The organism is Spirillospora sp. NPDC052269, assembly GCF_040679435.1.
In the GTDB taxonomy this organism is placed as follows: domain Bacteria; phylum Actinomycetota; class Actinomycetes; order Streptosporangiales; family Streptosporangiaceae; genus Spirillospora.
Window position 1 is genome coordinate 1 of the sequence record NZ_JBFAUU010000022.1, and the last position, 57,671, is coordinate 57,671.

Below are 57,671 nucleotides of genomic sequence, written 5' to 3' on the forward strand. Positions count from 1 at the left end.
AGCCGTCCGCACTGGTCCCTGGCCCGCCTGGTGGACCGCCTCGCCGACCAGCGGCGCCGCCTGGACGAGCTGGCGTTCGGTGACCTGGAGGTCCGGGCCAGCGTCGCGCTCGGCTACCACGGACTGAACCCACCACAACAGCAAGCGTTCCGCGTGCTGGGCCTGGTCCAGGTCCCCGACTTCGCCGCCTGGGTCCTGGGCCCGCTGCTGGGAATCCCGGTCGGCGAGGCCGAAGACCTCATCGAAGCACTCATCGACGCCCAACTCCTCGAAGTCGCCCGCAGCGACCAAGGCGGCCGACTCCGACTCCGCTTCCACGACCTGGTCCTCCTGTACGCCAGAGAATGCCTGGCCGAGGAAACCCCCCGATACAGACACGACGCACTCGCCCGCGTCAGCGACGCCTGGCTACAACTCGCGGGCAAGGCCGAAGCCCGCACCTATGCGGGAGAGCACCGCGGCTGGGGTCCTGTCTCGGTTCCCGTTCCGGGCATGTTCTCGGGTCCTGTTCCGGGCATGGCCTCGGGTTCGGGGCTGGGGTCGTCCGCGCCGTCGGTCTACGCCGGTCTGTCGGGGTTCGAGATGGACGAGATCGTTTCGGATCCGCTGCGCTGGTTCGACGAGGAACGCCAGGGGCTGAATTCGGCGGTTGCGCAGGCGTGTGAGGCGGGGCTGTCGGTGGCGGCCTGGGGCATCTGCCACCACCTGGTGGAGTTCTTCGAGACCAGGGGCCAGTACGGCGACTGGGAACGGACCCACGGCAAAGCGTTGCGGCTCTGCCTGGAGACCGGCGACGCGATGGGCGAGGCCACCACACGCCTCGGCCTGGCCCGATGCCTCCTGCACCGCGACCTCGACAACGCACTACACGAGGCCGGACTCGCCCTGCGCGCCTTCCAGGAACTCGGCTGCCACGCCGCCGAAGCAGAAGCACTCGCCGCACAAGCCTCCGCACTCCGCGCCACCGGACGACACCACGACGCCACCACCACCCTCAACCACGCACGCGACCTCGCCCGCCGCACCGGAAACAACCTCGCAGCCGTCCGAGCCGAACGAGAATCCGCCCTCAACGACTACGAACAAGGACGAAACACCGAAGCCATCGCCGCAATGGGACGAAGCCTCGACCGCGCCACACGAAACGGCATGCCCCACGAGCAGGCCGTGGTCATGCGCTATCTGGCCATCATCAAACGGGAGCAGGGCGACCACCACGAGGCGTTCGAGCCGGCCGGGACGGAGTCGGCGTTCTCCCAGGAGCCTGGGGAGTCCAAGTCCGAGGCGTTGAGGCTCCTCACGCTCGGCCTGTCGGCGCTGTCGCTGGGAAGACCCGGGGCCGCCCCGCTCATCCGTTCCGGCCTGGGCCTGCTGACCCAGCTCACCATGGACGTCGGGGAAGCCCGGACGCACTCGCCGAACTCCCCGATCCTCCTCGCGCGGGTGCACTCGTGGCTCGCGGAGGCGTTCCGGATGTCGGGGCGGGACCGGGAGGCCCACGCGTCCTACCTCACGGCCCGCGCCATCTACCGCGAGATCGGGAACCGGCCGGCCGCCGACGACCTCGACCGGCTGATGGCCGCCCTGGAGCCGGCGGCCGAACGGCCGGTCGTCGAACGGCCGGTCGTCGAACGGCCGGTAGCCGAACGGTAGGAAGGCGGAAGCACCCCTCACTAGTCTCCGGGCACCTCCGGCGCGAGAGTGGGGAAGGGTGCGGCGATGAAGCAGACCGTGATCTTCGATGACGTCCGGTCCACCGGGCGCGGAACGCACGACCCGGTGGCCGGGGCGATGGCCCGCTGAGGCCCGCGCGCGATGCGAATCGTGCTGGCGGACCTGCCCTGGGCCCCGGTGGACGTCCCCTCCCTGGCCCTCGGCATCCTCACGTCGGCGACCGAGAGCCGGTTCCCCGCGGACGAGGTGGAGGTGCTCCACGCCAACGTCGACTTCTGCGAGTGGGTCTCCGAGCAGCGGTCCTTCACCTTCGACGACTACGGCTACCACTCGGTCGGCTCGTCCTTCGACGGCTGCGGCGACTGGGTCTTCTCCAGCGCGCTGCACGGCGTGCCGAGCTGGCGGGCCGACGAGTTCGACGCGTCCATGGAAGGGAGGTGGACCCAGCACCAGCGCGACCTCAGCCACGCCCTGCACGCGCTGGCACCCCGGTTCGTCGACCGGCTCGCCCACCGCATCGTGGCCACCGCCCCCGACCTGGTCGGATTCGCCTCGACCTTCCGGCAGTACACCGCGTCGCTGGCCGCCGCGCGGCGGGTGAAGGAGCTGAATCCGGCGATCCGGACGGTCCTCGGCGGGGCCGACATCGGCGGTGTCCAGGGGGCCGCGATGCACCGCAACTTCCCGGCCGTCGACTTCGTCGTCCGCGGTTCGGGCGAGGTGGCCTTCGCCGACCTGCTGACGGCGCTCGCCGACGGCGGCGACCTCGCCCCGATCCCCGGCCTGTGCTGGCGCGACCGGTCTGGGACCGCCCACGCCAACCCGACATCCCAGGCGACCGTCTCGTCCTCGGCCATCGTCCGCCCCGCGTTCCGCGACCACGGCCTTCGGTTCCACTACGAGACCAGGCCCAACGTGCGGCGCCACCGGCTCGCGGAGCTCGCACGGGCCGGAATCGTCCAGGTGCGGCCTGGAATCGAGAGTCTCAACAAACGCGTGCTGAGCCTCATGGACAACGGGGTCAGTGGATGCACGAACGTCCGTTTACTTCGGGACGCCCGGTCGGAGAGAATCCGGCCCATCTGGAGCTACTGCTACGGGTTTCCCGGGGAACACGACACCGACTACCTACCGGTCCTCGAACAATTCCCGGCGTTACATCACCTGGCCCCACCGACGTCCGCCTGTCGCATCATGTTCGAGCGGTCCAGCCCCTTCTTAGACCACCGTGAACCGGGCTTCGCCGAGCTGCGTCCCGCCGGGCATTATCGGATCGTCCACGACCTGCCCGAACGTGAACTCTTCGACCTGGCCCACCTCTTCTCCGCCCCGGAACAGGGAATCGGTGAGGAAACCATCGCCCGACTCGAATCGGCCGTCGACGTCTGGCGTTCGGCGCACCGGGACTGCCGGCTCGTCCACTGGAACATGGACGACGTGGTGCGTTTCTTCAACAGCAGGCCGCACTTCGCATGGAGGGAGTTCACCATCGCCGATCCCCTCGGCCGGGCGCTCCTCCGCCTGCTCGACGACCCGAGAGGCCTGTCGTCGCTGGTGAAACGCCTCACGGCCGAGCTCGGAGCCAACGTGACGCACGACGAGGTCAGGCGGATCCTCGACCGCTGGACGTCACTGGGACTGGTCTTCCACGACGGCGGCCAGTACATCCACGTCGCCACCGCGGCGAGTACCGGAAACCGGTCCCTCCATTGAACGTGTGATGAACCCCCGACGAGAAGTGCCCGGTGGCCGCCACCGGGCACTTCCGCTTTTCACGCCCCGCGGTAGCCGATGGGAAGCGCGATGGAAGGTTTTCGGAACCCCGCTGCAGGACTCTTCAGGGGCCCGCCCCAGAAAGGAAGAGTGCCCGCGCCGTTCGATTCCCTGAACCGAACCGCGGCGTGCAACTGCCCCTCACCCCGAAAGGACCCCCTGTCATGAGAAACCTCACCCGCGCGCTGATCGGCGCCACGTTGGCCGCCCCGGTGACACTCGGTTTCTTCAGCCCGGCCGCGCACGCCGAGCAGGCGCCCAATTGCTCGAGCACCGTCCAGATCGGCCAGACCGCCTACGTGACCGTGGACGGCCAGACCTTCGCGTCGGTCAAGCAGTTCAAGGGCTGCGGAAAGAACTACGCCTACATGTACGTGTGGGCGGGCTTCCGCGCCTCGCACAGCAACTGGGACACCTGCGTCTCCATCGCGACGGTCGACTCGGCGGGCCGCCACCTGGTGGACCTCAACTGCCCCGGCAAGGTCGTCGAAGCGTGGTCGTTCGGCGCGGCGACGCTCAGCCAGTGCACCGTCGCCGTCGGCGCGTACCCCGACAAGGCCACGGCCGCCACCGACGTGCGTTGCTGACGCACGCCGCCCAGCTAGCGCCTTCACCCGGCCGTCCGCCGAGGCGCCGTCGTCCGGTCCCGTGCGGGGCCGACAACGCGAGGACCTCGCGCCGGCCCCACTCCAACGGGCCACGGCAGGCACGCAATCGAACGGAAGGAATCACCCCGCAATGAAGACGAAGAGGACCCGGGGCGCCCTCACGGCGATGCTCGCGACCGTCGCGGTCACAGGAGGGCTGGCGCTGAGCGCGGTGCACGCGTCGGCCGCCCCGACACCGACGGCTCCCAAGCCCGCCGTGCTGCCGGTCGTCAACATGGAGGCCACCGTCCTGGCCGCCCAGATCGACCCCCGGCGCGCCAACAACACCCTCACGCCGGGCGCCAAGGACTCCGTCCTCGCCGTCGAGCGGGTGCTCCAGGCCAAGGGCCTCCTGGCCGCGCAATGGGTCGACGGCTACTTCGGGACGACGACCATCGCGGCGTACGCGGCCTACCAGCGCTCGCTCGGCTACACCGGCCTGGACGCCAACGGGCTGCCCGGCAAGACCTCGCTGACCACGCTCGGGCAGGGCCAGTTCACCGTCACCAACACGATCACCGCGGGCGCCAAGGTCCAGCGCGACGGATACACCGTCGACTCCCGCACCCAGGCGATGCTCACCAAGGCCGAAGGCCTCCTCGGATTCACCCTCAAGCTCGACCAGGGCTCTTACAACCCCGGCGGCGACCCGACGTCCGCGGGCACCCACGACGGCGGCGGCGTCGTCGACATCAACGTCGACGGCATGTCCGCCACCACCCGCACCGACGTCGCCCTTGCCCTGCGCCAGGTCGGTTTCGCCGCCTGGGTCCGCAACCCCACCCAGGGCGACTGGCCGTGGCACATCCACGCCGCGGCGATCAGCGACACGGACCTGTCGAGCGAGGCCCAGCACCAGATCGGCGACTACTACCTCGGCATGAACGGCCTGGCGAACCGCGGCCCGGACGACGGGCCCCGGATCTCCCCGATCCAGACCTGGGAGGACTACCAGCGCACGCACTGACCGGGCGCGCCCGAAGCGCCACCGCCCTCCGATCACCCCCGTTTCCCCCCCTTCCCCCCCCGGTCACCGACCACTCCGCGAAAGAGGAAGAACATGTCGTACGCACGCAGGACGCTCGCCATCGCCGGCGCCGCGCTTTCCTTCGCCGTCCCCTTTGTGGCCACCACCTCGCACGCTTCCGCGGCGGGCCGGGACGGCGTCTGCGACAGCGGCGAATTCTGCTACTACTACAACAGCAATCTGGCCGGTTCGGTCTCCGACTTCACCGGATCGCTCGGCGACTACGGGACGACCCAGCCGTCCTGCTACGACTTCAAGGGCCCCGGCAACGGCCAAGGCGTCTGCGTGAAGAACAACGCCGCGTCGGTGTGGAACCGCTCCGGATCCACCGTCCGCGTCTACTACAACAGCAATTACGGCGGCTCGTACCAGGATTTCGGGCCCGGCGCCAGCGGCAACCTCAACACCACCCTGAAGAACAACAACGCCTCGCACCAGTTCCTCGGTTCCGGTGGTGGCGCGCAGACGCCGCGCAACGACTATGACGGCAACGCCCGGGGCTTCGCGCAGAACAACTGCACGGCCTTCGCCGCCTACCGGATCGCGAGCCGTCTCGGCGTCCCGAACTTCAGCAACTCGTGGGGCGGGACGACCTGGGGCAACGCCGGCACCTGGGACGACGCGGCCCGACGGGTCGGCGTGACGGTCAACACGACGCCCTCGGTCGGCGCGATCGCCGTCAACGACGTCCACAAGGTCGGCCACGTCGCCTACGTGAACGCCGTTTACTCCGACGGTTCGTTCGACGTCGAAGAGTACAACTGGAACAACGTGCTGGCGTACGGCACGCGTTCGCACGTGCACATCAGCAGCGCCCAGGCCGACTTCCAGTACATGCTCCACTTCTAAGGGCCTGCGATGACACTCATGAGAAAAGCGCTCGCCATTCTCGCCGTCATCGGCTCGGTGTTCGCGGGAGCCGCGGCGGTGGCCGCCCCGGCGTCCGCAGCCGCCCGGGACGGGGTCTGCGACAGCGGAGAATTCTGCTACTACTACAACAGCGACGAGGCCGGATCGGTTTCCGACTTCACCGGATCGCTCGGCGACTACGGAACGACCCAGCCGTCCTGCTATGACTTCAAGGGACCGGGCAACGGTCAGGGCGTTTGCGTGAAGAACAACGCCGCATCGGTGTGGAACCGCACCGGATCCACCGTCCGGGTCTACTACAACAGCAATTACGGCGGCTCGTCCCAGGACTTCGCATCCGGCGCGAAGGGCAACCTCAACGCCACGCTGAAGAACAACGACGCCTCGCACCAGTTGCTGTCGGGAGGGTCGACGGGCTGCCAGACGGACGGCAGCAACACCGCACTGCCCAGCTCGATCCTGGTGTACCGCGTCGGCCTGGGACGGGTCGACAGGGTCGACTTCCAGAACTACGTCGAGAACGTCCTCCCGAACGAGTGGATCTCGAGCTGGCCGAGCGCCTCGCTGGACGCCGGGGCGATGGCCGTCAAGACCTACGCCTGGTACTGGGCGCTGCACTCGACCCGGAAGACCTCGGGCGGGGCGTGCTACGACGTCCGGGACGACACCGGCGACCAGGTCTACAAGCCGGGCTCGGCCCTGTCCTCGACGACCGCCGCCGTCCAGCGGACCTGGTCGACGCGGATGAGCCGCAGCGGCAGCATCTTCGCGGCCCACTACTGCTCGACGAACACCGCCTGCGGTGGCTGGGTCGACGGAGACTGGATGTCGCAGTACGGCTCGCGTGACCTCGCGAACGCCGGCCAGAGCTTCCGGACCATCCTGACCCACTACTACAGCAACATCGCCATCTCCTGACGATCCCCGCTCCAGGCGGCCGCGCCGGGATCCGGTCATCCACACCGGCACCCGGCGCGGTCGCACGCGTCCCCGGTGCCCCACGGAACCGCCGCACCGATAGGCGACATGCCTGCCCATAATGGTCGCGGCGGCGGCGGGGAAGGGCGTGGCGTGATGTCAGAGGACGAGGACTTCGACCGGCGGATCGAGCCGTTCCGGACGGAACTGCTCGCGTACTGCTACCGGATGCTCGGGTCGGTTCACGACGCGGAGGACCTCGTCCAGGAGACGTGCCTGCGGGCGTGGAGGGCCCGGGAGCAGTACGACGAGACCCGCGCTTCGATGCGGACCTGGCTGTACCGGATCGCGACGAACGCCTGCCTGACCGCGCTGAAGTCCCGCGGCGCCAGGCCGCTGCCGTCGGGGCTGGTGGACGCGTCGGATCCGCTCGCGCCGCTCGTCCCGGGAGAACACGCCTGGCTCCAGCCTCTCCCGGACTCGCTGCTGGAAGCAGGCGATCCGGCCGCGACCGTGATCGACCGCAGCAGCGTGCGGCTGGCGTTCGCGTCCGCCCTGCAGCACCTGTCGGCGCGGCAGCGCGGCACGTTGATCCTGCGTGACGTGCTCGCCTTCTCGGCGGCCGAGACGGCGGGGATCCTCGACACCACCGTCGTGTCGGTGAACAGTTCCCTGCAGCGGGCACGTGCCCGTCTGAAGGAGACCGGGGTCCGGCAGGAACTGGTCGGCGAGCCGTCCGCGGCCGAGCAGCGCGCCTGGGTCGAGCGCTACATGAAGGCGTTCGAGCTCGCCGACGTCGAGGCCCTCAAACGGCTGATCACCGAGGACGTCCTCATGGAGATGCCGCCGATGCTCAACTGGTTCACCGGACGCGGGAACTACGGCCTGTTCATGGACCGGGTGTTCGACGCCGCCGGGAGGGACTGGCGCCTCAAGGAGGTCACCGCCAACGGCTGCCAGCCCGGATTCGCCGCCTACCGGCGCGTCGGCGACGGGTACCGGCTGCACACGCTCCAGATCTTCACCGTCACGACCGGGGGCATCAGCCGGACCTCGGTGTTCCAGGACCCCGAGGTCTTCGCGGCCTTCGGACTGCCCGCCGAAATCTCCTGACGACGGTGCGATGAGTTCGGCCCGCCCGGTCGGTATGTACCGGCGAGCTCACCGGAACACCCCGGGCGAGCCGTTCACAAGGGAGAACCCGATGTCGAAGCCCCGTGTCGAGGACGAGGCCGCGATCCAGGCCGTGCTGGCCGACTCCTACAAGGCGTGGGAGGCCGGCGACGCCGACGGGATGGTCGCCGACTACACCGAGGACGCGACCGCCGTCATGCCCGGCTCGCTCCGCGACGGCCGCGAGATGATCCGCCAGAGCATGGCCCAGGGCTTCGCGGGCCCCCTCAGGGGCAGCTCCACCCAGAACAGGCAGCTCAGCATCCGCTTCCTCGGCCAGGACGCCGCGATCGTGATCAGCGAGTCCGCCGTCCTCTTCCCCGGCGAGACCGAGATCACCGACGACCACCGCAAGGTGAACGCCACCTGGGTCTTCGAGAAGCGCGACGCCCAATGGCTGATCGCCGCCTACCACAACAGCCCGCTCCTGACCCCCGAGCAGTAGCCCCCGCCCCAGCAGCCGCCAAACACCAACCGCCCGCCCCGGTAGTACCCGGGCGGGCGGTTCGCCTGTGCGTGGTGCCCCCTGGTACGGCCTGCACACACAGGGCCGCCGAACGGCGACCTAGCCCGTCGGCCGGGTGGGCCGGCCGGGCGCTGTGCGGTCTGTCAGCCCATGTCCGTCAAGAGGGCGTTCAGTTCCTTCTCCTGCTGCGCAGGCGACATCGGCGGGTTCGAGTGATCGATGCCGAACGTCTTGAGCACCTTGTCCATCTGGGCGTCGATGGAGGTCCAGCCGGTCTTGTCCAGCGGCTGCAGCGAGTCCTGGTCGGCGTCCCACAGGTCACGCAGCGACTGGGCGGCCGCGTGCGCGCCGGTCGCGTTCCCCGAGCGTGCGTCCTTGAGCGAGGTGGAGGCGAGGGTCCGCAGCGCGCGGACCTTGGCGGGCGGGAACTTCTTCGCCGCCTGGCCGGGAGCCATCTGGACGGCGGAGGTGTTGTCGGTCTCCGGCGCCGGGCCGACGTGCGGCTGACCGTGGGCCCAGACCAGCAGGCCCGCGGTGGCGACGGCCAGCAGTCCGAAGCCGGTGAGCGCGGCGCGCTCCTTGCGCGGGTCGCCGATGGCCGGTGCGGCGTGGGTCGCCTCGTGGGTCTCGGTCACGTCCGAGCGCGTCACCGTCAGGTAGATCACCGTCGCCAGGATCAGGCCGAGGAAGATCAGGCTGGTGGTGAACGTGCCCAGCGCGAGACCGGTCGGGTCGCCCGGGTTCTCGGCGACCTTGGGGGAGGCGAGCCAGTCGCCGATGTTCGCGCCCAGCGGGCGGGTCAGGATATAGGCGAGCCAGAAGGACAGCACCGGGTTCGCGCCGAACCTCCACAGCGCCGTGATCGCCGCGATGAGGCCGAGCGGCAGCAGCACCGAGCCGCCCGGGCTCCAGCCGGTCAGCTCCAGGGTCCAGTCGCCGGTCGCGGTGCCGAGCGCGAAGGTGACCAGGACGGTCAGCCAGTAGAACGACTCCCGCGAGAGTGTGGTGACCGAGTGGATCGACAGCGTGCGCTCACGCGCCCACCACACGCCGAAGACCACCGCGAGCAGCACCGAGAAGCCCACGGAACTGATCCACAGCGGCACGTTCATCTGGTCGGTCAGGATGTCGGTGTACAAGGTGCCCGTGACGCTGACAACGACCACGGTCAGCCAGTAGGGGAACGGGACGTACCGCTTCAGCCGCAGCTGGACGGCCAGGACCGCCACGAACACCCCGGTGAAGATCCAGGCCGTGTTCACCAGGCCGACGCCCAGCTTCGTGTTGATCCAGTCGGCGAAGCTCTCACCGACCGTCGTGCACAGGACCTTGATCACCCAGAACCAGATGGTGACCTCGGGGACCTTGTTGAGCATGAGCCGCCCGCCGCGCGTGCGTGCCTCCGTTGTCGTTGTCATGCAGGGAGGTTCGCGCGGGGAACCTGCAACCAACCTGACTACGTGGCCGCACGCGCGGCCGGGAGTGTCACCTCGACGTGACCGCGGCCGTCCGCGATCGCGCGGACCTCCACACCGGCCGAGGCGGCGATGCGCCGGACCACCGGCAGCCCCAGCCCGTACCCGCCGCCCCCGGTCACACCCGCTTCGAAGACCCGGTCGACCTCCGCGGGATCGAATCCGGGGCCGTCGTCCAGGACGTCGACCACGATCGCCTCACCCTGGACGCGCGCGGTGATCCACACACGTGACCGCGCATGCCGCAGGCCGTTCTCCAGCAGGGGCGACAGCAGCGACACGGCGACGTCGGCCGCCACGGTGACCTCGACCTTCGCGGGAAAGGCGACCTCGACCGCGCGGCCGGCGATCGCCTGCCGTGCGGCGGAGCGCAGATCGCACCGGGTCCCCTCGCCCGTCCGTGCGCGCGCGGCGCGCAGAATCGTCGTGATCGCCGCATCCAGGCGGTCGACCTCGCTCAGCATCGCCTCCGGCGGCACCGGCTCGCCGGACATCTGCGCCAGCTGCGCCTCGGCCCGCAGGACCGTGAGCGGTGTCCGCAACTCGTGGGCGATCTCATCGGTGAGCCGGCGCTCGTCCGCCAGCGCGTTGTCGACGCGCTCCAGGAGGTGGTCCAGGGTCCGCCCCAGTTCCCCGAACTCGTCGCGGGGGACTCCGAGGTTGAAGCGGCGCCCGGGTTCGTGGTGGCCCCAGTCGTCGGCGAGGGCGGCCATCTCGTGCACGACCCGCAGCGCGCGGCGCACCACGAGGTGTGCGACACCGCCGGCGAGGAGGATCGTGAGGCCGCCCAGTATCAGCGACAAGGCCAGGCTGCGCTGCTCGGATGTCTCGTAGGGCGTGAGGTCCACCCGGACGATCACCATGACGTGGTGACCGTCGATCGGGACCTCCCGCGCGTACAGGAGGTAGTCGCCGACCGACGCGGTCTGCGATCGCCCCGAGTCCGCCAGCTTCTCGACGCGATCGACCATGCTCGGCGGCACGTTCCCGTCGATCAGGCGGCCGTCGGCATACACCCAGGCGACCTCGTCGAACGCCTCGCTGCTGTTCTCCGTGAGCACGACACGGCCGCCTTTGGCGGTGACGTTCGCCGCGACCGCCTCGGCGCGAGTACGCGCCAGATCGCGCGCGTCGGCGTCCGTCACCCCGCTCAGCAGCACGTGCGAGACCACGACCAGTATCGCCACCACGGCGGTGGAGATCAGCACAGTGAGCGCGACGACGCTTCTGCGGAATCCCGTCACTGCCATCGGTAGCCCACGCCGCGGACGGTCGCCAGACGCTCCGCCACACCCAGCGGACCGAGCTTGGCCCGCAGCCGGCGCACATAGGAGTCGAGGGTGTTGTCGCTGACCTGCGCCCCGTGCGGCCAGCCGGCGGCGATGAGGGCGCGGCGGCGTACCGCGTCACCCGGCGAGGCGATCAGGCGGCCCAGCAGCCGGAACTCGGTCGGGGTCAGGCCCATGCTCACCGAATCGTAGGTCACGACGTGCTTCGCCGGATCGAGGACGACCTCACGCGGTTCGGGCGCCGCGGTGGCCCGGCGCAGCAGCGCCCGGACGCGGACCAGCAGTTCCGGGATGTCGAAGGGTTTGGTCATGTAGTCGTCGGCGCCGGCCTCGAAGCCGCCCACCTTGTGATGCAGGCCGTCCAAGGCGGTGAGCATCAACACCGGCGCGTCAACGCCGCGAGCCCGCAGAGCCAGGCAGACGTCGCGGCCGTCGGCGTCCGGGAGCCCGAGATCCAGGACGACCAGATGGGGCGCCGGTGCGAGCCGACGCAGCAGGCTGTCGGCCGTGGCGGCGACGGAGACGGTGTGGCCGTCATGCTCCAGGGCGCGCTTGAGGACGTCGCGGACCGCCGCGTCGTCTTCGCACACCATGATGAAAGCCACGTGCTGACCCTAGATACTCCCGTCCCAGTTCTCCATCTGCCCTGGCCAGCCGCCTGACGATCAGGAGCGATCCGCTGGCGCCGCGCGCCCCTGCCCGGCGCGATCATGCGGAAGCCGTTCGACTCGCCTGGAGATCAGCTTCGGCGCACGCCGTCGCTCGCCGCCAGGTGATCTTGGGCTGAGCGGCCGTCGGAGATGGGGCCCGCGTCGCCGGAAAGGTGATCTCGGCGGCCGCCGGAACGCGGACCGCCCGCGCCGGTCGTGGCCGGGCGGGCGGTTCGCGGTGTGGTGCCCCCGGCAGGATTCGAACCTGCGGCACCCGCTTTAGGAGAGCGGTGCTCTATCCCCTGAGCTACGGAGGCTGGTCGGCGTTCGCGGTAGAGCGTAGCGGACGCCCGGTACCAGGGTAGGGGACGGGAGGGGTGGGGGTGGAACCGAATTTGGGGACTAGGCCCTGTGGTGCGGAACTGAGTACAGTTCGGTGCCGTGGTGGGTCGGCATCGTGGGTCGACGCGGCCTCGGGGTGGCGGCGTCGGACGGACGCCTCGGCGGGTCTGGTGGATCGCCGGGGGGACCGTTGTCCTCGTGGTGCTGGCCGGGGCGGTTCTTGTCGGGACGTCGTCGGGGGGACGGCCTGACGCCGTGAGTGTGCGGCCCACGGTGGCGGCGACTCCGGAGAGTAATCCCACAGTGGGGGGTTATGTGCCGGCCCGGCCGAAGCCCGCGTCGCAACCTCCCGTGGTGGAGCGGAAGACCGTCCGGCCGAAGGCGCCCTCGCCCTCGGCGACGGCCACGCACCGGCAGGGGAGGCCTCCCGGCCATCGCCGGGGGTGCCCGCCGGGGTGGGAGAACGTCCCGTTCCTGCGGCACCTGTGTCAGCGGCGTGGTCACACCGTTGCCCCCTGATCACACTGGGACGTGTAGTAGCGTTCCTGCGGCTCTTCGGCTTCGGGCATCAGGAGGAAACCAGACGTGCCGATTCCCCGGTCGGCGGTGCTGATCGCGGTCGTCCTCATGGTGGTCACGTTGGTGTCCCCCGGCGGGTCCGCGGCGGGCGCCCCTCTGGACCGCAACGGCGACGCTGCCGAGCAGCTGCGCACGGCGGCGAACAAGGCCCGGAAGGATCTGCTGGCGGCGACCAGGCGGATGGAGGACAGCCGGCGGACGCTGGCGGGGTCCCAGGACAAGCTGCGGTCGACGCTGAAGGACCTCGCCAAGGCGGACGCCCGGTTCGACCGGATCCGGCTGCCGCTGTCGCGGCTGGCCAACGCGTCCTACCAGCAGCCCGGAGTGGTCGGCTCGATGGCCGTCTTCGGGGCCGGGGGCGATGTCTCGGCGCTGCGCTCGACGGCCGACGTGGACCATCTGGCGGACGCGCAGAAGTCGCTCATCGCGCAGGCCACGCAGCTCCAGAAGCAGAGGCAGTCGCTGGCCTCGGCGGCGCAGGGGCTCCAGTCGGACAACGCGGTGGCGCAGACGAAACTGAAGCAGCAGATCGACGGGCTGAAGCAGAAGTCGGCGCAGCTCACCACCCAGCTCGAGGGCATGCTCAAGAAGCTCGACCCGGACAAGCGGCTGGAGCTGACCTGTGACAAGAGCCTGGCCTCGGAGTCCACGAAGTTCCCGAACGGGCTGATCCCGGACAAGTACCTGTGCCCGCTGCCGAAGAGGGGCATGATGCTGCGCGCGGACGCGGCGCTGGCCTTCTACAAGCTGAACGCGGCCTACAAGCGCCGGTTCGGCCACCAGATGTGCGTGACGTCGTCCTACCGGAGCCTGGCCGACCAGCATCGCGTGTACGCGGAGCGGCCCGGGTTCGCGGCGGTCCCCGGCACCAGCAACCACGGCAAGGGGCAGGCCGTCGACCTCTGCGACGGCGTCCAGAACCAGGGCTCGACCCAGTTCAACTGGATGCGGGCCAACGCCGGGACGTACGGGTGGTTCCACCCGTCCTGGGCGTACAGCAGCCCGTTCGAGCCCTGGCACTGGGAGTACGGGACCGACAGCGAGCACTGACGGCCCGGATCCAGATCCGAGCCGGGGCCCGGGTCCAGGTCCCAGCCGGGCCCGGGCCTAGGTTCGGGCCGGGAGCGGCTCCTCGGTGACGACGCCGTCGGTGATCGCCAGGACGCGGTCGGCGTGCTCCAGGACGATCGGGTCGTGCGTGGCGACCAGGACGGTGACGCCCTCGGCGGCGATCACGGCGCGCAGCAGCGGCATGATCGCCCGGGAGGTCTCCGAGTCGAGCTGGCCGGTCGGCTCGTCCGCCAGGAGGAGCCGTGGCCGGGACGCCAGGGCGCGGGCGATGGCGACGCGCTGGCGCTGGCCTCCGGAGAGCTCGTAGGGGCGCTGGCGGGCGTGGTCGGCGAGCCCGACGAGGGCGAGCAGCGTCTCGACGCGTTTGTCGCGCTCGGCGGGGGCCGTCCGGGCCAGCCGGAGCGGGACCTCGACGTTCTCGGCCGCCGACAGCACCGGGATCAGGCCGTGCGACTGGAACACGAAGCTGATCGTCTCGCGGCGCAGCCGGATCAGGTCGTCCTCGCCGAGGGAGGTGACCTGCTTGCCGTCCAGCAGGACGGTCCCGGAGGTCGGCGCGTCCAGGCCGCCGATCACGTTGAGCAGGGTGGTCTTGCCCGAGCCGGACCGGCCCTTCAGGACGACCAGCTCGCCGCGGCCCACGGTGAACGAGACGCCGCGCAGGGCGTGCACCTCGACCTTGCCCGTCCGGTACGTCCGCATGACGTCCGTGACCGTGAGGATGGGGTCGTTCTGGGCTTCACTCACTGTCCGGTTCCTCCCCCGCCCGGTGGACGGCCACGTGGTCGGATTCCAGGTCCAGCCGGACCCGGTCCTTCATCTCCAGCGCGTCGATGAAGTGGCGCGGGAGCTGGACGCGGCCGACCCGGTCCAGGACGGCGTACTCCTCGGCGATCCGCACGGCGCGGCCGTCGGCGTCCACCGCGGAGCGGCGCCGGACCTCGCTGCTGGTCCGGCCGTCGCGGATCCCGACGGTCCGGTCGACCTCCTCGGCCACGTGCGGGTCGTGCGTGACGATCACCGTGGTGGTGCCGAGTTCGGTGTTGACGCGGCGGAGCGCGTCGAAGACCTGCTCGGCGGTGGCGGAGTCGAGCTCGCCGGTCGGCTCGTCGGCGAGCAGGACGTTCGGCTCGTTGGCGACGGCGACCGCGATGGCGACGCGCTGCTGCTGGCCGCCGGACAGCTCGGCCGGACGGCGTCCCGCCAGCTCGCCGATGCCGAGGACGCCGAGCAGCTCGGCGGCGCGGGTGCGGCGCAGGCTGCGGGACCGCCCGGAGAACCGCATCGGCAGCTGGACGTTCTGCTCGGCGGTCAGGTACGGCAGCAGGTTGCGGGCGGTCTGCTGCCAGACGAACCCGACCTTCTCCCGCCGGAACGTCAGGCGCTGCGCGGCCTTCATGGTCAGCAGGTCGACGCCCGCGACGCGCCCGACCCCGGCGGTCGGGACGTCCAGCCCGGACAGGATGTTCAGCAGCGTCGACTTGCCGGAGCCGGACGCGCCGACGATCGCGATCAGCTCCCCGGGGTCGACCAGCAGGTCGAGCCCCTGGAGCGCGACGACCTCGATGCCGTCCGCCTTGTAGATGCGGACGAGGTTGTCGCACACGATGTGCGCGCCCTCTCCATAGACGGGCCCGCGATCGGTGGCGCGGCGTTCCAGTTCCGCCAGGCTCGGGGTCTCGGTCATATCTCCTCCCCCGTTCGAAGCACTTCGCCCAGCCGGTGGCGGGCGTCGAAGATCCGGTCCACGAGGACCATGGCGAGCGCGGCGGCCGCCAGGGCCCCCGCGAACGCGGCCAGATGCAGCGGGTCCACGGCATGGTCGGTCACCGCGAAACCCGAGGTGTAGGGACGGAGGTCCAGCATGGGGCCGGTCACGCGCGGCAGCAGGAACCCGAGCAGCCATCCGGCCAGGACGGCGCCCAGGATTCCGGGCCCGGCCTCGGTGATCGCCAGGAGCCGCCGCTGCCGGCGGCCGAGCCCGAGGACCTCCAGGTGCGCGATGGCCCTGCCACGTTCCCGCGCGCCGACGAGCAGGGTGAACAGCACCGTCAGCAGGCCGTAGCCGGAGACGATGAGGGCGCCCTCCGCGAACGCCCGGTGCACGACCCGGGCCATCGGTCCCTGCGTCATGTCGCGCTCGATGCTGTCGCGGTACCGGATGAAGCCGCCGCCGACGGGCATCGATTCCGGGGTGGGGACGCTCGCCCTCGCGGCCTTGTCCAGGGCGGCGCGGTCGATGTCGCGGCCCTGGACGTACACCTGGGTCGCGAACGCCTCGAAGCCCCGGAGCAGCCGGTACGGGATGATCACGTAGCGGTCCGCGGAGTCCATGCCGGGGAGGTCCGGCGCGATCCCGCTCGGCCGGACGGTCACACGCGCGTCTCCGGTCCCGACCCAGGCGAGCGTGGTCGGCCGCGTCCCGAGGGACGCGACGGCGGACCGCGAGGCCAGCGCGCCGTCCGGGGCGGCGGGAGCGTTCGGGACGAACCGGGAGGCCTTGCCCGCGATCCGCTTGTACGCGGCGAGGTCGACGGCGATCACGATGACGCGGGGGCCGCGTTCCCCGGCCGGGGCGCCGACCACGGCCTCCGGGATCAGGCGCAGCGGGACGGCCCCGGTCACCCCGCGCACCGACGCCAGCCGGCCCGGAAGGCCGTCGAGCCGCCCGGCGGTGACCCGCGCGTCGGAGCCGACGAGGTGCCACGCCGCGGTCCGCTGGCCGCGGACGAGCGCGGCGTCCACGGACGAGCCGAACCCGGCGACGGCCACCGCGAGCAGCAGCACGATCATCGGGACCAGGGTCAGCACCGGCCGGCGCGACGCCCGCGCGAGCCCGATGAACCCGACCGCGGACCGGCCGCGTCCGAGCAGCCGTCCGGTGAGCCGGAGCGGCCAGGGGAGGACGCGCAGCACCAGCAGGCCCACGCCGACGCCCAGCAGGGCCGGGACGACGGAGACCAGCGGGTCGGCGCCCAGCTCGGACTGGACGGCCAGGCCCCGGCGGCGCATCACCAGCGTGGCGAGCACCGCGAGGACGACGACCAGGCCCTCCAGCACGAGCCTCCGCCGGGACGGCCTGACCGCGGCGCTCTCCGGGCGCGGTGAGGCCCCGGCCGCGCCCCGCCGCCAACCGAGGGCGGACGCCCAGGGGACGACGACGACCGCGATCGCGACCACGATCGCGAGGTAGACGGAGACGAACTGGAGCGGCCCGGCGTGGACGAGCCAGCCGAGGCCGAGCCCCAAGGCGACCGGAGGCACGAGCACCGGGACGGTCAGCCACGACACCGTGCCGAACAACTGCGCGCGTGAGGCTCCTCGCGCGCGCATGGTGGCGAGCGTCCCGCGCAGCCGTCCGGCGAACAGCACCAAGCCCGTGAGCACCGCCCCGGCCAGGACGGCCGCCAGGCCGCCGAACGCCAGGCCGGTGATCACCTGGGCGGTGGCGTACTGCCCCGCGAACTCCCTGATCCGGCCGTCCATCGGGGTCTGGACGGCGCTCTGGACGGAGTCGTTCCGTCCAGAGACCCTCGACCGGAAGCGGTCGAGCTCCGGGATCATGTCGCGCAGGCCCCGCGCCGTGACGCGGTCCGGCCGCACCGGGAAGCGCCATGTGTAGTTGACCTCCGCGCCGAGCGCCCGCAGGGCGGAGTAGCCCTTCGGGCCCATCAGGGCCCCGCCGTACTGGCGCTCCAGCCCCGACGACGGCTCGACGCGGATCCAGGGTTTGGTGACCGCCTGCCGGGCCGCCCAGTAGGGGTTGTCCGGGTCGGTCGCCTCGATGATCCCGGCGACCCGGAGAGTGAGCTCGCCGGTCGAGGTGTCCACGCGGACGGGCGAGCCGACCTTCAGCTCGAACAGATCGGCGTTCGCCTTGGTGACGAAGATGCCCGGGACACCCGGCATGCCGTCGTCCTCCATGTCCGGGTCTCCGGAGAGGAACCGGACATGCGACGACCTCAGCGAGGAGTTGACGAACAGGCGGAGGAATCCGGGCCTCTTGTCCTTCGGTCGTTGGACCGGGTCAGGTCCAACGTAGGCGTAGGGGTCGGCGGCGTCCGTGGCCCGCGAGAGCCCCGGCGGCAGGAGGGCGCGCCAGCCGACACCCTGCCCTTCGAGCACGTCGGGCGCGGGGACCTTTCTGAAGGCGTCGCCCCCCCTCGCGGTGCCGACGACGTTCACCGCGCCGTCCGTGCCCGCCGCCGCCACCGCGGAACGGTCGAAGCCGTGGACGACCCGGGCGGGGACGACCACGCCGAGCCCGGTCGTGAGCGTGATGAGGACGGCCAGCGCGAGGAGCGCGGGCAAACGCGTCCGGATCGACCGGAGCGCCGGCGCGCTCACCCCTCCTCTCCCATCCGGAGCACTTCGCCCAGCCGGTTCCGGGCGTCGAAGGCCCGGTCCACGAGGACCGTCGCGAGGCCCGTGACCAGCAGGGCGACGGCGAGCGCGACCAGGTGCAGGGGTTCGACGGCATGGTTGGCCGCCGCGAACCCGAGGGTGTACGGACGCAGGTTCACCATCGGCCCGGTCAGCCTCGGCAGCGCCATGCCGACGAGCCAGCCGACCAGGACGGCGCACAGGACGACCGGCCCGATCTCGATGAGCGCGAGCGTCCGGCGCTGCCTGCGGCTCAGTCCGAGGACCTCCAGGTGCGCGATGGCCCTGCCGCGTTCACTCGCGCCCACGAGGAGGACCAGGAGCACCGACAGGAGGCCGTAGGCGACGACGACGAGCGCGCTATCCGCGAACGCCTGGTGGACGACCTGGACCATCGGGCTCTCGCGCAGGGTGTGCTCGACGTCCGGCTGGTAGCGGATGAAGTCGGCGCCGACCGAGTTGGCCGCGTAGGACAGGACGGCCTTCCGCGCGACGCTGTCCAGGGCCTTCCGGTCGATGTCGTGGCCCTGGACGAACACGCGCGTGGGGAACGAGTCGATGTCCTTGAGCATCTTGTACGGGACGATCACGTACGGGGTGGTGGCGTCCTGGCCGGGGAACCGGTTCACGATCCCGGCGGGCCGGACGCTCAGCGACTTGTTGAACCAGTTCAGCGTGGTCGGCTTCGTCCCGATGTACTGGACGGCGGCCGGGGACACCAGCATGCCGTCCGGGGCGGCGGGCGCCCGTGGGACGAACCGGGCGGCGCCGCCGGCGATGGCGTGCATCGCGTCCAGGTCCACGGCCAGGACGGTGATCGAGACCCGCCCCTTCTCACCGGCCGCGCCGCCGATGCCCGCGTCCGGGATCACCCGGAGCGGGACGACGCCGGTGACACCGCGCACCGACCTCAGCTGCTGCGGCAGCCTGTAGTCGAACGCGGTGGCGGTGATCCGCGCGTCGGAGCCGACCGAGTACCAGGAGGCGGTCTGCTGGCCGCGTCCGAGGGCGGCGTCGACGGTCGCGCCGAACCCGGCGACGGCCGCCGCGAGCAGCAGCACGAGCAGCGGAAGGGCGGTCACGACCTGCTGCCGCGAGGCACGCGCGAACCCGACGAACCCGACCATGGACCGGCCGCGTCCGAAGAGCCGTCCGGCGGCGCGCAGGGGCCAGGGGTAGCCGCGCATCACGATCAGCCCGGCCGCGACTCCGAGCAGCACCGGGACGGCCCAGGTCAGCGGGTCCGCGCCGAGTTCGGCCTGAGCGGCGAGGCCGCGGCGGCGCAGGACGACCGTGCCGACCACGGCGATCCCGATCACCAGCAGCTCCAGCACGAGCCGCCGCCGGGACGCCTTGGGCGTGCTCGCCTCCGGACGGGTCCGCTCCATGGTCCCGCCCCGGTTCCAGCGCACGGCGAGCACGCACGGGAAGACGACCACGAGCACCGCGATCACGGCGGCGACGTAGATCGAGACCATCTGCATGGGTCCGGCGTGGACGAGCAGGCCGACCCCGTATCCGGCGGCCACCGAGGGCGGGAACACGGGCACGGTGAGCCAGCCGACCGTCCGGACCAATTGGAACAGGGACGCGCCTCGTGTGCGCATGGTGGCGAGCGTCCCGCGCAGGCGTTCGGTGAACAGCGCCAGGCTGAGCAGCAGCGCGCCGACGAGCACGGCCGCCAGGCCGCTGAAGGCCAGCCCGGTGATGACCTGGGCGGTGTGGTACTGGCCGACGAAGTCGGCGATCCGGGGTTCCAGCGGGGTCGACATCTGGTACTCGAAGACGCCCGGCCGCTCCTTGACGGCGACCCGGTACCGGTTAAGGTCCTCCCCGAGGGCGCGGATGCCCGAGGCGTCGACCCCGGACGGGTCGAGCGCGAAGCGCCAGGTGTAGGTGAACTTTCCGCCGGGCGTCGACAGGTACTCCGAGTAGCCCTTGAAGTTCGTCAGCGCGGCGCCGACCGAGAAGTCCCCGGAGTTGGGATCGGACTCGACGTGCGGGTTGACGATCGAGCCGCGGGCCGCCCAGTAGCCGTTGGCCGGGTCGGTCGGCTCGATGATCTGGGCGACCGTGAACGAGACCGTGGTCGTGCCGTTCGGGATCTGAACGACGGAGCCGAGCTTGAACCCGAACAGGTCCGCCGTCGGCTTGGTGAGCGCGAGTTCCGGCCGTCCCGCGCTCAGGAAGCCGGAGCCCTGGACGACCCGGTACGGCCCGTTGATCGCGGCGTTCGCGACGAGGTCGAGTTTCGCGGGCAGGTGCTTCCCGGGGTAGGTGACATACAGCTTTTGAAACGTGATGGCGAACGGATCGGCCGCCAAGGTGGCGCGCCGAAGCCGGTCGGGCATCATCGTGTGCCAGATTTCGCTCTCGGGCATCATGCTCAACGGCGCGACGTACATGGTGCGCGCGGCCTGCCCGCCCTCGGTGCCGACGACGTTCACCGTGCCGTCGGCGCCGAGGACGCCCACCGCCGCCTTGTCGTAGCCGGACACGGAGCGGGCCGGGTAGACGACGGCGAGCACGGTCGTGACGGCGGTCAGCACGGCCACCGCCAGCAGCGCCGCCCAGTGCATCCGGACGAGCCGGAACCGGGGCCCCCTCATCGGTCCTCCCCCGCCCTCAGGTCACCGCCGAGGCCGCGCCTTCGGAGCGCCCGGATCACCGCCAGCAGGACGAGGCCGAGCATCGCCGCCACTCCGGCGACCAGCCCGAGCACCGCGAGCCACGGGACCTCGAGCACGGCAGGCGGGTACGGCGGCGCGGCCTGGACGGTCAGCACGATGTGCGGCACCACGAGATTCGCCACGACCAGGCCGAGGACGAGCCCGCCGACCAGGCCGAGGCCGACCAGGATCGCCTGTTCGACCGCGAGCATCCCGGAGACCTGACGCTGGTGCAGGCCGAGCGCGCGCAGGACGGTGAACTCCCGGGACCGCTCCCGGACGGCCACCGCCGCGTTCACGGTGAACGCGATCAGCGTGAACGCGAGGGCGGCGGCGAATCCGAGGAGCAGGGCGCCCTGGAGGGACGCGGCGAGCGGTGCGTTCTTCAGGCTCTTGCGCAGCTGGATCCGGTCGGCGACGACGTCGCCAAGGCCCTCGTTGGTCTTCATCGCCCCGACGGTCGGGGCGGTCTTGGCGTTCGCGACCGACAGCCACCACTCGTCCGGGTTGGCCGCGGCGTCGCCGGCGGCGGCCGCCGCCTGCCACCGGTCGGCGAGGGTCTGCATGTCCACCAGGACGCCGTCCATGCCGGAGTCCAGGCCGGGCAGCGCCTGGGCCATCCCGATGACCTGGACCGGCTGCCGGCCCTGGGCGAGGGTCAGTTCGACCTTGTCACCGACCTTGGCGTGCGCCCGGTCGGCCAGAGACCGGCTGATCACGCCGGGGACGATCGGCATCGGCTGGGCGACGCCGTACTCGTTGTCGTGCGACGGGCCGTCGCCGTGCGCGACGAACATGTTCACCCGTGACGTGGGCGCGGGCGTCGACTCTCCCGGCACGATGAGGAGCGGGGTCTTCGGAATCTGGGAGGTCAGGAGCACGCCGGGACGCTGAGTCACCTTCAGCGTCGACTCCTTCCCACTGCTTCCGTTGCCGTCGTCCCACCACTGGTCCCACGTCCCGCCCGGCGGAAGCTTGGCGGGCCCGCCGCCCGGGCCCTCCCCGCGCACGCCGACCAGCTCGAAGGTGAGCGGCCCGTGATCCGGGTTCGCGCTTTCATCCCAGCGCAGGCCGCGCAGCGACAGCGGGTAGGAGATCGCGCCCTGCGGGCCCGCGAGGGACGTGACGTCCACCGACAGGCTCTGGGTCTTGCCGTTCGCCTTGAGGCCGGTCAGGTCGACCGAGTAGCTGACGCCCCGCGCGTCCGTGAGGACGGCGGTGACCCCGTAGCTGGAGGCGAACGGATCCCACGGGCCGTAGAAGCCGACGGATTCGAGGGAGTGCCCCGGTCCATGCGAGGTCAGCCGCAGGTCCAGGCCCAGTTTCGTGGGACGTCCGGGCAGCTCCATCAAGTGCGACGGAGGGCGGGCGGTGGCGAGCGCGCCGAGTTTGAGGGACCGGATGAGGTCCGGGCGCACGCGCAGCGCCTTGGGGAGCTTCCGGGTGTCGGCGGCAAGCAGGTAGCCCTCGGCGTTGCCATAGGACGCCGACTGGCGCGCCACGGGAACGGCATCCGTGACCCCGGGCAGGGCGGCGTAGCGCGCGCCGCGTCCGAGAGGTCCTAGCGTGACGTCGCCGGACGGTTCGCTGACGCGCACGTCGGCGGCGGCGCGGAAGTCGGCCTGGTCCCTCTGCGAGCGCTGCCAGGTGCTCATCGTCGTCGCCGACAGCACCCCGACCGCCATCGCGAGGACGAGCAACAGGGCCGGCCCGGCGTACCGGAGCGGACGCCGCGCCACCTGGCGGGCGCCCAGCGCGGGCGCGAGGCCGCGGCCGCGCGTGGTGAACCGCTCGGCGGCGCGCGAGGTGACCGGGACGAGCCGGAGCATCAGCACGCCGCCCGCGAGCAGCGCGAGCGCCGGTCCGGACACGATGAACGGGTCGATGCCGCCCGCGCCGGACACCCGCGGCGTGCTGTTGTAGCGGGTGAGCTGCCAGACGCCGAGCCCGGCGACGACGAGCAGCGCGATGTCGGCGCCGGTGCCCGCCCACACGCTGCGGCGGCCCCGGCTGATCGCGGCCTCGGTCTCCACGAACGTCCCCCGGACGGCGCGCAGCGTCGGGATGGTCACGGCGGCCACGAACGCGACCGCGGCGATGCCGGCGACCGTCCAGAGGGTGCTCGGCGATCCGGCGCTCAGCTGCATCCCGGTCGCGCGGACGGCGGGCGCGTGCCCGGCGAGCCGCAGCAGCGGTTCGGCGAGGAGCGGTCCGAGCAGGAGGCCGGGCACGATCACGGCGAACCCTTCGGCGACCGTGATCCCGGCGAGTTGCCGCATTCCGGCGCCGCGCGTGCGCATGAGGGCGAGCTCGGTGCGGCGGTGGTCGGCGAGGAGCCTGGCGACCAGCAGCCACGCGTACCCGGCGAGCAGGATGAGCTGGAGCACCGGCACGAACATCGTGGACCGGGCCACCAGGACGGCGCGGGAGAGCTGGTCGGCGAGCTGCGGCAGGTCGCTGGAGAAGGCGAAGGTCGTGCCGTCGCCGTACTTGCGCAGGGTGTTCGTCGCGTCTTCCACACGGTGCCCGAGCGCGCGGAGGCCGGAGACGTCCAGGTGGGACAGGTCGTTGCGGACGAACCAGGTCTGGTCGCCGCCCGCCGCGGAGAACCGCGCGCGGTAGACGTCGGGTGTCAGGACGAGCGGCCCGTAGGTCGTGTAGTTCTGCTGCTCGGTCCCGGTGGTGACGAGCCGGTCGCCGTGCCAGAGGTAGTCGTCCTGGGTCCGCACGTCGAACGTCCCGACGAGCCGCACCTTGATGGCGGAGTTCTTCTCGACGCGTCCGTGGACGGTGAAGACCGCGCCCGGCTTCAGCTTCATCTGGCGGGCGGCGGCGGTGGGCAGGACGGCCTCGGTGGTGCCGTCGGCGGTGGCGGCGGGCCAGCGTCCCGCCGTCAGCTTCCCGTGCTGGTCGATGCCCGTGTAGGTCGCGAACTTCGTCAGCTCGGGATGCTGGGCGCGCTCCTGGCCGGGCAGCGTGTAGGAGTCGCTGCGCGCCGTCGTCTCCAGCCGGTACGGGATGCCCCCGTACGCTCGCCGCAGTGTCTGGTCGAGCTGCTTGTTCGTGTCGACGTTCTGCCCCGGCAGAACGGTCACGACCACGGTCGCGCCGATCTGCGCGTTCTGGGCGAGCGTGCGGTGCAGCCCGTCGCGGGTCACCGCCCCCGCGTAGCCGACGAGTGCCGCGAGGACCGTGGTCGCGAAAAGCGCGGTCGCGCAGGCCGCGAGGACCAGGGTCCGGTCGCTGGCCATCCGCCGTAGTACCAGCCCCGGATGCCACATAGAGGCTGATGATCAGCTCAATGTGAACCGTGCCACAAGACCCTGTCAGGGTTTCTTGGGGAAACCGCAACCTTTGCCAGTTAACCGCAGCAGATCAACCACTATCGGACCGTCCCAAACGGGACGGTCCGGGACGGTCAGGCCACACGCACGGTCAGGCGACCGGCGTGGCAGCGCAGGCGTACAGCAGCTCACGCAACCCGGGAAGCGACTCACGATCGGCCCGCCACACCAGTCGCAGGCTGATGTCCGGAACCGGAAGGTCAAGCTCGACCAACGAGCCTTGGCGGACGGCGCCCGCGACCGCGAAATCGGGAAGCAGTGCGATACCGAGCCCCTGCTCCGCCCATCCCCGCTGCACGGACACTCCCCCGGCCTGGACGCGCGCCGGCTCCGGCCCGAGGAACCGGTCGGCGGCGAAGCGGAACGAGCAGCCCTCGACGTTGGCCAGGAGCGACTGGCCTCGCAGATCGGCCGGCGTGAGGTCCGGACGCCCGGCGAGCGCGTTGCCCGGCGCCGCGACCAGGGCGAGCGGGACGGGCTCCACGTCGAGGAAGGCCAGCGGCGCCTCGGGCTGCGGGAAGCCGAGGTCCCCGAGGGCGTCGCCGGTGTCGAACAGCAGCGCGGCGTCGAGGGATCCGTCGACGACGTCCGCGAGCAGCTCGTCCCGGAGGCTCGAGGACCGCACCTCCGTCACGGTGCCCGGCGAACGCGCGGCCAGCCGCGCCAGGACGCGCGGGACGAGCGTGGCGACGATCGTCTCCAGCGCGCCGAGGCGAAGCGCCGACGCCGCGCCGACGACGTCCCGGCGGGCCTGGTCGGCGTCGTCCAGGAGGCGGCGCGACCAGCTCAGCATGCGTTCGCCGGACGGGGTGAGCCGCATCCCGCGGGCCGTCCGGTCGAACAGTGGCACCCCGAGGGACTCCTCGAGCGCGCGGATCCGGGCCGAGACGCTGGACGGCGCGAGGTCGAGCGCGACGGCGGCGTCGGTCACCGTCCCGTGCCGGACCACCGCCTCGAAGACCCGCAGCTGACGAAGCTCCATATTCCCCGCCCCACCCTTACCGTTCGGATTTTCCGAACGGAGCGTACGCGACGGCCGGTGGAACGGAACCCCCCGCGCGCCGAACCTCGAGGACATGACGATCACAACCGCCGCGACGGCGGCGCCGGCGACCAGGCGGACGATCCCGCTGTTCGGCGTCTCGCTCGGCTACTTCATGGTGCTGCTCGACATGACCGTCCTGTCGGTCGCCGAGCCCGACCTCTCGTCCTCGCTGCACGCCTCGCTGTCGGGGTTGCAGTGGGCGACGACCTCCTACACCGTCGTCTTCGCCGCCCTGCTGCTCACGGCCGGTGCGGTCGCCGACCGCTTCGGCGCGCACCGGGTGTTCCGCTCGGGCATCGCGGCGTTCGGGGCGCTCTCGCTGCTGTCCGCGGCGGCCCCCACGCTGGGTGCGCTGGTCGGGCTGCGCGCGCTGCTCGGCGTCGCGGCGGCGGCCTGCGTGCCCGCCTCGATGGCGATGATCGCGCGGCTCTACCCCGAGCCCGCCGCCCGGACGCGCGCCATCGCCGCCTGGGCCGCGATCAGCGGCAGCGCGGTCGCGGCGGGCCCGGTGCTCGGCGGACTGCTGGTCGGCGCGGCGGGCTGGCGCGCGGTCTTCGTGGTGAACGGCCCGATCGCGATCGCGGTGCTGGCGCTGACGGCGGGCGCGGCGGTCCGCGTCCCGCGCGGCGACCGGCGGATCAACGTCCGCTCGCAGCTCGCGGTCATCGCCACCCTCGGCCTCGCCACGGACGCGCTGATCGCGGCGGGCGCGCACGCCTGGCCGCACACCGCGCTCTCGGGCGCCGCCGCCGTCGCCGCCGCCGTCACCCTCGTCCTGCTGGAACGCCGCCGGACGGTGGAGCCCGTGGTGGACGCGACCCTGCTGCGCAGCCGCCGCGTGCTGGTCGGGCTGGGCGTCGGCGCGGCGGTCAACCTCACCCTCACCGGCGACCTGTTCGTGCTGCCGCTGACGCTGCACCGCGGCCCGGTCGCGACCGGGCTGGCGATGCTGCCGATGACCGTCCCGTTCATCCTGGGGCCGCCGGTCACCGGACGGCTCGTCGCGCGCTTCGGACCCCGTCCGCCCCTGCTCGGCGGGACGGCCCTGCTGACGATCGGCGCCGCGCTGCTGGCGTCGCACGCCCTCACCGCCGGTCTCCTGCTCACCGGACTCGGCGTCGCGCTCGCGCTGCCGTCCCTCACCGCCGCCGTCATGGCCGCCGCGCCGGACGGCACCGCCGGATCCGCGGGCGGCCTGCTCAACGCCGTCCGGCAGACCGGCGCGACCCTCGGCGTCGCCGTCGCGGGCGCCCTCGCGTCCACGCACCCCTCGGTCGCGCTCCTGGTCCCGGGCGTCGTCTGCGCCGCCGCGGGCCTGGCCCTCGCCCTCACCCGCCGCGCGTGAACCGCGCCCCGGAACACCCGGCCGACGGACAGCGCGGCGGGCCTCCACCGCCGCGCCCGTCCCCGGCCCCGGCCGCGCGGGGATCAGCCGCCGCGTTTGGCCCCGGCCCCGCCGCGCCTGCGGGGGATCTTGATGTCGCGCATGTCGGTGACGGCCGTCTTGAGGACCTCATAGGGGAGGCCGTGCGCGTCCAGGGCGGCCAGGGCCGCGAGGCCCGCGTCGTCCTCGTCGTCGTCCGGACCCGCCGGGATCTCGACGCGGAAGGTGAAGACGGAGAACGACCCGTCGCAGGTGAAGGTGCCGCGCCCGGTGAAGGCGACGCCGAACGGATCGCCGCCCCGCAGCGCGGCACGGGCCTGGTCGTCCAAATCGCCGAACTTGCCCCGGATGGCCACGCGGAACACGTTCACTTCGGTTCGTCCTCTCGGGGGCGGGTGGCGTAGGTGAGGACGCGGTCGCTGAGGAGCGACTCCATGACGTCCAGGAGGTCGGACATGGCGGCGGCGATCTCGCCGGGCGGCTCGTCGCGGGCGGCGCGCTCGGCGATCTCGACGAACATCGTCTCCTGCGTCCAGGCGATCTGCGCGGCCACGAGCCGCGGCACCGGATCGTCCGGGGACGCGCCGGACGCGGCGGCCAGCTCGGCCGTCAGCGCCGCGCGCATCTCCGCGCCCAGCCGGTCGAAGCGGGCGAGCAGTGTCGGCGACTCCCGCACCATCCGCATGAACCGGCCGTAGCCGAGGGTCAGCCCGACGCTGCGGTCGCGGCGGCGCAGCTCCTCGCGCAGGTTCCGCAGGACGGCCCGGGCCCCCGACTCCCCCGGCGCGCGGTCGCGGACGAACGCGGCGAGCCGGTCGGCGGACGCGTCGTCGCCCTGCGGGAGGACGAGGTCCTCCTTGGACACGAAGTAGTTGTAGACGGTCTTCACCGACACGTCCGCGGCCTCGGCGATATCGGCGAGGGTGACCGCCTCGAAGCCGCGCTCCACGAACAGGGCGGTGGCGACCTCGGCGAGGTGCCGCCGGGTCGCGCGCTTCTTCCGTTCCCGCAGACTCTCCGTCACCCGGCTCATCTTACACACGATGCGAAACTTTCAATCGATTGTATTTTTCGCATCCGTTGTGCTTTCATGCCGGGCATGACCCCACCCGTCCTCGACGTCCACGGGCTGAGCCGCACGTTCCAGCTGCGGTCCGGGCCCGTCCACGCGGTCCGCGGCATCGACCTGGCGGCGGAGCGCGGCGAGATCCTCGGCGTGCTCGGCCCGAACGGCGCCGGGAAGACCACGACCGTGCGCATGCTCGCCACCCTGCTGCCCCCGTCCGGCGGACGCGCCGTCGTCGCCGGCCACGACCTGCTGGCCGACCCCGCCGGGGTGCGCGCCCGGATCGGGTACGTCGCCCAGTCCGGCGGCCTCGACCCGAACTGCGCGGTCGGCGAGGAGCTCGTGACGCAGGGCCGGATGCACCGGCTGTCCCGGGCCGAGTCCCGCGCCCGGGCGGCCGAGCTCGCCGCCGACCTCAACCTCGGGGATCTGCTCGACCGTCCGACCGCCGCGCTCTCCGGCGGGCAGCGCCGCCGCCTGGAGATCGCGCTCGGCCTGGTCAACCGCCCCGAGGTGCTGTTCCTGGACGAGCCGACCACCGGCCTCGACCCCGGCAGCCGCGCCGACCTGTGGGACCTGGTCCGGCGCGTCCGGCACGACCACGGCACGACCGTCCTGCTGACCACGCACTACCTGGACGAGGCCGACGCGCTCGCCGACCGCCTCGTGATCGTGGACGCCGGTTCCGTCGTCGCCGAGGGCGCACCGGCCGAGCTCAAGGCCCGGCACGACGCCGCCACCCTCCAGGACGCCTTCCTCGCCATCACCGGGCGCGCCACCGACGCGCCCGCCGCCGTCTAGGACCCGCCATGAACCGACTCCTCTCCGACACCGGAGTGATCTTCGGCCGCTCGATGCGGCAGACCCTGCGGTCCAAGACCGCGCTGACCTTCGGCATGCTCCAGCCGCTGCTGTTCCTCGCCCTCATGGGGCCGCTGCTGTCCAAGCTCGACCTGCGGACCGGCGGGACGTCCTGGCAGGCGTTCGTGCCGGGGCTGCTCGTCCAGCTGTCGCTGCTCGGCGGCATGTTCGTCGGCCTCGGCATCCTGGTCGAACGCCAGGCCGGCGTGATCGACCGGATGCGGGCCACACCCCTGCACCCCGCCGCGCCGCTGCTCGGCCGGGCGCTGCGGGACGTCGTGCAGCTCGTCGTCCAGTCGGCGCTGCTCGTCCTGCTCGGCGCCGCGTTCGGGCTGCGCGCGCCGGTGGCGGGCGTCCTGCTCGGGTTCGTGTTCGTCGGGCTGCTGTCGGCGGCGCTCGCGCTGCTGTCCTACGGCCTGGCGATGAACGTGCGGACCACGCCCGAGTTCGCCGCGATCGCCAACACGGTCGTCCTGCCGATGATGCTGCTCGCGGGCCTGCTGCTGCCCATGACGCTCGCGCCCGGCTGGCTGGACGCGGCGTCCCGGGTCGTCCCGTTCCGCTACACCGTGGACGCCGTCCGGCACCTGTACCTCGGCGAGTACACCGATGGAACGGTCCTGGCCGGGCTCGCCGTCACCGCCGGGCTGACCGTCGTCGCATTCTTCGGAGGACTGGCTCTTTTCCGCAGGTCAGGGCGTACGCCGTGATTCTTTGAAAAAACTTCCGGTGTCATGTCGATCCGGCCGTCCCTCGATCGACGCTCTGATGAAGCGACAGGTAGCGGCACCCGAGCGAAGGAGAGCGCGATGCGGTTCCTCATGATGACGGTCGACGACGGCGCCCCCCAGGACGACCAGACCGACGAGATCCAGGCCGAGATGGGCGCGTTCATCGCGGAGATGAGCCGCTCGGGTGTGCTGCTCGCCACCGGCGGCCTCGACCCGCACGCGACCCACATCGTCGCCAAGGACGGCAAGGCCGAGGTCGTGGACGGCCCGTTCAGCGAGTCCAAGGAGTTCGTGGCCGGTTTCGCGCTCATCGAGGCCCGGACCGAGGAGGAGGCCATCGAGCTGTCCCGCCGCTTCTGGGCCATCGTCCGCAGCGGCCGCGGCACCATCCAGCGCGTCTACGGCCCCGAGGAGGCGCCCGGCCAGTGACCGGATAGGGCCACCTCCACGACCGCCCGCGAAGGCGGTCCGCCGGGGCCGGCGGCCCCGTCACCTGGGGCGAAGGCCCGGCCACCCGCACGCCCGCCCGCGCATCCGCGCGGCGGGCGTGCTTGCCGCTTCCAGGGCCGAGTGCTCTTATCGGGCGCGTGAGGGACGTGAACCGGACGATCGACGCGGTCTGGCGACTGGAAGCGCCGCGGATCATCGCGGGCCTCGCGCGGCTGGTCAACGACGTCGGGCTGGCCGAGGAACTGGCGCAGGACGCGCTGGTCGCGGCCCTCGAGCAGTGGCCCGGCCAGGGCGTCCCGGACAATCCGGGCGCGTGGCTGATGTCGGTCGCCAAGCGGCGCGGGATCGACCGGATCCGGCGCGAGCAGACGTTCGCGCGGAAGGTCGAGGAGATCGGGCAGGCCTTGGAGTCCGCCACCGAGATGCCCGAGCCGGACGAGATCGCCGACGACCTGCTGCGCCTGGTGTTCACCGCCTGCCACCCCGTCCTGTCGCGGCCGGCGCGCGTCGCGCTGACGCTCCGGATGCTCGGCGGGCTCAGCACGGACGAGATCGCGCGCGCGTTCCTGGTCCCCGAGGCGACCGTCGCGCAGCGGATCGTCCGGGCGAAGAAAACACTCAGCGCGTCGGGCGTGCCCTTCGAGGCGCCCCAGGGCCCCGAGCGCACGGCGCGGCTCGACTCCGTGCTGGAGGTCGTCTACCTGGTCTTCAACGAGGGGTATGTGGCGACCGCCGGGTCCGCATGGCTCCGCGTGGACCTCTGCCTGGAGGCCCTGCGCCTCGGACGCCTCCTCGCCGGACTCGCCCCGCGCGAACCCGAGGTGCAGGGCCTTGTCGCGCTCATGGAGATCCAGGCGTCCCGCACGCGCGCACGAGTCGGCAAGGACGGCGCGCCGATCCCGCTCCCCGACCAGGACCGCGGCCTCTGGGACCGTCTCCTCATCTCACGCGGCTTCGCCGCCCTCCTGCGCGCGCAGGAGATCGGCGCCCCGCCCGGTCCGTACGTGCTCCAGGCCGCGATCGCCGCCTGCCACGCGCAGGCCGCGTCCGCCGAGGACACCGGCTGGGAGCAGATCGCCGGTCTCTACGAACTGCTCGTGCGCGCGGAGCCGTCTCCGGTCGTCCAGGTGAACCGGGCGTTCGCGCTCGGCATGGCCTTCGGCCCGCGCCGGGGCCTGGACGTGCTCGACGCACTGGCGGACGAGCCGTCCCTGACGAACTACCACCTGCTGCCGAGCGTCCGCGGCGACCTGCTCGCGCGGCTCGGCGAGCGCGAGGGCGCGGCCCGCGAGTTCGCCCGCGCGGCCACGCTGACCCGCAACGATGCCGAGCGGTCCGTCCTGGAGAAGCGGGCCGCCGAACTCTCCTAGAGAAATCTTCCGGGGGATGTCGATCCGGGCGGCGGCCGATCGACGCACTGGCGAAACGGGAAACAAGCCGGAAGGACACCCGCCATGACCAGCGCCACCACCACCGCCGCCCCGCAGACCGCCGCCGCGCCCCGCTCCCGCCGCCGGACGATCCTGTGGGGGTTCCAGATCCTCATCGCCGCGTTCCTGCTGATCGGGTCGGCGTCGCCCAAGTTCGCCGGGCAGAAGGACGCGGTCGAGACCTTCGCCAAGATCGGCGTCGGGCAGTGGTTCCGGTACGCCACGGGCGCGGTGGAGGCCGCCGGCGCGATCGGGCTGGTGATCCCCCGGCTGGCCGGGCTCGCCGCGACCGGCCTGATCGGGCTGATGGTCGGCGCCGCGGTCACCCAGGTCGTGTGGCTGGTCCCCGGCTGGGCCGCGCTCCCGCTGGTGCTCGGCGTGATCTTCGCCCTGGTCGCCCGCGACCGCCGCGCCGAGACCCGCGACCTGCTGCGCCGCCTGCGCAAGTGACCCCCGAGAACACCGGACGGCCCGGGTGCGCATCGCACCCGGGCCGTCCGTCATGACCGTCACATGAACGCCGCTACAGCGACGCGAGCACGGAGTCGACCGCGCGAACGTAGTTGTAGAACGCGGTCGTGCGGTGCCTCGGGTCGGCGATCCAGGCGGAGTCGAGGCGTCCGCCCTTGAAGAACGCCTTGCGCTGCGCCGTGGTGATCTCCAGCTGGACACCCTTGCCGCGCGCGTTCCGGTTGCAGATGTTCTTCGGGTCGTTGCCGTCGATGCGGCCGGGCGGCGTGGACACCTTGAAGCCCTTGGCGCGCAGCGCCCTGGTGATCTTCTGCCCGAGCACGGTGTCGCGCCCGCCGACGTAGGTCGTGGCCGTCACGCCCTTCGCGGCGTGCCACGAGACCGTGTACCTCACCGGCTTCAGCAGCTTCAGCGCGCGCGGCTCGTCGAAGTGGGTGGACGTGATGTGCAGCGCCGTGTTCCCGGACTTCTTGATGCCCTCGAACGAGTAGAACGCGTCCTTGCCGGCGCTCGACGCGTAGTCCGCGAGCTGCGTGGTCGGCGCCTCGATCCGCCCGCCGTGGATCGCGATCTGGGCGACGTGCGCGCCCTTCGGCGTCCGCTGGACGCGCTTGTAGTCGCGTCCTTCCTTCTCGTGGCGGGCCAGGTCGGCGTAGTTCCTGTACCGGTCCGCCGACGCCGACACCTGCGCCGCGACGGGCTCGGCCGCCGAGGTCCGGCCGGACGAGGACGCGCCTCCGCACGCGGACAGCGGCAGCACGGCGACGGCCAGCCCCGCGATGGGCAGCAGTTTCTTCAAGGGGGGGAGCTCCTAAGACGTGAGAGATCCGGCCGTGCCCGGGCCGGACGTCCGAAAGGAAATATCAGCCGGAACGTTCGGCGATGAGGAACCCGCGCGGCGTGGCGTCCGGGGCGGGCCTGCCGTAGGACGCCGCGACATCACCGAGCCCCTGCTCCTCGACGCTCCAGCCGTGGTCCTCCAGCCAGGACGCGGACGCCTCGCCCAGGCCGCCCTTCCACAGCCCCCCGGCCGGGAACTGCTCGGGATGCGTCCGCGCGAGGCCGATCAGCCAGTCGGTGCCCGAGCCGCCCTCGGTCGCCAGGCGGCTGCCCGCCGCCGACATCGCCCCGACACCGTCCAGCAGCGACGCGGTGTCGTCCTCGGACAGGTAGATCAGCAGGCCCTCGACCAGCCAGGCCGTCGGGCGGGACGGGTCGAACCCCGCGGCCGGCAGCCGCCCGGCCCAGTCCTCCCGCAGGTCGGCGGCGACGGCGGTCCGCTCGCAGCGCGGCTCGGCGTCGCCGAGCGTGACGTCCTTGAACGCCAGGACGTCGGGGAGGTCGACCTCGAACAGCCGCACGCCGTCCGGCCAGTCCAGCCGGAACGCGCGCGTGTCGAGCCCGGCCGCCAGCAGCACGACCTGCCGGATCCCGGACGCCGCCGCGCCGAGGAGGTAGTCGTCGTAGAACCGGGTACGGATGATCACCTGGAGGACCATCAGGTCCCGCATCGATCCGCCCGTGCCCGGCACGGGCGGCGGCCCCGCCGCCGCGAACGCCTCGGCGAACGGATCGGCGAAGAGCCGGTCCTCCCGCAGGTGCTCGGCGGCCCGCATCCGGGCCACACCGAGCGCCGTCCGTCCCACACCCCGCAACGGCTCGTCCATTTCGATCACATTACTCCCGGGCCGCGACCCCCATGAGGAGCCCCACATCGTCACCGGCGGGGCCCGGAGGCCCGCCGGTTAGAAGGGCGGGGAAAGGAAGGTGAGCGGGAGGAAGCGGGTCGTGGCGGCGGTGCCGGACGAGGACCCTTCGGACGGCCCGCACAGCGCCTGCAGGACGTGGGCGCCGAGCGCGTTGTCGATGGGCCCGGCGATCGGGGCGCCCTGGCCGTCCAGGCTCTGGAAGCCGGTGCGGTTCATCGCGACCGCGAGCTGCCGGGTGCCGTCCTGGCTGGTCAGCGACTGGGTCGCGGCGCCCCAGACGCTGCCGTCGTGCCCCCAGTACCGGCCGCAGGGCAGGTTCAGGGCGTACAGGCCGAGGCCGTAGTCGAGGACGGTGTCGCCGTCCGCGTCCTTCACCGGGACGGTCCTCTGCATCTCGGCCAGGGAGCTCTGGCTGGTCAGCCCGCCGGTGAGCAGATCGCGGAAGAAGCGGTTCAGGTCGTCGGTGGTCGAGATCAGCGACCCCGCCGTGGACGACCAGCTCATGTCGTAGTCGCTGTAGTCGCGGGCCTGGTCGAGGACCCCGAACAGCGACTCGTACATCTTCGGATGAGGGCCGCGGATCGCCGGGTCGTCACCCGGGAAGTAGGTGTTCCGGAGCCCGGCGCGGCGGATCACCGAAGCGGTGATGTAGTCGGCGGCCGTCCGTCCGGTGATCTTCTCCAGCAGCAGCCCGAGGATCACGTAGTCGGTGCCGGAGTAGGTCCAGTTCTGCCCCGGGTCGCCGGTCGGCCTGGCGCCCAGGCCCATCGCGACGAGCTGCGCGGGCGTGAAGTGCCGGTACCGGTTCCCGTCGAGGCTGTCGGCGGACGGCTCGCTCAGCGACGGGAACACGGCGGACAGGTAGTCGCCGATGCCGCTGGTGTGGTCGAGCAGCATCCGGACGGTGATCTGCCGCCCGCGCGTGCCGGAGACGACGTCCGGCAGGTAGCCGCCGATCGGGTCGTCCAGGTGGACGCGCCCCTGGTCGACCTGCTGCAGGACGGCCGTCGCGACGAACGTCTCGGTGATGCCGCCGACGCGCTGCCGCATGCCGGTCCGGACGGGCCGTCCGGTGGCGGTGTCGGCGACGCCGGACGCGCCCTGCCAGGTCGTCCCGCCGTCCCGGACGGCCGAGGTCAGGCCGTACATCCCGGCCTCGTGGGCGGCGTCGAGGGTGGCCTGGAGCTTGCCGTGGTCCAGCGCGGCCGAGGTCGGCTCGCCGACCGTCGGGGCCTGGAGAAGGCCGCCCGCGGCGGCCCCCGGCGGAGCCAGCGGGCTACCCGGCGCGGCGGGCATGGGAGCGGTCCAAGGAAAAGGCGGCGAAGCCGCGAGCACCGCCGTGCCCCGGGCGCCCGCGCCGGCCCCCTCCACGGGGACGGCCGCCGCCGTCCCGGCCGTGACCACCGTCGTCGCCAGCGCCGCCGCGGCAAGAAGCCGCCGGAGCCGCCTGGTCTCCATCCCGCCACTCCAGTCCATGAACCGTCCGGGCGTCGCACCCGGTCGTCGTCCACTCTGACACCACAAGTCGACCTAAGTCCGACATCAAGGCGAACCGGACATGGAGATGTGACGGGATGGTGATCCCAGCGGTTCGCGGTGACCGCTCCCGGCCGTTCTTAGGTCCGTCCTAGAATCCCTCCATGACCGGCACGACCGAGGGCCTGCGCGCCCGGAAGAAGCGCGAGACCAGGCTCGCGATCTCGCACACCGCCACCCGCCTCTTCCTCGAACGCGGCTTCGAGAAGGTCACGATCGCCGAGATCGCCGAGGCCGCCGGCGTCGCGAAGATGACCGTCACCAACTACTTCCCGCGCAAGGAGGACCTGGCCCTCGACGTCCACGAGGAGTTCGTCGCCTGGCCGGCCGGGACGGTCCGGGACCGCGCCCCCGGCGAGTCCGCCCTCGCCGCCCTCCACCGCGCCTACCTGGGCGCCGTCGACCGCCGCGAGGCGGTGATCGGGTTCAGCGGCGAGCCGTTCGCCCGGCTGGTCGCCGGAAGCCCCACCCTGGTCGCCCGCGTCCGCGAACTGCACGAGGAGCGCGAGCATGCCCTCGCCGAGACCCTCGCGGACGAGACGGGAGACACCGGGCTGACGCCCCGGCTGGCCGCGGCCCAGCTCGGGGGCGTCCACCGGGTCCTGTTCCACGAGGCCCAGCGCCAGACCGCGGACGGCCGGACCCGCGAGGAGATCGCCGCCTCCCTCACCGGGGCCGCGGCCGAGGCGTTCGGCCTCCTCGGACCCTCACTCGAGGGTTACGCCGTGCGGACAAGCAAGTAAACCTGGCCACAGTTGTCACGGAGACGGCCTAACCTTTACGCCGGGTTTGTTGGCGAGGGGGTCTTGCGTGGCGCTGCCGGAGCATCTGGAGCTGCTGGTCACCGATGAACCGGTCTGCGACTACTGGGCCCACGGCCCCTGGCGCGTGCCGGACGGCCTTTTCGCCGAGATCCGCGACCGGGTCGAGACGCTGGTCAACGACCCCCGCTGCAAGGACCTCACCACCGACGACCTGGAACTGCTGACCGCGCCGTCCCCGCTCGTCCTCGGCGATCTCGTGCTCGCCCTGGAGTTCCTCGGCGGCGGCTCGGCGGTGTGCACCGGATCACACTCACGGCTCCAGTACCAGTTCTTCGGCAAGTACCACCGCGAGCCCCGTGAGCTGATGCTGGAGTTCCCCGCCTGGATCGTGACCAGCGGGAACTTCCGTCCGCTGGAGTGGCTCGGCGACAGCGGCGACAAGGAGCTCGCGCTCACCCTGGCCCGCGAGTCCCTGGACGTCCTGGCCGGCATCGAGCCGCTGGAGCCCCGCCGGCAGGCCCTCGCCGCGCTCCTCGCCGACCCGCCGCCCACCCTCGACATCACCGACCACCTCACCGACCAGCGCCAGGCGTGGATGGACCACGCGTCCGACGAGATCATCGCCGCGCTGCCCGAGCTCGCCGGGCCGATCGGCTACCTGGAGTGGACCTGCGCCGGGCTCACCCCCGCGCACGAGCACCTGCGGGCCGCCGCGCCGCGCGAGGAGACCGTCCAGGACCTGTACGTCCACCTGCTGCTCCAGGGCGGGCTCCGGGAGGTCCCGGCGGAGCTGTCCGCCGTGCTCGGCGAGGACGCCTACGGCGAGCTGCTGGAGCGGTTCGCCCACGTCAGGGACACCGGGTTCGACGCGTCCGAATGGAGCGAGGGCGTGCGCGCCTGGCTCGCGCGGGCGCTCGGCGCGGGCGAGGCGGACGCCTGCCGCGGATGGCTCGACATGGCCGTCCGGTTCACCGGATCGGTGCAGGGGCTCCCCGCCGACTGCGACATCCCGGACCCGCAGTCGATCCCGGTCAGCCAGTTCCAGTACGACCTGCGGCGGCTGTTCCGGCCGCGCCGCCGGGTCGTGAACCCGCTCGCCTCGTCCGTGGGGAAGGGCACGCCGCGCTCGCGCCGCCCGCGGCCGTCCGCCGAGGTCGGCTCCGGCCTGGTCGGGCAGCCCGACGTGGTCGCCGCCCTCACCCGGATCGGGGAGGGCGGCGGGCCCGTCCGGCTGATGCTGGTCGGTCCGGACGGCACCGGCAAGCGCGACGCCGCGCAGCTCGTCGCCAGGCTGCTGCTAGACCGGGGCGTCACGTCGTCCCCGCTCTGGCTCGCCGACGACTTCTTCGCGGGCAAGGAGGTCTCGGCCGCCACCACGCACCTGTACAACGACGCGCGGGAGTCCGCGGGTTCCCGCCTCATGGTGATCGACGGCCTGGACGACATGTCCCGCGACCCGCGCAGCGGCGAGGCGATCGTCGAGGAGCTGCACCGCGCCCTGGACGTCCACGACGACCTGCACGTCGTCGCGCTGTGCGAGCCGGGCGGCGACGAGCGGATCCGCGAGGTCAACCCGGCGCTGTCGCTGCGGTTCGAGGTCGTCCACACCCGCCCGTTCACCCCGGACGCCTTCGCCGAGCTGTTCTCCCGCGCCCTCGCCGCGCGCGGCGCCCGCGCCCACAAGCGCGCCCTGACCGCCGCCGGCGACCTGCTCGCCCGCACCCCGGCCGTCCGGAACCTGCGCAACGCCCGGCTCGCCCAGCGCCTCGCGGACGTCGTGGTCGCCGACGTCCGCGCCCGCACCGCTCCCGGCGACGAGGTGGTGGTCAAGCGCGCCGACGTCCCGGCCCGCTTCGACGCCGCCGGCACCGCCTCCGACCCGCACGTCGAGCTGGACGCGCTGGTCGGCCTCGCGCCGGTCAAGCAGGAGATCGAGCTGATGGTGGCCGGGGCGAACGCCGCCCGGCTGCGCCGCGACGCCGGGCTGCCCGCCGGCGCGCCGTCCCGGCACATGCTGTTCACCGGCAACCCCGGCACCGGCAAGACCGAGGTCGCGCGGCTGCTCGCCCGCCTCTACAAGGACCTCGGCATCCTGTCGTCCGGGCACCTGGTCGAGGTGTCCCGCGCGCAGCTCGTCGGCCAGTACCTCGGCGAGACCGCGGTCAAGACGCGCGAGGTCGTCCGGCGCGCGGTCGGCGGCGTCCTGTTCATCGACGAGGCGTACTCGCTCGCCCAGTCCGACCTGTCCGAGGACTACGGCCCCGAGGCCGTCGCCGAACTGGTCAAGATGATGGAGGACCACCGCGACGACCTCGTCGTCGTCGCCGCGGGCTACGAACGCGAGATGCAGCGGTTCGTCGCGTCCGACCCGGGCCTGGCCTCGCGGTTCCCGGTGACCGTCCGGTTCCCCGACTTCACCGACGCCGAACTCGTCGAGATCCTCTCCCGCATGTGCGCCGCGTCCGGGCTGACCCTGACCGGCGACGCGTCCGCGAAGGCCGCCGACCTGCTCCGCCGGGCCCCCCGCGGACGCTCCTTCGGCAACGCCCGCCTCATGCGCAACCTGTGCGAACGCGCCCAGGCCCTCCAGGCCCGCCGCGTCACGTCGCTGAAGCGCCCGTCCGCCGAACGCCTCGCCGAACTGCTGCCCTCCGACATCCCCGACTCGCTCACCGGCACGTCCCGCGCGGTCGTCGCCGCCGACCCGCTCGGCGCCCTGGACGCCCTGGTCGGCCTGCGCGACGTCAAGACCGAGGTGCACCGCCTGGCCGCCGAGGCCCGCAGCGCCGAACTCCGCCGCGCCGCCGGGCACCCCGCCGTCCACCCCACCCGCCACATGGTCTTCTCCGGCGGCCCCGGCACCGCCAAGACCACCGTCGCGCGCCTGGTCGCCGCCGTCCACGCCGACCTCGGCCTGCTCTCCTCCGGCCACCTCGTCGAGGTCGCCCGCGGCGACCTGGTCGCCGGCTACCTCGGCCAGACCGCCCCGCGCGTCAAGGCCGCCGTCGAACAGGCCCTCGGCGGCGTCCTGTTCATCGACGAGGCGTACGCCCTCGGCTCCGACGCCTACGGCGCCGAGGCCGTCGCCACCCTCGTCAAGCTCATGGAGGAGTACCGCGGCGACCTGCTCGTCATCACCGCCGGCTACGAACGCGAGATGACCGCCTTCCTCGCCGCCAACCCCGGCCTGGAGTCCCGCTTCCCCCGGCGCCTCCGCTTCCCCGACTACACCGACTCCGAACTCGTCCAGATCTTCGAGGTCCTCGCCGCCGACGACGGCCTCACCCTCGCGAGCGGCGTCCGCGAGGCCCTCCGCGCCCTCCTGGCCACCGTGCCCCGGGGCCCCTCCTTCGGCAACGGCCGCTTCATCCGCAACCTCCTCGACGCCGCCGTCGCCACCCAGTCCGTCCGCCTCACCACCACCACGACCCCCGACCCCGCCGTCCTCCGCCCCGAGGACCTCCCCACCACCCTCCCCACCACAGCCGCCGCCCCCGGCCTCTACCTCTGACTTCCACTGACACCCTGACCTCCGGCGCCCCGACCTGTAAGGTCTTCCGCGATCTTCGGGACATCACGGGAGGTACCGGATGCAGGCCGAGCAGTCGCCGTTCCCCGGCGTCGAGCCGCTGACCTCGGACGACTCGTCCTCCATCGGCGGACACCGGCTCCTCGGGCGGCTCGGCGAGGGCGGCATGGGCACGGTCTACCTCGGCCTGTCCGACTCCGGCCGACGCGTCGCGGTCAAGATCGTCAAACCGGAGATGGCCGCCGACCCCCGCTTCCGCGCCCGCTTCGACACCGAGGTCGCCAACGCCCGCCGGGTGGCGTCGTTCTGCACCGCCCGCGTCCTCGACCACGGCGTGTCCGACGGCGTCCCCTTTCTGGTCACCGAGTACATCGAGGGCCCGTCCCTGGCCGACCACATCGACGAGCACGGCCCGCTCGCCGGCGGCTCCCTGCGTGGTCTGGCGGTCGGCGTCGCGACCGCGCTGACCGCGATCCACGCCGTCCGGCTCGTCCACCGCGACCTCAAGCCGCGCAACGTCATGCTCGCCGCGGACGGCCCGCGCGTCATCGACTTCGGCATCGCCCGCGCCCTGGACGCCGACTCCCACCACACCCGCACCGGCGGCTTCGTCGGCAGTCCCGGCTGGTGCGCCCCCGAGCAGGTCTTCGACGGCCGGATCTCCCCCGCCGTGGACGTCTTCGCCTGGGGCACCCTCGTCGCCTACGCCGCCACAGGCCGCCACCCGTACGGCGTCGGCAACCTGCCCACCCTCGCCGCCCGGGCCCAGCAGGGCCGGTTCGACCTGAGCGGCGTCCCGCCCGAGCTCCTCCCCCACGTCCAGGCGGCCCTGCACCCCGCCCCGTCCGCCCGTCCGACGTCCCACGACCTCCTGCGCGCCCTGGTCGGCACCGACGACCCGCAGGCCGCCGCGACCACGGTCATCAACCGCGAGTGGGCCCCGCACCGCCCGGCCCCCACTCAGGACCCGCCGCCGAAGCGCGGCCGGACCTGGCTGGTCACCACCATCTCCGCCGCCGCGACCGCCCTCTTCGTCGGCGGCGGGACGGCGGCCGCCATCACCCTGACCTCCGGCTCACACGGGAAGTCCCCGAAGCACCCCGCGGCCGCGTCCGGCCGGCCGGCGAAGACCGAGTTCGTCCGCATCGCCCGTCCCTGCGATCTGGTCTCCCCCACCCTGCGCGACAAGATCACGCCGCAGGCCCTCATCGAGCCCCGCTCCAACTCCAACCCGAACGACCTCTCCACCGACGGCGCCCAGACGGGCTGCACGCTGAGCTCGGAGAAGTACGACTCGGAGGATCCGGGCACGGTCGGCGACAAGCAGCTCATCCTGTCGATCAAGCTCCGCCGCACGGGCCCGGGCCGCGACGGGACGACCGAGGCGGCCCGGGACGCCGCCGCCTACAAGGCCGTTCTCCTGAAGCAGGCCGGAACCGACCAGGGCGGGGTGCGCTTCGGCGAGGTCCGCGTGCTGCCCGGCCTCGGCGACGAGGCCTTCATCGGCGGCGCGCACGGCACCGACGCGGCCAACGGCTTCCGGACGGCCTCGGGCGCCGCGTTCGTCCGCACCGGCAACGCCGAGGTCAAGGCGATCTACTCCTTCGACTACCCGCTTTCCAACAAGCTCTCGGCCGGATTCGACCTCGTGGCCCGTGAGCAGATCTCCCGGCAGCGGGCCGAGCAGGCCCTCCGAGACGTCCTGGCGAACCTCCAGGGCTGCGCCGACTGCAAGGGGTGAGCGTGCGCGACCAGACGAGAGCCGACGCCACCCGCGCCGACATCGCCGCGCGCGGGCGGCCGCCGTGGGCGCTCCCGGTCGTCGCCTCCGCGGTGACCGCCGGGGTGACCGCCACTGCCGTGGCCTTGGCGTTCGCGCTCACCGGAGCGTCGTCCCCCGCCAAGGGCGGCACGACCGCCCGACCCGGCGCGTCCGTGTCCTCGACCGCGCTCGCCCCGCCGCCTTCGACGGCGCTGACCGGCGTCACCGACCCGTGCTCGCTGGTCACGCGGGCGACCGTCGACCGGCTCGTCCCTCAGCCCGCGTCCTCGGCCGACGGAACCGGGCCGATGAGACCCGGGACGAGCCGGAGGTGCGACTGGGACCAGCCCGGCCACTGGACAGACGTCGTCGACCAGGTCCGCCACCTTTCGGTGCACCTCACCCTCGACGGCCCGAACGACGCGGGCGCGGCGGACCCGAGGGCCGCGAGCGCCCAGCACGACTTCACCCTTCTGGCGGAGGACGCCCGGAAACGCTCGGGCGACTACGCCGACACCAGGCCGACCTCGCAGAGCCGCCAGGTGTTCGGCCCGTTCAGGCCGGTGGACGGCCTGGGCATCGAGGCGTTCACCGAGGAGTACCGGATCATCGAGGGCCCGCCCCTCCGAACGGACACCGGCTTCGTCGAGTTGACGGCCGCCTACCGCAATCTGCTGATCGAGATCTCCTACCGGGGCGAGGACACCTCCGCCGGCAAGCCCGCCGAGATGTCGGTCGCCCCGCTTCCCGCCACGACACTCCGCGCGGAGGCCCTCGCCGTCGCCCGCGAGCTGGTCACCGCGCTCGGCCGGTGCGCGGCCTGCCGCCGTTGACCCCGGTCAGGGGGTGCGGCGGCGGATCTCGTTGATGATCTTCTGCATGTCGCCCTTCTCGCCTGTGGGGCCGGTGAGCTGGACGGCGACGGCGGTGTCGACGGGGCCGCCCTGGCGGGAGGCGAAGACGTGGCTCATGGCCACGCGGACGACGTTCTCGTTCTTGCTGTTGGTGCCGGTCTCCTCGGCGTACTGCGTGGTGGGGTCGGTGGCGCGCCACTCCTTGGCGGTGATGACCATGGCGTTGCGGACGGTCTCGCGCTGGGTGGGGCCGCAGCCGGACGGGCAGGACTGCAGGGCGACGAGGCCGCCCGCGCTGGTGCCGCCGGTCGGCGGGAAGCCCTTGCCCTCGTGGGCGCAGATCCAGCGGTTGGTGAACGGGGGCTTGTCGCTGCGCATGCAGCCCCACTCGTCCGGGACGTTGAAGTTGAACGGGAAGCCGCCCAGCTTCATGAGGTAGAGCTTGTCGCCGCCGCCGAAGGTGGGCCCCTCCACGTGGGCCTTGTCGTCGCTGGGGAGTTTGGGGGTGTCCGGCTCCGTCGGGGACGGGCTCGCGGTGTCGTTCCCCGGAGCCGGCACGGAGGGGGCGGGCGAAGGGCGCGTCGTCGTCCTGCCGGGCTTGTCGGACATGGCGAAGACCACCCCGCCGACCACCAGGAGAACGAAGGCCACGAAGAACAGGACCGGAACGAACACCGGGATGCCGCGCCGAGGGCTCGGCGGCGGGCCGTAGACCGGCGTGCCGTGGGGCGGTGAGGGGTTGTGCGGCTCGGCCGACCAGGGCGGGGCGAAGGCGGGGACGTTCGCGGGGGTCGGCATGTCGGTGGACAGCGCGGCCGTGTCCAGCAGTCCGAGGACGTCCTGCACCCCGCCGCCACCCCCGGACGGGACGGCCACCCAGATCGGCGGGACGGACGTGGAGGAGCCCGCGACCTCGTGGTCCTCGGCGAACTCGCCGACGGCGGACGCCAGGCGGGTGCGCACGCCGGGGTCGGCGGCGGCGGTCGGGTACAGGACGCCGACGACGACCTGGTTCCGGCGGTGGTCCTCGCCGAGGAAGAGGGTGCCCGCGCCGTGCGAGCCGAGGCGGCCGAGCAGGGTGAAGCCGCCCATCAGCCGAGGGTCGGCGAGCTGCAGCGGTTCCGGGTTCGGCTCCACGGCTCTCCTTCGTCCGGTGTCCCGGGTTGGACGGTCCGGCGGGCGGTCGCGTTCACGCCGATCCGGCCACGGCGCCGCGAGGAGCCGGATCCGGCCAGCAGGCGGCGAACCGAACAAACGCCGTTGAACAGGCACGATCAGGGATGTTCAGGCTAGCTGGTTAGCCGTGCGAAAGTTTTTTGACGAAGCGGCCGCTCGGCAGGAATACCGGGAAGGATCTTGCGGTTGCAACTATCGCGTACAAGATCCCGCACGGCGGGTGACCCCTCTTCGATCTGAAGGAGATCACCATGCAGAGCAGCATTCCCAAGGCTCGCCATGACGAGAACAAGACCGTGCGGACCCGCTCACTTCGGGCGCTCGCTGTCGCCGCGCGGCTGGAACGTCCGCACGCCCCGGAGGCGCCGCCAGGCACCTCGGCCGGGCGCGCCGGACACCGGCCCGCGCACCGCAAGGCTCCCGAGAACGTTTGAGAAACCGCAGGTCCGACGGTGGCCCTCACGCGAGATTTCGCGTGAGGGCCACGCCTCTATGTGGGACAAACTAGGATTTTCTGACCACACCGCCGAAACGACCGCTGCGACGTCTGCAACCGGGGGAGAGCCGAGTGACGGACAGGACGATGCCCGACGCCCACCCGCTAAGGCCCGGTGACCCGGGCGAGCTCGGCGCCTACGACGTGCTGGGCCGGCTCGGCGAGGGCGGGCAGGGGTCGGTCTTCCTCGGCCGGAGCAAGCACGACCCCACCGAGTTCGTCGCCGTCAAGCTGCTGCACACCGGGCTCACCGGGGACGAGACGGCGCGCGGCCGGTTCGTCCGGGAGCTTGAGGTCGCCAAGCGGGTCGCCCGGTTCTGCACCGCGCAGGTGATCGACGCGGAGGTCGCGGGCGACCGCCCGTACATCGTCAGCGAGTACGTGCCCGGCATGTCGCTGCAACGGCTCGTCCTGGAGGACGGGCCGCGCACCGCGGGCGCGCTGGAGCGGCTGGCGGTCAACACGCTGACCGCGCTGCAGGCGATCCACCAGGCCGGGATCGTGCACCGCGACTTCAAGCCGCACAACGTGATGATGGGCCCGGACGGCCCGCGCGTGATCGACTTCGGCGTCGCACGCGCCCTCGGCGCGGCGGGCGAGACGCAGAACGTCGGCACCCCGGCGTACATGGCGCCGGAGCACTTCACCGGCGGCGCGGTCGGCCCGTCCGCCGACATGTTCGCCTGGGGCACGACGATGGCCTTCGCCGCCACCGGCCGCCCCGCCTTCGGCAACGACGAGATGGCCGGTGTCATGCACCGGATCCTGACCGGCGACCCCGACCTCGGCGACCTGCCCGACCCCCTCCGCTCGATCGTGCTCGCGTGCCTGGACAAGGACCCGGCGCGCCGTCCCAACGCCCGCGAGGCGCAGGAACGCCTGGTCGGGGCCGCGGCGGGCACCAGCCCCGTACCCGCGCCGCCCGCTCCCGCATGGTCCTCCGGAGACCAGACTGTCGCCTCTGGCCAGCCTGGTACACCTTCCGGCCGGCCTGTGGAGAACAGCGGCGCCAACGGGCTCTCGCCCTTCCCCGCAGCATCGGCATTCCCTCCCGCGCCCGGTATGCCTGGGACGGACCCCATGAACGCGTCCAACCCGGGTGCTCCGTTCGCACAAGGTGCTTCGGGCCCGAATCCGTGGGGAAACACCGGCGGCTCCCCCAACGCGGGTGGAGCCGCATGGGGTGACGCCTCGAATCCCGGTCCCCCTGGCAACACGGGCGGTTCCGCATGGGCGGAAGCGTCCAACCCCAGCGCCCCGCCCAACGCAGGCCCCTGGAACGGACAGCAAGCCGGTCCTGGCGTCCCCAACGGCATGCCCAACGCCGGCGGCGGCACCCACCCCGGCGGCCCCACTGGCCCCGGCGGCCCCACTGGCCCGGGTGGCCCCCTCGGCCCGGGTGGCCCGGTCAGCTCGGACGGCCAGACGAATCCCGGCCCTCCGCCCGCGGTCGCCTGGAACGGCGGCGGCCCCGGCCCGTCCAACGGCAAGGGGCGGAAGCTGGTCATCCCGCTGGTCGCCGCCGTGGCCGTGCTCGCCGTGATCGGGGGCGTGTCGGCGTGGGCGCTGACGGGCTCCGACGACGGCGGGAAGGGCGGCAAGCCCCTCGCCCAGGGTGACGGAACGACCAGCGCCGACCCTTCGGGCGAAGCCGCGGGCAAGGTGGGCGGGAAGAAGCCCAAGTCGCCGAGCAAGTCCCCCAGCGGCACGCCGTCCTCCGACGCACCCACCAAGGACAGCTCGCCCAAGCCCAGCGACAGCAAGAAGCCGGGCGGTGGCGGCGGCGACGGCCCCACGAAGGAGCCGGCGAACCAGTACACCCCGCAGCAGGTCTGCAACTCCGGCGGACATGGCGGCGGCTACTACGTGCAGCGGTCCGTCTCCGCTTCGGGCGGGACGGCCTACATGCTCTACAGCGGCTCGGGCTACAACTGCGCCGTCACCATGAAGACGACCGGCGTCGGCGCCAAGACGGGCGTCTCGGTGTGGATCCAGGCGCAGGGAGGCGGGCAGGTCGCCGACTCCGGCGCGTTCCAGTGGTACGCGGGCCCGGTCTACGTGAAGGCGGTCAAGACCTGCGTCCGGTTCGGCGGGAACGGCGCGACCGCCCCCTGGGGCAACTGCGGCTGACCCGCGTCCACCGCGCTCGCCCGTGGCGGAGCCGTGTCCTCACGGCTGCGCCACGGTCGCGTCCGGGGCCTGGTGCGGCCCCGGTCGCCGGTGCGGTGTCAGTTGTCGGACGGTGCGATGAGGTGATCGAAGTCGCCGTCCTTGGCGCCGAGGATCAGCGCCTCGATCTCAGGACGGGTGTAGATGAGGGCGGGGCCCTCCGGATGGCGCGAGTTTCGCATGGCGACACGGTCGCCTGGGAGTTCCGCGATCTCGACGCAGTTTCCTTGGGAGTTGCTGCGGCGCGACTTCAGCCAGCGCGCACCGCGCAGACTGGTCGCCGGCATCCCGTTCTTGTAGGGGAAGTGGACGGCGTGTGGCCGACCGTCACCGGTCGGGAGCAGGGGCTCGTCGGTCGGGAGCATCATGTCTCTCTGAGGAAATCACCGAGAAGCTCGACGGTGTGCTCCGGGGTCGCACTGTCGACGGACAGGCGCTCCATGGCCTGGAGATACGTGTCGACGTCGTCGCGCTTGTCGAGGTACATCGCGCCGGTGAGGCTCTCCACGTACACCACGTCCGGAAGGTCCTGTTCGGGGAACCGGAGGATGGTGAACGCGCCGCCCTCAGCGGCGTGCGCGCCGAACTTGAACGGCATGACCTGGATGGTGACGTTCGGCAGCTTGGACACCTCGATGAGGTGCTCGATCTGGCCGCGCATCACCTCCGGGCCGCCGATCGGCCGTTTCAGCGCGCTCTCGTCCAGGACGGCCCACAGCCTGGGCGCGTCCGGAGCGGTGAGCCGTTCCTGACGCTGCAGGCGCAGGCTCACGCGTTGTTCGATCTCGCTTTCGGGTGCGCCCGCGTTGCCCTGCTGGATGATGGCCCGCGCGTAGCCCTCCGACTGCAGCAGCCCCGGAACGAACTGCAGCTCGTAGGTGCGGATGAGCGCCGCCGACTCCTCCAGACCGACATAGGTCTGGAACCAGTTCGGCAGGACGTCGGTGTAGCGGTGCCACCAGCCCGGCGTGTTCGCGTCGCGGGCGAGTTGCAGCAGTGCGTGCCGCTCCCCCGCGTCGTCCACGCCGTACAGGGTGAGCAGGTCTTCAACGTCGCGTTCCTTGAAGCTGACCCGCCCCAGCTCCAGTCGGCTGATCTTGGACTCGGACGCGCGGATGACATAACCCGCGTCCTGGCGGCTCACGCCCTTCGCCTCACGCAGGCGACGGAGCTGTGAACCGAGCAGGATGCGGCGGACCGTTGATCCGGTACCCGGCGTCTCTGGAGCCACGCCCAACCTCCCGGCCGTTCTGGCGGACAGCGAACCTAGTGTGCCACCGCCCGGCGCGCTACGCCGGGGGGTGCGGGGAGCGTGCTCCCCTTTCGACTTTCGACCTTGGAATCCGTCGCCCGGACACCTCCTGTTCCGACCTGCTTCGTTGTGCTCTGGAGCGTGCAGGCGTCAGATGCACGTGCATCTGGCGATGCATTTGCCCCTTGCATTCGCACGCTACGATGCGCAGGATAACGCACGAGACTTCCGAGCCATGGCTGCACAACGAGATCACTCTGCGGGGTCCCGGGAATGACGTCACGCCACGCGCACGACGACACGCGCTGGAGGGTCGAGTCCGCCGCGCGCGCAGCGTCCTCAGCGCCCTCCGCCATGCCGCCTGCCACGCCCTCGGGCGCGCCCGCGGCGACCGTCCCGGAGGCCGCAGACCTCCCGCCGAATCTGGACCACGCCCTGCGTGACCTGGTCCTTCCGGGCGGGAACGCGGTGACCTTCACCGTCCTGCCCGACCCCGAGTCAGTCACCGCGGCACGCCACTTCACGCTCACCCGGCTGACCGAGTGGGGCCTGGCCCCGCTGGGCGACGACGTCGGGCTGGTCGTCTCCGAACTGGTCACCAACGCGCTGCGGCACAGCGGCGGGACCAGTTCCTGGTGGACGAGCCCGGACGGGCACCGCGGCGACGTGCACGAGTTCGGGGACGCCGCCGACCCGCTGTGCTCGGCCCCCACCGCCATCCGGCTCCGGCTCCTGCACCAGGCGGACTGGCTACTGTGCGGCATCTTCGACGCCAGTTCCGACGGTCCTCGCCGTAAGGAGCCCGACTACATCGCCGAAACGGGGCGCGGCCTCCACCTCGTGGATTCGTTCAGCTCGAGCTGGGGCTGGTCGTCCCTGCCCTTCGGCAAGGTCGTCTGGGCGCTCTTCCAGACGACCTGACCGGACCGTCCCCGGACGGCCCCCACCTGGGGAACGTCCGCCGCACGGCCCGTCCCAGCGGCGGGGTTCACCGGCGGGATAACCGGCGGTTCCCCGGGTATAGCCATCACCCATCAAAGCGCTGACAGGGAGTGGTCGTGGAATTCGCGGTCGAACATCGGGTCGTGCAGGACCTCACCGTGGTCAAGATCAGCGGCGAGATCGACGTGTTCACCAGCCCGCGCCTCCGTGAGAGCCTGCTCGACATCATCGACAACGGCGGGCTGCACCTCGTGGTCGACCTCGGGGAGGTGACCTTCCTGGACTCCACCGGACTCGGCGTGCTCGTCGGCATCTACCACCGCCTGCGCGCGCGAGACGGCTCCATGTCCTTCATGGGCGTCAACGAGCGGGTCCGCCGGGTCTTCCACGTCACCCAGCTCACCAAGATCTTCGTCCTGCACAAGACCTTCGAGGACGCGCTGGCCGCGTACCAGGCCGCCGCCTCGTCCCCGTCCCGCGGAAACTCGTCCGGCCCCTGACGCAGCACCCGCGGTCCAGCCCCTGACGAAGCGCCCGCGGTCCAGCCCGTGATGGAGCACTCGCGGTCCGGTTCCTTACAGAGCGCTCGCGGTCTGGTTCCTTGCGGCGCGTTCGCGCGACTCCGATTTCCCGTGTGTTCCCGCGCGGCTTCGCGCGCGTGAGGGGAAGTCCCAGCCGGTACGGTGAATCCGGGGATCAAGCCCGCTGCCGGGCGGGCTGCGACGTTTCCCCCGGAACCGATCACCGACCGGACGGGAGCACTTCGTGGCCGAACAGCCGCTGCACGAGCACACGCTCGGCAATGGCCTGCGGGTGGTGGTCTGCGAGGACCATGTAGTACCGCTGGCCGCCGTCAACATCTGGTACGGCGTGGGCTCGCGGCACGAGCACGCAGGCCGCACGGGCCTCGCCCACCTCTTCGAGCACCTGATGTTCCAGGGCTCGGGGAACGTCGCCGAGGGCGAGCACGCCGCGCTGCTGGAGGCCGCCGGGGCGTCCTTCAACGCCAGCACGTCCTTCGAGCGCACCAACTACTACGAGACCGTCCCGGTGAGCCACCTCGAGCTCGCGCTGTGGCTGGAGGCCGACCGCATGGGGACGCTCCCCGCGGCGCTCACCCAGGCGAACCTGGACAACCAGCGGGACGTGGTGAAGAACGAACGCCGCCAGCGCTACGACAACCAGCCCTACGGGACGGCGTTCGAGCGCCTGTGCAGCCTGACGTTCCCGTCCGGCCACCCGTACGCGCACACGCCGATCGGGTCCATGGAGGACCTGGACGCGACGACGCTCAAGGACTGCACGGACTTCTTCGGCACCTGGTACGCGCCGCACAACGCGGTGCTGTCGATCGTCGGCGACGTCGACCCCGAGGAGACGCTGAGCGCCGTCGAGAGGTACTTCGGCGGCATCCCGGCGGGTCCGGCCACCCCCGGGGCGCGTCCGGGTGATCTCGGGCCGCTCAGCGGCGTCAGGGTCGAGGCCGTGGACGAGGACGTGCCGTCTCCCGCGTACTTCGCGATGTTCACGCTGCCGACGGACGGCGGCGACGAGATCGAGGCGGCCGAGATGGCCGCCGAGGTGCTCGGCGGCGGGTCCGGTTCGCGGCTGTACGACCGGATGGTCCGCCGCGACCAGATCGCCACCGAGGTGTGGGCGGGCGTCACCCGGCTCGCGGACGGCCCGTCCCTCGCGCTCGTCGAGGCCGTCGGCCCGGACGTGGAGAAGATCTCCGCCGTGCTGGACGAGGAGCTGACCCGGTTCGCGGCCGAGGGCCCGACCGAGGAGGAGGCCGCGCGCGCGACCGCGCAGGCCGAGCGCGGCTTCCTGGAGCGCACCGAGACCGTCACCGGCCTCGCCAACGCGCTCTCGCAGAACGCGACCCAGTTCGGCGACGCGTCCCGGGTGTTCACCGCCCCCGCGCGCGCAGCGGCCGTCACGGGCGACCAGATCAAGCAGATGGCGGGCCGCTGGCTGGCGCCGGGCGCCCGCACCGCGCTCACCTACGGAGGTGCGTCCAAGTGACCGAGACGGTGAGGCTCGCCGAGCGGCCCGTCCCCGGGCCGTTCCCGGCCTGGGAGTTCCCCTCCGCGGCGGCCGGCCAGGTGCCGTCCGGTCCCGGGACGCTGCGCTGCGAACTGCCGGGCCGTCGCCTGGCGGCCGTCCGGCTCGTGCTGGACGCGGGCGCGGGACGTGAAGGCTCCGACCAGGACGGCGTCGCCACGCTCACCGCGCGCGCGTTCCTGGAGGGCACCAAGGCCGGTGGCGGCACGGCCCTGACGAACGCGTTCGAGCGTCTCGGCGCGTCCCTGTACGCGTCGGCCGACCTGACCGCCCTGCGCATCGCCCTGGACGCTCCGGTGACGCGTCTCGCCCAAGCGCTGGAACTGCTCGGCGAGGTCCTGCGCGGGCCCGCGCTGGCCGACTCGGACGTCCGGCGCCTGGTGAACGAGCGGCTGGAGGAGATCGCTCAGGAGGACGCCGACCCGGGCTCGCGCGCGGCGCGCGAACTGCGCGCGGTCCTGTTCCCCGCCGAGGCGCGCGCGTCGCGCCCGACCGGGGGCTCGCGCGCGTCCGTCGAAGGGCTGACCGGCGACGCCGTCCGCGCCTACTTCGGCTCGATCGTCCCGGCCGAGGCCACCGCGGTCGTCGCCGGCGACATCGCGGGCACCGACGTCGAGGCGACCCTCGCGGACGCGCTCACCGGCTGGGCGTCGTCCGGCACGGCGCTTCCGGTCGCCGACACCATCGCGCCCGTGAACGAGCCGCGCATCGTCATCGTGGACCGTCCCGGCTCCGTCCAGACGTACCTGAATATCAGCCACAGCGTCCCGGACCGCACGAGCCCCGACTGGCCGCTGCTGTCGGTCGCGGCCCACGTCCTCGGCGGTGGCCTGACGTCCCGGCTGAACGCCGTCCTGCGCGAGGAGAAGGGCTACACCTACGGCGTGCGCACGGGGATCCTGCGGATGCCGTACTGCGGCGTGTTCGTGACGCAGGGCTCGGTCCACACCGAGGTGACCGGCGACGCCGTCGCGGACGCCCTGACCCAGCTGCGCTCCATCGGCGAGCGCGGCGTCGAGGCGGACGAGGCGACCGCCGCGATCAGCGCCCTCGCCGACCGCGCGCCCGGGGAGTACGAGACGTCCCGCGCGGTGGCCGCCGAACTCGCCGACGCGTCCGCGAGCGGCCTCGGCGCGGACTACCCGTCCCGCTACCTGGCCGCCGTGCGCGCCGCGACGCCCGAGTCGGTCGCGCGCGCGTACACGACCCACGTCGACACCGAGCGCCTCACCGTTATCGCGGTCGGCGACGCGTCGCAGATCCGCGAGCCTCTGGAGAAGCTCGGGTACGCGACCGTGAGCGTGACGGCGAAGTAGTTATCCACAGTCCCGGCGGCCGTTCGGCCGCCGGGGCCGCTGGGCGTAGTGTGCCGCTTGTCGGAAGACGAGAGGAGATCATCCAGTGGGATACGCGGGACCGTCGGTGGACACCGTCCTGGCCGAGCAGCAATGCGCGCCCGGCGGCGTCGTGGCGGGCAACGTCCACCTGGGCGGCGGGGCCGCCCCCACCGACGTCCGGAACGTCACGATCGCGCTCATGCCGCGCACGCGCGATCCACAGGGCCGCGACATCGCCGGTCCCGAGGTGTACCGGGGTGCGCTCACCCGCTCCTTCATGCTCGGCCCCGGCGAGGAGCGGACGCTGCCGTTCTCCATCCCGCTGCCGTACGAGCTGCCGTTCACCACCGTCCTCGGTCACGAACTGCCCGGCTTCACCCTCGGGCTGTGCACCGAGGTCGACGTCCGCGGCGCGCCCGACCTGGGCGACGTCGACCCCATCTCGGTCGAGCCGCTGCGATCCCAGCAGTGGGTCCTCCAGGCCGCCGCGCGCATGGGCTTCACCATCACCACGGTCACGTTCCGGACGTCCAAGGTGGGGGGCCTGTCCCAGCAGCTCCCCTTCCACCAGGAGATCCAGCTCGCCCCGCCGCCGCAGCACCGCGGCCGCATCGAGGGCGTCGGGCTCACCTTCATCGCCAGCCCGTCCATGATGGGCTTCAAGCTCCGCGCCCGTGGCCGCTCAGCCCCTCAGGACGACTCCTACGGCGTCTTCGCCGTCGAGCACCCCGAATCCGGCGAGAGCGACTGGACGTCCCTGCTCACCGACTGGCTCGAGTCCGCCGTCGCCCTCCCCCCGAACCTCGACCACTCACCCGGCGCGCCGCCCCCGCAGGGGGCCCACTCCCCCGCGCCCGCAGGCGGCCCTCCGGCCCTCCCGCCGGGCTTCGGCCCAGGACCTGGAGCAGCCGCATCCGGCATGCCGCCGGGCCCGGGCCCCGTCCCTCCGGGCCTCCCGGGAATGCCTCCAGGTGGCCCCGCCGCCCCCGGTCTAGGCGGTCCGTTCGCTCCTGCGGCTCCCGGCCCTGGCGGCCCGATGCCTGGCGGACCGATGCCTGGTCCTGGTCCCATGCCTGGGGCTGGTCCCATGCCTGGACCGGGCGGTCCGGGGCCTGCGGCGCCCGGCCCGGCGTTCGGTCCCGGCGCGCCCGCGCCTGCCTTCGGGGCGGGCATGGGGATGCCGGGCATGCCTCCGAACCCGGTCGGTCCGGGCGGCCCTCCGATGCCTCCGGGCGTAGGAATGCCTCCTGGTCCCGGGATTCCGCAGGGCCCAGGCGTTCCACCTGGTCCAGGGATGCCCCCGGGTGCGGGGATGCCTGCCGGCCCGGCGCCCTTCGGGGCTCCTCCGCTTCCGCCGGGTCCAGGTGGTCCGGGCGCAGGCCCTGGGGCGCCGGGTATGCCTCCGGCGGCCCATGGTGTTCCCGGTGTGCCGCCTCCCGGTCCCATGGGGCCTGGAGGAGGGGCCGTTCCGCCCGGTCCGATGCCCGGCCCGAACGGGCCCATGCCCGTCCCGGGGCCTGGACAGGGCCCTCAGGGGGCACCGTTCCCAGGGGGCGGCCCTGTTCCGCCCGGTTCGCCGCCCTTTCCCGGTGCGCCTCCGCACCGCGCCGGGCAGCCTGGGCCTGGTCCCGGCATGCCCGCGTACCCGCCGCCTCCCGGTCGCCCTGGCGGAGCCGTTCCTCCTGGAGCCATGCCGGGGCCTCCTCCCGGAGCGCCTCTGCCGCCGCCTCCGCTGGGCGCACCGCCGATGCCGCCTGGGCCCGGAATGCCTCCGCCACCGATGGCACCGTACCCACCGGCCATGCACGGTGCGCCGATGTACGCCCACGGTCATCACCACCACGGGCATTACGGCGCTTCCTATCACCCGGGTGCGGAGGTGGCCGCCGCGGGCGCGATCATCGCGGGCGGCATCGTCGCCGGAGCCGCCGCCCATGTGGCGGCGCACGTCGTGGTGGACAGCGCCGCCGACGCGTTCATCGACATGCTCGACCTCTTCGGCTAGCCCACCCGCAAGGAGCGAGCAGCAGCGCCACGTCCGACGACTCCTCGACATGATCCGCGCATGACCCACGAGACCTCCTGAATGCGCTCCCGGTGCGTCCGGCACCGGGAGCCGTGGGAACAGCGCGTCCGGTACCAGGAGCTGTGGGAACGGTGCGTCCGGTAGCCGTGGGAACGGGCGTTCGGGGTGTCGGCGCTTGCGTCTTCGAGTCCGTCCGGATGCGGACGAGCCGGTGACCGGGGTGTGGACTGTCCGGAACCAGGGTTCGGGGTGTCCGTTGTGGGGGCCGGGCGGGAAACAGACCAGGAAATGGTCGTGTGATTCGGACGAGATCCCTTCCGACTGGGGTTAGTTCGGTCTCGGGTGGTTAGGTTGAGGGCGGTGCCCGCCCCCGAGGGAGCTGTATGACCACCACAGTGATCCTGGTGCTGCTATGCCTGGCGATCGCCGGGCGCGAACTGTACTTGGCGTCCGACAAGCGACTCCCCCGCGCACAGGCGGAGCTGCGTGAACTGCGTGACCGGGTGGTCGAGCTCACCCGACGGCAGGACGCGATGCGCGCCGACCTGGACCAGTCCGTCCAGGGGCCGCCGCCGGAGGCGCTTCCTCAGCCCGTCGTGGGCGGCGAAGCGTCGCCCGAGCTGGTCGGGCATCTCGAGGCGCTGGCCGATCGCGTGGACCGGGCCGAGAAGGAACTCGGCATGCTGTCCGGGCGGGTCGCCGAGATGGAGCTCGACCGCGAGGCGCAGCGCGCGCTCGCCCGTTCCCTGGACGTCGTCGAGCAGGACGTCCGGGAACTGCACCAGGAGATGCTCGACCGGCTCGCGTCCGAGAAGGGCGTCGTCTCCGGGGTCGTCCTGAGCGAGGAGGGCGAGGCGGAGGCGCTGCTGGTCGAGGCGTTCGAGCGCTCCGCCGCCGAGTACGGGCTGCGGGTGCGGATCCGCGATCAGCGCGCCGCCGGAGTGGGCGGCGGCGGGTTCATGGGGACGTCCTACCACCTCTCCGGACGGCGTTCCGAGGCCCTGGCCGAGGAGATGTTCGCGTACGTGCGCGGACTGTACGACCCGCAGGATCCGTCAGGGCTGGCCGCGTTGCTCACCGAGCTGGCGCATCTTCGCGGTGACGGGCTCGTCCGGTTCGGCCTGTTCATCGCGGTCCGGGCCCACGACACTCTCCTGTGCGGGCTGCTTTCGGAGGACACCGGGTCGGCCTCGTTCGCCGAGGACGAGGACGACCCCCGGGAGCTCGTCGCCCGCATCCGCGCGCTACCCGCCGAGCGGCAGTGCGACCTGAGCTGGCTGCGTCCGGGGGAGTGACGACGGCTGCGAGGTGACGCGCCGGATGGGGTGACCCGTCCGGCGCGTCCTCGTTTCGACCGGTCAGGGGCGGACGAAGCGGGGGATCGCCACCTCCGTGCGTTCGACGCGGAAGACCAGGAGGCAGCGTGGGGTGTGCCGGTCGTCCAGGCCGAGGCACAGGCCCAGGCCGAGTCGCGGGTCGACCATGACGACGCGCCTCAGCGAACGCAGGGTGCGGCGGGCCCGCTGCCGGCTCTCGGGACGTCGCGGGTCGCGCAGGGTGTCCGCGATGATGCGGGACGCGAACCGCCACACGGCCGCCGCGTCCAGGACGCGGACACCGGCCGCGGTCAGATCCGCGACGATCACGACACCGGTGTCGTCCTCGTCGTCGCCGTGCGCCCGCCCGCGGTCGTCCTCTCCCGGTTGGTCGAAGGCCGGGCCGAACCGGGCGGAGTCGGCGGGCGGCGCGCCTTCGAGCACGTCGGACGCGGGGGTCGGGAAGTCGGTCTCGAGATCGAAGGAGCCGGCCTCGAACGGGCGGTCGTGCGGTGAACTGGGGCCGCTGACCGGACGGTGGTAGCGGAGCGGGTCGATGGTGTCCACGACCAGCGCCTGCCGGTACGGCCGGGACGCGCGCGGGCGAGGACGCCTCCCGTTGGCGGCGGTCGAATGCCAGTGCGCGCTGAGGTCCACCTCCAGTCCTGAGGGGCCCAGCCACAGCGGTATGCCGATACGCGCCACCGCTCCGCGCTCGTCCAGTGGGGCGATCTCACGCCAGATCTCGTCCGCGCTCGTCGCGAGGGTGGCGCCGACGCCCAACCCCGGGAACGCCCCTTCGAGGACGACCAGCAGCGCCTGCCATGTGGGTCCGCCCACGAAGGCTCCGACGAACTCGTCCACGAGGGCTCGGCGGGCTCGCGCGTCCAGGCGGGACATGTCCTCGGCCGGTCCGGCGGACCTCGAACGCCGCTCCCGCCACGGCAAGGAATCAGCGGTCCCGCGGTCCCGCACCGTCTCACGGACGTCCACGCTCCCGCGGTCGCGCACCGTCCCACCGTCGCGCACCGTCTCACGGTCGCGGGCGGGCTCGCGGACGCGCGGCGTCTCACGGACGTCCGCGGGCTCACGGTCACCCACGCTCCCACGGTCGCGCGCCGTCTCACGGACGTCCGTGGGCTCACGGTCGCCCACGGTCTCACGGACGTCCGTGGGCTCACGGACGCCCACGGTCTCACGGACGTCCGTGGGCTCACGGTCGCGCACAGTCTCACGGACGTCCACAGCCTCACGGCCACCCACGCTCCCACGGTCGCGCGGCGTCTCGCGGTCGCGGGCGGGCTCGCGGACGTGCGGCGGCTCGCGGTCGGGCGCGGTGATGTCCGGTCTCGTTTGAGATGGACGGCTGGGCGGCTCGGGGGCTTCGTGTGGAAGCGGAGGAGGCGTGAGGTCGTGGTCGAACCGACGGTCCGCTTCCTCGATCGGCTCGGGTTCGGGGGTGGGGTGGTCGTCGGGGAAGGCGTTGTCGTCCATGGGGTTTCGGTGGGTGCCCGGTTGCCCGGACGGGCGTTCGGCGACGGGTTCTGGGGAGCGGTGGCGTCCGCCCGCGGGAGCCGGGGTCCACACGTCCTCGGACGCGGCGACGGGCTCGGATGCGTCGGAGGGCTCTGGGGTGGAGTCCGCGCCGAGGGACGGCGGGCTCACCTCGGACGGTGGCAGGGCGGGCGAGGTCGTGGGCCCCGGAACGGCCGGGGCCTCGTCGGCGTCAGGGGGCGCGGTGTCGCGGCGGGTGACGGAGGGGCCGGTGGCCTCGGGCTTGCGCACAGTCGTCCAGAGTTCGTCGTCTTCCACGGCGGGATCACCGGCCGGGCGGGTTTCGGGAGACGCGGACGCGTGTACTGGCGCGCCGGGCCTGGGCGCGCTTCGCCATGGGTCCTGAGCGTCCGGGGCGGGCGAGGGGGGCTGTGGGACCTCGTCCTGGTGGACGTTGAGCGGTTCGTGGACGACTGTCGGCAGCGGATCGACGCGGGTGGGCGATGCCGTGGGACCGGCCGCGCCGCGCACCGTGGTCCACGGGTCGCCTTCGTTGGACGCCGACGTGTCGGTGTCCGGGGTACGCCCCGGAGTCCGTTGGGTCTCAGAGGTGCCCGGGAGGTCGGCGGACGCATGCGGCGGCAGGTCTTGTTCCCGGCCGCGGTCAGGGGTGACGGTGACCGGTGTCCAGTCGGAGGGTGGCGCGGTCCTGTCCTGTGCGGGTGGGGCGGGCGGCGGCGCTGAGGGGCTTTGGGGGGCGGGGCCCGCGGGCGGGAAGGGAACCCGCCTGGGTGAGGCGAAAGGCACGGTCGCCCCAGGCGGAGCGGGAGCCGCAGGCGGCAAGGAAGGCATCGGGCTCGCAGGCGGCGCCGGAGGCGGTGACCCCGCCGGAGGCGCAGGCGGTGACGGCGACGCCGCCGACGGCGCAGACGCGGCCGGAGGCGAGGGGGGCACGGCCGGAGGTGCGGGTGAGGGCGGTACGGGCGAAGCAGGCGCGGGTGGGCGCGGTGCGGGCGCGGGGGGCGCGCCCTGAGGCGGGGCAGGCGCGGGTGGGGGCGGTGCGGGCGCGGCAGGCGCGGGTGGAGGCGCGGCAGGCGCGGGTGGGGGTGGGGTGGGCGCGGGGGGGTGGGGGGTGGGGTGGTGAGGGGCCACGGACGGGTCGAGGGGGCGGGGGCGGCGGGGTGGGCCGCCTGCCACTCGGACGTCACCCGGGTGGGGCACCGGCGGGGACGGTCGGCGGCGGCGCGGAAGCCGGGACGCGGACGGGGGCGGGGCGGCCGGGGGCGGGACGGCGTGCGGCGGCTGGACGGGCTCGTGATCGCCGGGCTCGTCGGGCGGGCCGGGGTGGTCGCGTGGGCCGAATCTCACGTCCACGATCCTGTGCAGAGAACAAGATCGTCGGCAAGCTCTGAGCTGATCATCTTCTCCTCGGACGTCCGCCGCCGCACACGCACGAC

General features: G+C 72.5%; 44 protein-coding genes, 1 tRNA gene and 2 pseudogenes. 28 read left to right on the forward strand and 19 right to left on the reverse strand.

Going from position 1 to position 57,671, the window contains the following annotated elements; genetic code table 11:
- The 8 genes and pseudogenes from AB0L06_RS36280 to AB0L06_RS36315 form a co-directional block, all read left to right on the forward strand.
- Positions 1-1,653 (forward strand): annotated as a pseudogene (locus tag AB0L06_RS36280) (hypothetical protein); the annotation flags it as partial.
- A gap of 162 nt (positions 1,654-1,815) precedes the next feature.
- Entirely contained in the window at positions 1,816-3,387 is a 1,572-nt protein-coding gene (locus AB0L06_RS36285) for a cobalamin-dependent protein (protein WP_500235721.1), read from the forward strand.
- 224 nt (positions 3,388-3,611) lie between these two features.
- Positions 3,612-4,034: a hypothetical protein gene (locus tag AB0L06_RS36290; protein WP_500235722.1), complete on the forward strand. Its 423-nt coding sequence runs from the start codon at positions 3,612-3,614 to the stop codon at positions 4,032-4,034.
- Positions 4,035-4,185: 151 nt separating this feature from the next.
- The gene (locus AB0L06_RS36295; protein ID WP_500235723.1) at positions 4,186-5,061 is read left to right on the forward strand and encodes a peptidoglycan-binding domain-containing protein; all 876 of its coding nucleotides are present in this window, start codon (positions 4,186-4,188) and stop codon (positions 5,059-5,061) included.
- Between the two features lie 93 nt (positions 5,062-5,154).
- The gene (locus AB0L06_RS36300; protein ID WP_500235724.1) at positions 5,155-5,970 is read left to right on the forward strand and encodes a CHAP domain-containing protein; all 816 of its coding nucleotides are present in this window, start codon (positions 5,155-5,157) and stop codon (positions 5,968-5,970) included.
- An 18-nt stretch (positions 5,971-5,988) separates the two neighbouring features.
- Positions 5,989-6,909: a peptidase inhibitor family I36 protein gene (locus tag AB0L06_RS36305; protein ID WP_500235725.1), complete on the forward strand. Its 921-nt coding sequence runs from the start codon at positions 5,989-5,991 to the stop codon at positions 6,907-6,909.
- A 156-nt stretch (positions 6,910-7,065) separates the two neighbouring features.
- Complete coding sequence (locus tag AB0L06_RS36310) at positions 7,066-8,022, forward strand: sigma-70 family RNA polymerase sigma factor (RefSeq protein WP_500235726.1); 957 nt, start codon at positions 7,066-7,068, stop codon at positions 8,020-8,022.
- A gap of 91 nt (positions 8,023-8,113) precedes the next feature.
- Positions 8,114-8,527 (forward strand): SgcJ/EcaC family oxidoreductase, encoded by a 414-nt coding sequence (locus AB0L06_RS36315; protein ID WP_500235727.1) that lies wholly within the window; start codon positions 8,114-8,116, stop codon positions 8,525-8,527.
- A gap of 164 nt (positions 8,528-8,691) precedes the next feature.
- Here AB0L06_RS36315 and AB0L06_RS36320 read toward each other — a convergent pair whose 3' ends face one another.
- The 4 genes from AB0L06_RS36320 to AB0L06_RS36335 all read right to left on the reverse strand — a co-directional run bounded on the left by AB0L06_RS36320 (position 8,692) and on the right by AB0L06_RS36335 (position 12,279).
- On the reverse strand, positions 8,692-9,966 hold the full coding sequence (locus AB0L06_RS36320; protein WP_500235728.1) for a COG4705 family protein: 1,275 nt from the start codon (positions 9,964-9,966) through the stop codon (positions 8,692-8,694).
- Positions 9,967-10,004: 38 nt separating this feature from the next.
- A complete protein-coding gene (locus AB0L06_RS36325) occupies positions 10,005-11,273 on the reverse strand; it encodes an ATP-binding protein (RefSeq protein WP_500235729.1) in 1,269 nt (422 codons plus the stop codon).
- Entirely contained in the window at positions 11,264-11,917 is a 654-nt protein-coding gene (locus AB0L06_RS36330; RefSeq protein ID WP_500235730.1) for a response regulator transcription factor, read from the reverse strand. Before AB0L06_RS36330 ends, AB0L06_RS36325 begins: the two co-directional genes overlap by 10 nt.
- A 286-nt stretch (positions 11,918-12,203) precedes the next feature.
- Positions 12,204-12,279 (reverse strand) — tRNA-Arg (locus tag AB0L06_RS36335).
- A gap of 610 nt (positions 12,280-12,889) precedes the next feature.
- Between AB0L06_RS36335 and AB0L06_RS36340 the strand changes: the two genes are divergently transcribed.
- Positions 12,890-13,933 carry a D-alanyl-D-alanine carboxypeptidase family protein gene (locus AB0L06_RS36340; RefSeq protein WP_500235731.1) on the forward strand — a complete coding sequence of 348 codons (1,044 nt, stop codon included), beginning with the start codon at positions 12,890-12,892 and terminating at the stop codon, positions 13,931-13,933.
- Positions 13,934-13,990: 57 nt separating this feature from the next.
- Here the strand turns inward: AB0L06_RS36340 and AB0L06_RS36345 are convergent, their stop codons facing one another.
- The 6 genes from AB0L06_RS36345 to AB0L06_RS36370 all read right to left on the reverse strand — a co-directional run bounded on the left by AB0L06_RS36345 (position 13,991) and on the right by AB0L06_RS36370 (position 25,332).
- Positions 13,991-14,701: an ABC transporter ATP-binding protein gene (locus AB0L06_RS36345; RefSeq protein WP_500235732.1), complete on the reverse strand. Its 711-nt coding sequence runs from the start codon at positions 14,699-14,701 to the stop codon at positions 13,991-13,993.
- Complete coding sequence (locus AB0L06_RS36350) at positions 14,694-15,641, reverse strand: ABC transporter ATP-binding protein (protein WP_500235733.1); 948 nt, start codon at positions 15,639-15,641, stop codon at positions 14,694-14,696. Before AB0L06_RS36350 ends, AB0L06_RS36345 begins: the two co-directional genes overlap by 8 nt.
- On the reverse strand, positions 15,638-18,301 hold the full coding sequence (locus AB0L06_RS36355) for an FtsX-like permease family protein (RefSeq protein ID WP_500235734.1): 2,664 nt from the start codon (positions 18,299-18,301) through the stop codon (positions 15,638-15,640). The genes AB0L06_RS36350 and AB0L06_RS36355 overlap by 4 nt, the downstream gene beginning before the upstream one ends.
- A complete protein-coding gene (locus tag AB0L06_RS36360) occupies positions 18,298-20,946 on the reverse strand; it encodes an FtsX-like permease family protein (protein ID WP_500235735.1) in 2,649 nt (882 codons plus the stop codon). Before AB0L06_RS36360 ends, AB0L06_RS36355 begins: the two co-directional genes overlap by 4 nt.
- On the reverse strand, positions 20,943-24,257 hold the full coding sequence (locus AB0L06_RS36365) for an FtsX-like permease family protein (protein WP_500235736.1): 3,315 nt from the start codon (positions 24,255-24,257) through the stop codon (positions 20,943-20,945). The genes AB0L06_RS36360 and AB0L06_RS36365 overlap by 4 nt, the downstream gene beginning before the upstream one ends.
- A gap of 184 nt (positions 24,258-24,441) precedes the next feature.
- Entirely contained in the window at positions 24,442-25,332 is an 891-nt protein-coding gene (locus AB0L06_RS36370) for a LysR family transcriptional regulator (RefSeq protein WP_500235737.1), read from the reverse strand.
- Between the two features lie 94 nt (positions 25,333-25,426).
- Between AB0L06_RS36370 and AB0L06_RS36375 the strand changes: the two genes are divergently transcribed.
- Positions 25,427-26,740 (forward strand): MFS transporter, encoded by a 1,314-nt coding sequence (locus AB0L06_RS36375; protein WP_500235738.1) that lies wholly within the window; start codon positions 25,427-25,429, stop codon positions 26,738-26,740.
- Positions 26,741-26,823: 83 nt separating this feature from the next.
- Here AB0L06_RS36375 and AB0L06_RS36380 read toward each other — a convergent pair whose 3' ends face one another.
- Positions 26,824-27,150, reverse strand: coding sequence for a DUF6204 family protein (locus tag AB0L06_RS36380; RefSeq protein WP_500235739.1), 327 nt, complete (start codon positions 27,148-27,150; stop codon positions 26,824-26,826).
- Positions 27,147-27,803, reverse strand: a complete 657-nt coding sequence (locus AB0L06_RS36385) for a TetR/AcrR family transcriptional regulator (RefSeq protein ID WP_500235740.1) — start codon at positions 27,801-27,803, stop codon at positions 27,147-27,149. The genes AB0L06_RS36380 and AB0L06_RS36385 overlap by 4 nt, the downstream gene beginning before the upstream one ends.
- 75 nt (positions 27,804-27,878) lie before the next feature.
- Here AB0L06_RS36385 and AB0L06_RS36390 point away from each other — a divergent pair, with 75 nt between their 5' ends.
- The 5 genes from AB0L06_RS36390 (at position 27,879) to AB0L06_RS36410 (ending at position 31,767) form a co-directional block, all read left to right on the forward strand.
- The gene (locus AB0L06_RS36390) at positions 27,879-28,646 is read left to right on the forward strand and encodes an ABC transporter ATP-binding protein (RefSeq protein WP_500235741.1); all 768 of its coding nucleotides are present in this window, start codon (positions 27,879-27,881) and stop codon (positions 28,644-28,646) included.
- 8 nt (positions 28,647-28,654) lie between these two features.
- Positions 28,655-29,416, forward strand: coding sequence for an ABC transporter permease (locus AB0L06_RS36395; protein ID WP_500235742.1), 762 nt, complete (start codon positions 28,655-28,657; stop codon positions 29,414-29,416).
- A gap of 99 nt (positions 29,417-29,515) precedes the next feature.
- Entirely contained in the window at positions 29,516-29,866 is a 351-nt protein-coding gene (locus AB0L06_RS36400) for a YciI family protein (protein WP_500235743.1), read from the forward strand.
- A 158-nt stretch (positions 29,867-30,024) separates the two neighbouring features.
- Positions 30,025-31,257 carry an RNA polymerase sigma factor gene (locus AB0L06_RS36405; RefSeq protein WP_500235744.1) on the forward strand — a complete coding sequence of 411 codons (1,233 nt, stop codon included), beginning with the start codon at positions 30,025-30,027 and terminating at the stop codon, positions 31,255-31,257.
- 84 nt (positions 31,258-31,341) lie between these two features.
- A complete protein-coding gene (locus AB0L06_RS36410; RefSeq protein ID WP_500235745.1) occupies positions 31,342-31,767 on the forward strand; it encodes a DoxX family protein in 426 nt (141 codons plus the stop codon).
- Positions 31,768-31,840: 73 nt separating this feature from the next.
- Here AB0L06_RS36410 and AB0L06_RS36415 read toward each other — a convergent pair whose 3' ends face one another.
- The 3 genes from AB0L06_RS36415 to AB0L06_RS36425 all read right to left on the reverse strand — a co-directional run bounded on the left by AB0L06_RS36415 (position 31,841) and on the right by AB0L06_RS36425 (position 34,955).
- On the reverse strand, positions 31,841-32,587 hold the full coding sequence (locus AB0L06_RS36415) for a poly-gamma-glutamate hydrolase family protein (RefSeq protein WP_500235746.1): 747 nt from the start codon (positions 32,585-32,587) through the stop codon (positions 31,841-31,843).
- A 64-nt stretch (positions 32,588-32,651) separates the two neighbouring features.
- Complete coding sequence (locus tag AB0L06_RS36420; protein WP_500235747.1) at positions 32,652-33,455, reverse strand: SAM-dependent methyltransferase; 804 nt, start codon at positions 33,453-33,455, stop codon at positions 32,652-32,654.
- Positions 33,456-33,533: 78 nt separating this feature from the next.
- Positions 33,534-34,955 (reverse strand): serine hydrolase domain-containing protein, encoded by a 1,422-nt coding sequence (locus tag AB0L06_RS36425; RefSeq protein WP_500235748.1) that lies wholly within the window; start codon positions 34,953-34,955, stop codon positions 33,534-33,536.
- Between the two features lie 182 nt (positions 34,956-35,137).
- Between AB0L06_RS36425 and AB0L06_RS36430 the strand changes: the two genes are divergently transcribed.
- From AB0L06_RS36430 to AB0L06_RS36445, 4 genes are all read left to right on the forward strand, one after another.
- Positions 35,138-35,776, forward strand: coding sequence for a TetR/AcrR family transcriptional regulator (locus tag AB0L06_RS36430; protein ID WP_500235749.1), 639 nt, complete (start codon positions 35,138-35,140; stop codon positions 35,774-35,776).
- A 67-nt stretch (positions 35,777-35,843) separates the two neighbouring features.
- Entirely contained in the window at positions 35,844-39,308 is a 3,465-nt protein-coding gene (locus AB0L06_RS36435; RefSeq protein WP_500235750.1) for an AAA family ATPase, read from the forward strand.
- Between the two features lie 79 nt (positions 39,309-39,387).
- Entirely contained in the window at positions 39,388-41,067 is a 1,680-nt protein-coding gene (locus AB0L06_RS36440; protein ID WP_500235751.1) for a serine/threonine-protein kinase, read from the forward strand.
- A 2-nt stretch (positions 41,068-41,069) separates the two neighbouring features.
- The gene (locus AB0L06_RS36445; protein WP_500235752.1) at positions 41,070-41,921 is read left to right on the forward strand and encodes a hypothetical protein; all 852 of its coding nucleotides are present in this window, start codon (positions 41,070-41,072) and stop codon (positions 41,919-41,921) included.
- Between the two features lie 6 nt (positions 41,922-41,927).
- Here AB0L06_RS36445 and AB0L06_RS36450 read toward each other — a convergent pair whose 3' ends face one another.
- On the reverse strand, positions 41,928-43,079 hold the full coding sequence (locus AB0L06_RS36450) for a hypothetical protein (RefSeq protein ID WP_500235753.1): 1,152 nt from the start codon (positions 43,077-43,079) through the stop codon (positions 41,928-41,930).
- Positions 43,080-43,369: 290 nt separating this feature from the next.
- On the opposite strand from AB0L06_RS36450, the gene AB0L06_RS36455 reads away from it, so the two are divergent.
- Positions 43,370-43,552, forward strand: coding sequence for a hypothetical protein (locus AB0L06_RS36455; RefSeq protein WP_500235754.1), 183 nt, complete (start codon positions 43,370-43,372; stop codon positions 43,550-43,552).
- A gap of 134 nt (positions 43,553-43,686) precedes the next feature.
- On the forward strand, positions 43,687-45,744 hold the full coding sequence (locus tag AB0L06_RS36460) for a serine/threonine protein kinase (protein ID WP_500235755.1): 2,058 nt from the start codon (positions 43,687-43,689) through the stop codon (positions 45,742-45,744).
- A 98-nt stretch (positions 45,745-45,842) separates the two neighbouring features.
- On the opposite strand, the gene AB0L06_RS36465 is transcribed toward AB0L06_RS36460, so the two are convergent.
- Positions 45,843-46,070: a DUF397 domain-containing protein gene (locus AB0L06_RS36465; protein ID WP_122198920.1), complete on the reverse strand. Its 228-nt coding sequence runs from the start codon at positions 46,068-46,070 to the stop codon at positions 45,843-45,845.
- Between the two features lie 77 nt (positions 46,071-46,147).
- On the reverse strand, positions 46,148-47,014 hold the full coding sequence (locus tag AB0L06_RS36470) for a Sco1979 family transcriptional regulator (RefSeq protein WP_500235756.1): 867 nt from the start codon (positions 47,012-47,014) through the stop codon (positions 46,148-46,150).
- A gap of 294 nt (positions 47,015-47,308) precedes the next feature.
- Here AB0L06_RS36470 and AB0L06_RS36475 point away from each other — a divergent pair, with 294 nt between their 5' ends.
- From AB0L06_RS36475 to AB0L06_RS36505, 7 genes and pseudogenes are all read left to right on the forward strand, one after another.
- Positions 47,309-47,956, forward strand: coding sequence for an ATP-binding protein (locus AB0L06_RS36475; RefSeq protein ID WP_500235757.1), 648 nt, complete (start codon positions 47,309-47,311; stop codon positions 47,954-47,956).
- A 137-nt stretch (positions 47,957-48,093) separates the two neighbouring features.
- Entirely contained in the window at positions 48,094-48,477 is a 384-nt protein-coding gene (locus tag AB0L06_RS36480; RefSeq protein WP_500235758.1) for an STAS domain-containing protein, read from the forward strand.
- A gap of 265 nt (positions 48,478-48,742) precedes the next feature.
- Positions 48,743-50,002 carry a M16 family metallopeptidase gene (locus AB0L06_RS36485; RefSeq protein WP_500235759.1) on the forward strand — a complete coding sequence of 420 codons (1,260 nt, stop codon included), beginning with the start codon at positions 48,743-48,745 and terminating at the stop codon, positions 50,000-50,002.
- A complete protein-coding gene (locus tag AB0L06_RS36490; RefSeq protein WP_500235760.1) occupies positions 49,999-51,357 on the forward strand; it encodes a M16 family metallopeptidase in 1,359 nt (452 codons plus the stop codon). Before AB0L06_RS36485 ends, AB0L06_RS36490 begins: the two co-directional genes overlap by 4 nt.
- 85 nt (positions 51,358-51,442) lie before the next feature.
- Positions 51,443-52,024 (forward strand): annotated as a pseudogene (locus AB0L06_RS36495) (sporulation protein); the annotation flags it as partial.
- Between the two features lie 1,155 nt (positions 52,025-53,179).
- Positions 53,180-53,383: a hypothetical protein gene (locus AB0L06_RS36500; protein ID WP_500235865.1), complete on the forward strand. Its 204-nt coding sequence runs from the start codon at positions 53,180-53,182 to the stop codon at positions 53,381-53,383.
- 404 nt (positions 53,384-53,787) lie between these two features.
- Complete coding sequence (locus tag AB0L06_RS36505; RefSeq protein WP_500235761.1) at positions 53,788-54,699, forward strand: hypothetical protein; 912 nt, start codon at positions 53,788-53,790, stop codon at positions 54,697-54,699.
- Between the two features lie 63 nt (positions 54,700-54,762).
- Here AB0L06_RS36505 and AB0L06_RS36510 read toward each other — a convergent pair whose 3' ends face one another.
- Positions 54,763-56,532, reverse strand: a complete 1,770-nt coding sequence (locus AB0L06_RS36510) for a hypothetical protein (protein ID WP_500235762.1) — start codon at positions 56,530-56,532, stop codon at positions 54,763-54,765.
- Positions 56,533-57,671: the final 1,139 nt, after the last annotated feature.

What these genes read in the sequence shown, in the direction of transcription:
- AB0L06_RS36315 (WP_500235727.1), top strand. Translation starts at nt 8,114, where the DNA reads ATGTCGAAGCCCCGTGTCGAGGACGAGGCCGCGATCCAGGCCGTGCTG.
- AB0L06_RS36430 (WP_500235749.1), top strand. Translation starts at nt 35,138, where the DNA reads ATGACCGGCACGACCGAGGGCCTGCGCGCCCGGAAGAAGCGCGAGACC.
- AB0L06_RS36455 (WP_500235754.1), top strand. Translation starts at nt 43,370, where the DNA reads ATGCAGAGCAGCATTCCCAAGGCTCGCCATGACGAGAACAAGACCGTG.
- AB0L06_RS36295 (WP_500235723.1), top strand. Translation starts at nt 4,186, where the DNA reads ATGAAGACGAAGAGGACCCGGGGCGCCCTCACGGCGATGCTCGCGACC.
- AB0L06_RS36500 (WP_500235865.1), top strand. Translation starts at nt 53,180, where the DNA reads ATGCACGGTGCGCCGATGTACGCCCACGGTCATCACCACCACGGGCAT.
- AB0L06_RS36360 (WP_500235735.1), bottom strand. Translation starts at nt 20,946, where the DNA reads ATGAGGGGGCCCCGGTTCCGGCTCGTCCGGATGCACTGGGCGGCGCTG.
- AB0L06_RS36465 (WP_122198920.1), bottom strand. Translation starts at nt 46,070, where the DNA reads ATGCCGGCGACCAGTCTGCGCGGTGCGCGCTGGCTGAAGTCGCGCCGC.
- AB0L06_RS36285 (WP_500235721.1), top strand. Translation starts at nt 1,816, where the DNA reads ATGCGAATCGTGCTGGCGGACCTGCCCTGGGCCCCGGTGGACGTCCCC.
- AB0L06_RS36395 (WP_500235742.1), top strand. Translation starts at nt 28,655, where the DNA reads ATGAACCGACTCCTCTCCGACACCGGAGTGATCTTCGGCCGCTCGATG.
- AB0L06_RS36420 (WP_500235747.1), bottom strand. Translation starts at nt 33,455, where the DNA reads ATGGACGAGCCGTTGCGGGGTGTGGGACGGACGGCGCTCGGTGTGGCC.
- AB0L06_RS36440 (WP_500235751.1), top strand. Translation starts at nt 39,388, where the DNA reads ATGCAGGCCGAGCAGTCGCCGTTCCCCGGCGTCGAGCCGCTGACCTCG.
- AB0L06_RS36425 (WP_500235748.1), bottom strand. Translation starts at nt 34,955, where the DNA reads ATGGAGACCAGGCGGCTCCGGCGGCTTCTTGCCGCGGCGGCGCTGGCG.
- AB0L06_RS36400 (WP_500235743.1), top strand. Translation starts at nt 29,516, where the DNA reads ATGCGGTTCCTCATGATGACGGTCGACGACGGCGCCCCCCAGGACGAC.
- AB0L06_RS36505 (WP_500235761.1), top strand. Translation starts at nt 53,788, where the DNA reads ATGACCACCACAGTGATCCTGGTGCTGCTATGCCTGGCGATCGCCGGG.
- AB0L06_RS36350 (WP_500235733.1), bottom strand. Translation starts at nt 15,641, where the DNA reads ATGACCGAGACCCCGAGCCTGGCGGAACTGGAACGCCGCGCCACCGAT.
- AB0L06_RS36290 (WP_500235722.1), top strand. Translation starts at nt 3,612, where the DNA reads ATGAGAAACCTCACCCGCGCGCTGATCGGCGCCACGTTGGCCGCCCCG.
- AB0L06_RS36410 (WP_500235745.1), top strand. Translation starts at nt 31,342, where the DNA reads ATGACCAGCGCCACCACCACCGCCGCCCCGCAGACCGCCGCCGCGCCC.
- AB0L06_RS36370 (WP_500235737.1), bottom strand. Translation starts at nt 25,332, where the DNA reads ATGGAGCTTCGTCAGCTGCGGGTCTTCGAGGCGGTGGTCCGGCACGGG.
- AB0L06_RS36305 (WP_500235725.1), top strand. Translation starts at nt 5,989, where the DNA reads ATGAGAAAAGCGCTCGCCATTCTCGCCGTCATCGGCTCGGTGTTCGCG.
- AB0L06_RS36365 (WP_500235736.1), bottom strand. Translation starts at nt 24,257, where the DNA reads ATGGCCAGCGACCGGACCCTGGTCCTCGCGGCCTGCGCGACCGCGCTT.
- AB0L06_RS36375 (WP_500235738.1), top strand. Translation starts at nt 25,427, where the DNA reads ATGACGATCACAACCGCCGCGACGGCGGCGCCGGCGACCAGGCGGACG.
- AB0L06_RS36310 (WP_500235726.1), top strand. Translation starts at nt 7,066, where the DNA reads ATGTCAGAGGACGAGGACTTCGACCGGCGGATCGAGCCGTTCCGGACG.
- AB0L06_RS36320 (WP_500235728.1), bottom strand. Translation starts at nt 9,966, where the DNA reads ATGACAACGACAACGGAGGCACGCACGCGCGGCGGGCGGCTCATGCTC.
- AB0L06_RS36325 (WP_500235729.1), bottom strand. Translation starts at nt 11,273, where the DNA reads ATGGCAGTGACGGGATTCCGCAGAAGCGTCGTCGCGCTCACTGTGCTG.
- AB0L06_RS36300 (WP_500235724.1), top strand. Translation starts at nt 5,155, where the DNA reads ATGTCGTACGCACGCAGGACGCTCGCCATCGCCGGCGCCGCGCTTTCC.
- AB0L06_RS36475 (WP_500235757.1), top strand. Translation starts at nt 47,309, where the DNA reads ATGACGTCACGCCACGCGCACGACGACACGCGCTGGAGGGTCGAGTCC.
- AB0L06_RS36390 (WP_500235741.1), top strand. Translation starts at nt 27,879, where the DNA reads ATGACCCCACCCGTCCTCGACGTCCACGGGCTGAGCCGCACGTTCCAG.